The 48,316-nt window shown below is 62.1% G+C and carries 41 protein-coding genes and 1 pseudogene; 17 read left to right on the top strand and 25 right to left on the bottom strand.

The window, feature by feature from the left end:
• From YUU_RS0137885 to cyoA, 6 genes are all read right to left on the bottom strand, one after another.
• The coding region (locus tag YUU_RS0137885; RefSeq protein ID WP_027527031.1) for an acetoacetate decarboxylase at positions 1-401 on the bottom strand (401 nt) is incomplete at its 3' end.
• 41 nt (positions 402-442) lie between these two features.
• The gene (locus tag YUU_RS0137890) at positions 443-1,624 is read right to left on the bottom strand and encodes a patatin-like phospholipase family protein (protein ID WP_035664486.1); all 1,182 of its coding nucleotides are present in this window, start codon (positions 1,622-1,624) and stop codon (positions 443-445) included.
• A gap of 105 nt (positions 1,625-1,729) precedes the next feature.
• Positions 1,730-2,131: a cytochrome o ubiquinol oxidase subunit IV gene (gene cyoD / locus YUU_RS0137895; protein WP_035664488.1), complete on the bottom strand. Its 402-nt coding sequence runs from the start codon at positions 2,129-2,131 to the stop codon at positions 1,730-1,732.
• Positions 2,128-2,778, bottom strand: a complete 651-nt coding sequence (locus tag YUU_RS0137900; protein ID WP_051390100.1) for a cytochrome (ubi)quinol oxidase subunit III — start codon at positions 2,776-2,778, stop codon at positions 2,128-2,130. Before YUU_RS0137900 ends, cyoD begins: the two co-directional genes overlap by 4 nt.
• A complete protein-coding gene (gene cyoB, locus YUU_RS0137905) occupies positions 2,775-4,778 on the bottom strand; it encodes a cytochrome o ubiquinol oxidase subunit I (protein ID WP_027526999.1) in 2,004 nt (667 codons plus the stop codon). The genes YUU_RS0137900 and cyoB overlap by 4 nt, the downstream gene beginning before the upstream one ends.
• Before the next feature lies 1 nt (position 4,779).
• Positions 4,780-5,778: a ubiquinol oxidase subunit II gene (gene cyoA / locus YUU_RS0137910; protein WP_371260552.1), complete on the bottom strand. Its 999-nt coding sequence runs from the start codon at positions 5,776-5,778 to the stop codon at positions 4,780-4,782.
• 512 nt (positions 5,779-6,290) lie between these two features.
• Between cyoA and YUU_RS53030 the strand changes: the two genes are divergently transcribed.
• The 5 genes from YUU_RS53030 to YUU_RS0137935 all read left to right on the top strand — a co-directional run bounded on the left by YUU_RS53030 (position 6,291) and on the right by YUU_RS0137935 (position 12,286).
• Complete coding sequence (locus tag YUU_RS53030) at positions 6,291-7,568, top strand: complex I NDUFA9 subunit family protein (RefSeq protein ID WP_245288226.1); 1,278 nt, start codon at positions 6,291-6,293, stop codon at positions 7,566-7,568.
• Between the two features lie 162 nt (positions 7,569-7,730).
• Entirely contained in the window at positions 7,731-8,204 is a 474-nt protein-coding gene (locus YUU_RS0137920; RefSeq protein WP_198031901.1) for an ion channel, read from the top strand.
• 535 nt (positions 8,205-8,739) lie between these two features.
• Entirely contained in the window at positions 8,740-10,923 is a 2,184-nt protein-coding gene (locus YUU_RS0137925) for an FUSC family protein (RefSeq protein WP_156944737.1), read from the top strand.
• A 14-nt stretch (positions 10,924-10,937) separates the two neighbouring features.
• Complete coding sequence (locus tag YUU_RS62915) at positions 10,938-11,150, top strand: DUF1656 domain-containing protein (protein WP_027527003.1); 213 nt, start codon at positions 10,938-10,940, stop codon at positions 11,148-11,150.
• Between the two features lie 5 nt (positions 11,151-11,155).
• Positions 11,156-12,286, top strand: a complete 1,131-nt coding sequence (locus tag YUU_RS0137935; RefSeq protein WP_051390101.1) for an HlyD family secretion protein — start codon at positions 11,156-11,158, stop codon at positions 12,284-12,286.
• 471 nt (positions 12,287-12,757) lie between these two features.
• Here the strand turns inward: YUU_RS0137935 and eutC are convergent, their stop codons facing one another.
• From eutC to YUU_RS53035, 6 genes are all read right to left on the bottom strand, one after another.
• Positions 12,758-13,555, bottom strand: a complete 798-nt coding sequence (gene eutC, locus YUU_RS0137945) for an ethanolamine ammonia-lyase subunit EutC (protein WP_245288227.1) — start codon at positions 13,553-13,555, stop codon at positions 12,758-12,760.
• The gene (locus YUU_RS0137950; protein WP_027527006.1) at positions 13,555-14,952 is read right to left on the bottom strand and encodes an ethanolamine ammonia-lyase subunit EutB; all 1,398 of its coding nucleotides are present in this window, start codon (positions 14,950-14,952) and stop codon (positions 13,555-13,557) included. The genes eutC and YUU_RS0137950 overlap by 1 nt, the downstream gene beginning before the upstream one ends.
• 11 nt (positions 14,953-14,963) lie before the next feature.
• Positions 14,964-15,791 (bottom strand): ABC transporter permease, encoded by an 828-nt coding sequence (locus tag YUU_RS0137955; protein ID WP_084801732.1) that lies wholly within the window; start codon positions 15,789-15,791, stop codon positions 14,964-14,966.
• 6 nt (positions 15,792-15,797) lie between these two features.
• Positions 15,798-17,021 carry an ABC transporter permease gene (locus tag YUU_RS0137960; RefSeq protein WP_035664496.1) on the bottom strand — a complete coding sequence of 408 codons (1,224 nt, stop codon included), beginning with the start codon at positions 17,019-17,021 and terminating at the stop codon, positions 15,798-15,800.
• 67 nt (positions 17,022-17,088) lie between these two features.
• Positions 17,089-18,150, bottom strand: coding sequence for an ABC transporter substrate-binding protein (locus YUU_RS0137965; protein WP_051390102.1), 1,062 nt, complete (start codon positions 18,148-18,150; stop codon positions 17,089-17,091).
• The gene (locus YUU_RS53035) at positions 18,147-19,406 is read right to left on the bottom strand and encodes an ABC transporter ATP-binding protein (protein WP_084801733.1); all 1,260 of its coding nucleotides are present in this window, start codon (positions 19,404-19,406) and stop codon (positions 18,147-18,149) included. Before YUU_RS53035 ends, YUU_RS0137965 begins: the two co-directional genes overlap by 4 nt.
• A 241-nt stretch (positions 19,407-19,647) precedes the next feature.
• Between YUU_RS53035 and YUU_RS53040 the strand changes: the two genes are divergently transcribed.
• Positions 19,648-21,033 (top strand): PLP-dependent aminotransferase family protein, encoded by a 1,386-nt coding sequence (locus YUU_RS53040; protein WP_035664491.1) that lies wholly within the window; start codon positions 19,648-19,650, stop codon positions 21,031-21,033.
• A 6-nt stretch (positions 21,034-21,039) separates the two neighbouring features.
• The gene (locus YUU_RS0137980; protein WP_027527010.1) at positions 21,040-22,287 is read left to right on the top strand and encodes an FAD-binding oxidoreductase; all 1,248 of its coding nucleotides are present in this window, start codon (positions 21,040-21,042) and stop codon (positions 22,285-22,287) included.
• Between the two features lie 441 nt (positions 22,288-22,728).
• Here the strand turns inward: YUU_RS0137980 and YUU_RS0137985 are convergent, their stop codons facing one another.
• The 4 genes from YUU_RS0137985 to YUU_RS61660 form a co-directional block, all read right to left on the bottom strand.
• A complete protein-coding gene (locus YUU_RS0137985) occupies positions 22,729-23,961 on the bottom strand; it encodes a cyclopropane-fatty-acyl-phospholipid synthase family protein (RefSeq protein ID WP_027527011.1) in 1,233 nt (410 codons plus the stop codon).
• A gap of 205 nt (positions 23,962-24,166) precedes the next feature.
• Positions 24,167-25,192 carry a UDP-3-O-(3-hydroxymyristoyl)glucosamine N-acyltransferase gene (gene lpxD, locus YUU_RS0137990; RefSeq protein WP_027527012.1) on the bottom strand — a complete coding sequence of 342 codons (1,026 nt, stop codon included), beginning with the start codon at positions 25,190-25,192 and terminating at the stop codon, positions 24,167-24,169.
• Between the two features lie 249 nt (positions 25,193-25,441).
• Entirely contained in the window at positions 25,442-25,708 is a 267-nt protein-coding gene (locus YUU_RS61650) for a hypothetical protein (protein ID WP_156944738.1), read from the bottom strand.
• Positions 25,709-26,239: 531 nt separating this feature from the next.
• Positions 26,240-26,530: a hypothetical protein gene (locus YUU_RS61660; RefSeq protein ID WP_245288229.1), complete on the bottom strand. Its 291-nt coding sequence runs from the start codon at positions 26,528-26,530 to the stop codon at positions 26,240-26,242.
• Between the two features lie 931 nt (positions 26,531-27,461).
• On the opposite strand from YUU_RS61660, the gene YUU_RS60540 reads away from it, so the two are divergent.
• The 3 genes from YUU_RS60540 to YUU_RS0138020 all read left to right on the top strand — a co-directional run bounded on the left by YUU_RS60540 (position 27,462) and on the right by YUU_RS0138020 (position 31,098).
• Positions 27,462-27,950 (top strand): TRAP transporter small permease subunit, encoded by a 489-nt coding sequence (locus YUU_RS60540; RefSeq protein ID WP_035664501.1) that lies wholly within the window; start codon positions 27,462-27,464, stop codon positions 27,948-27,950.
• Positions 27,950-29,398 (top strand): TRAP transporter large permease subunit, encoded by a 1,449-nt coding sequence (locus YUU_RS0138015; RefSeq protein WP_027527013.1) that lies wholly within the window; start codon positions 27,950-27,952, stop codon positions 29,396-29,398. Before YUU_RS60540 ends, YUU_RS0138015 begins: the two co-directional genes overlap by 1 nt.
• Before the next feature lie 149 nt (positions 29,399-29,547).
• Positions 29,548-31,098, top strand: coding sequence for an amidase family protein (locus YUU_RS0138020; protein ID WP_051390108.1), 1,551 nt, complete (start codon positions 29,548-29,550; stop codon positions 31,096-31,098).
• Positions 31,099-31,249: 151 nt separating this feature from the next.
• Here the strand turns inward: YUU_RS0138020 and YUU_RS0138025 are convergent, their stop codons facing one another.
• Both YUU_RS0138025 and YUU_RS0138030 read right to left on the bottom strand, forming a co-directional pair.
• Positions 31,250-32,554, bottom strand: a complete 1,305-nt coding sequence (locus tag YUU_RS0138025) for a TadE/TadG family type IV pilus assembly protein (RefSeq protein ID WP_027527015.1) — start codon at positions 32,552-32,554, stop codon at positions 31,250-31,252.
• 345 nt (positions 32,555-32,899) lie between these two features.
• Positions 32,900-33,151, bottom strand: coding sequence for a hypothetical protein (locus tag YUU_RS0138030; RefSeq protein WP_027527016.1), 252 nt, complete (start codon positions 33,149-33,151; stop codon positions 32,900-32,902).
• 390 nt (positions 33,152-33,541) lie between these two features.
• Here YUU_RS0138030 and YUU_RS0138035 point away from each other — a divergent pair, with 390 nt between their 5' ends.
• A complete protein-coding gene (locus YUU_RS0138035; protein ID WP_027527017.1) occupies positions 33,542-35,122 on the top strand; it encodes a diguanylate cyclase in 1,581 nt (526 codons plus the stop codon).
• Between the two features lie 21 nt (positions 35,123-35,143).
• Here the strand turns inward: YUU_RS0138035 and YUU_RS0138040 are convergent, their stop codons facing one another.
• Positions 35,144-35,704 (bottom strand): carboxymuconolactone decarboxylase family protein, encoded by a 561-nt coding sequence (locus YUU_RS0138040; RefSeq protein WP_027527018.1) that lies wholly within the window; start codon positions 35,702-35,704, stop codon positions 35,144-35,146.
• A 285-nt stretch (positions 35,705-35,989) separates the two neighbouring features.
• On the opposite strand from YUU_RS0138040, the gene YUU_RS0138045 reads away from it, so the two are divergent.
• Positions 35,990-36,190, top strand: a complete 201-nt coding sequence (locus YUU_RS0138045; RefSeq protein ID WP_156944741.1) for a hypothetical protein — start codon at positions 35,990-35,992, stop codon at positions 36,188-36,190.
• Positions 36,191-36,214: 24 nt separating this feature from the next.
• Here the strand turns inward: YUU_RS0138045 and YUU_RS0138050 are convergent, their stop codons facing one another.
• Genes YUU_RS0138050 through YUU_RS0138060 form a run of 3 tightly spaced genes read right to left on the bottom strand, consistent with a single transcriptional unit; the run spans position 36,215 to position 38,432 of the window.
• Positions 36,215-36,787 (bottom strand): peroxidase-related enzyme, encoded by a 573-nt coding sequence (locus YUU_RS0138050; protein WP_027527020.1) that lies wholly within the window; start codon positions 36,785-36,787, stop codon positions 36,215-36,217.
• Positions 36,784-37,272 carry a CMD domain-containing protein gene (locus YUU_RS0138055; protein WP_027527021.1) on the bottom strand — a complete coding sequence of 163 codons (489 nt, stop codon included), beginning with the start codon at positions 37,270-37,272 and terminating at the stop codon, positions 36,784-36,786. Before YUU_RS0138055 ends, YUU_RS0138050 begins: the two co-directional genes overlap by 4 nt.
• Entirely contained in the window at positions 37,269-38,432 is a 1,164-nt protein-coding gene (locus YUU_RS0138060; protein ID WP_027527022.1) for a PLP-dependent cysteine synthase family protein, read from the bottom strand. Before YUU_RS0138060 ends, YUU_RS0138055 begins: the two co-directional genes overlap by 4 nt.
• Before the next feature lie 80 nt (positions 38,433-38,512).
• On the opposite strand from YUU_RS0138060, the gene YUU_RS0138065 reads away from it, so the two are divergent.
• Genes YUU_RS0138065 through YUU_RS0138075 form a run of 3 tightly spaced genes read left to right on the top strand, consistent with a single transcriptional unit; the run spans position 38,513 to position 42,285 of the window.
• A complete protein-coding gene (locus YUU_RS0138065) occupies positions 38,513-39,493 on the top strand; it encodes a LysR family transcriptional regulator (RefSeq protein ID WP_027527023.1) in 981 nt (326 codons plus the stop codon).
• Positions 39,490-40,950, top strand: coding sequence for an NAD(P)-binding domain-containing protein (locus tag YUU_RS0138070; RefSeq protein WP_027527024.1), 1,461 nt, complete (start codon positions 39,490-39,492; stop codon positions 40,948-40,950). The genes YUU_RS0138065 and YUU_RS0138070 overlap by 4 nt, the downstream gene beginning before the upstream one ends.
• A 27-nt stretch (positions 40,951-40,977) precedes the next feature.
• Positions 40,978-42,285, top strand: coding sequence for a citrate-proton symporter (locus YUU_RS0138075; protein WP_027527025.1), 1,308 nt, complete (start codon positions 40,978-40,980; stop codon positions 42,283-42,285).
• Positions 42,286-42,317: 32 nt separating this feature from the next.
• Here YUU_RS0138075 and YUU_RS61665 read toward each other — a convergent pair.
• Positions 42,318-42,434, bottom strand: a pseudogene (locus YUU_RS61665) (Lrp/AsnC ligand binding domain-containing protein); the annotation flags it as partial.
• 97 nt (positions 42,435-42,531) lie between these two features.
• On the opposite strand from YUU_RS61665, the gene YUU_RS0138085 reads away from it, so the two are divergent.
• Positions 42,532-44,088 (top strand): serine hydrolase, encoded by a 1,557-nt coding sequence (locus YUU_RS0138085; protein WP_245288228.1) that lies wholly within the window; start codon positions 42,532-42,534, stop codon positions 44,086-44,088.
• Between the two features lie 53 nt (positions 44,089-44,141).
• Here the strand turns inward: YUU_RS0138085 and YUU_RS0138090 are convergent, their stop codons facing one another.
• Positions 44,142-44,606: an Lrp/AsnC family transcriptional regulator gene (locus YUU_RS0138090; protein ID WP_027527028.1), complete on the bottom strand. Its 465-nt coding sequence runs from the start codon at positions 44,604-44,606 to the stop codon at positions 44,142-44,144.
• A gap of 164 nt (positions 44,607-44,770) precedes the next feature.
• Between YUU_RS0138090 and YUU_RS0138095 the strand changes: the two genes are divergently transcribed.
• Positions 44,771-45,787, top strand: a complete 1,017-nt coding sequence (locus tag YUU_RS0138095; protein WP_027527029.1) for a 1-aminocyclopropane-1-carboxylate deaminase — start codon at positions 44,771-44,773, stop codon at positions 45,785-45,787.
• 206 nt (positions 45,788-45,993) lie between these two features.
• Here the strand turns inward: YUU_RS0138095 and recQ are convergent, their stop codons facing one another.
• A complete protein-coding gene (gene recQ / locus YUU_RS0138100) occupies positions 45,994-47,859 on the bottom strand; it encodes a DNA helicase RecQ (protein ID WP_027527030.1) in 1,866 nt (621 codons plus the stop codon).
• Positions 47,860-48,316 lie beyond the last annotated feature (457 nt).

The following is a 48,316-nucleotide window of genomic DNA, read 5'->3' on the forward strand; positions in this document are numbered from 1 at the left end:
GTTTCGCTCTCATGCGTGATTTTCGGAGCAGCAAGCTTTTTTGGGAAACCCCAGATCTCGCGTCCGCCGGCGATCGGCGCATGATCGTCGAGATACATGGCGTGCACATAGCCGCCCTCCTGGACCACCCCGTCAGCGGCACGAAACCGCACCGGAATGACTTGACCGGTTTCAGTGTAGTCGCCAAAGCCGGTGGAGTCCGGCATGCGGATGAACTCATACGAGACCGTGTCACCAGTAACTTCCAGTGGTTCCGGCACGACTTCCCGCAAGGCATCCACATCGGTACGGTAGCTGATGACAACAAATTCGCGATTGTAGAATTTGTACGGCCCCCTGGGATAGGCGGGGTCGTTGAGTGGCATGGCGAAAGCCTTGGCACGAACATCGGCGAGCTTCATAAATCGGACTCCTGACTGTTGCCGAAATGTGTTGCATCAAATCATCCCGCCACTGCGCGATCTTGTTCGGCGAGATCGAAAACAAAGACGCCGTCCGCTCCGTCCGGGCGTTGCAGCACCTCCGGATGGCGAAGCGTGCGGACCGCATCGTTGTAACCGGCCTTCCAGTGTTCCTCCATCGTGCGGCGGGAAAACTCGTAATCCTTGGAGCAACCTTCATAATTCTTGGCGTGGTAGATGAGCTGTACAAGATTGTAGACCTTCTCATCCGCAAGCTCCGCCAGCCTCTCGGCCTCCGGCGACTGCAGCAGGTCCTTGGGTAGCTTCTTGAGCAGTTTTGCGGCTGTCCGGCGAGCCATCTGCAGTTTTTTGAATTGATCGGTCGCGGCCCGCGTGCGGCTGGAGAAGCGTATCTCCTTTTGACGCATTTCAACCTCGGTCAAGTTACGCGGTAGTTCGCCGCGCGCGCTCCACAGATCGAGCTGAAAAACGAGAGTGTCTTGCCGGGGGTTGTAATCAAGCACCCATTGCAACGGTGTGTTGGAGACTAGACCGCCGTCCCAGTAGAATTCTCCCTCGATTTCTGTAGCCGGAAAGCCGGACGGCAGGGACCCGCTCGCCATCACATGCTCGGGGCCAATCCGGTCGGTTGCGTTATCGAAGTAGACGAAGTTGGCGTTGCAGATATTCACAGTGCCGACACTGAAGCGAGTTGCTCCGGCATTTATCAGGTCGAAATCCACCAGGCGTTCGAGCGTGGCTTTGAGCGGAGCAATATCGTAGTAGCTCATAGCTGCAGGGCTCGTGGACGGATAGAGGTAGGGTGGCGGCTGACGGAGTTTGAAGAAACCGGGCGCGCCGAAGAGCAGTATGGAGAATGAGCGCAGCTGGTTGACGATTCGGTGTGCGAACTCGTCTTCGAGCTTCACCTCCGGAAAATAGGGCATTCCAACCGGAGAGGTGCTGACGGTTTCCCAGAATTCCCGCAATCTCTCGACACGCTTCTCCGGCGGATTGCCGGCAATAAGCGCCGAGTTAATAGCTCCGATCGAAATGCCCGCGACCCAGTCCGGATGCAGATTGGCCTCCGCGAGGGCCTGATAAACTCCGCCCTGATAGGCGCCAAGGGCACCGCCGCCTTGCAGCACTAATGCGATCCGCTCAAACGGCGGGCGCTCAGTCGTGATATGGGTCTTGCGCAGCAAAGGCTGATGGTTGGGCATCACGGTCCTCCTGTGTGGTTACTGTGCGTCGACATGAGACGACCCGCTCGATTTTCCGCCTCTTTTGTCGACCCTGCAGTTGACCTATCCTCCGCCCTCGCCGACCTAATGCTGCATCTGAATGATCCGCTCAATCGGCATCATGTTGTGATTGAGATGAGTCATGATCCATAGTGATCCGACAATCAGCAAAACCACGATCAGCAGGCCGAACATGAGTGCTAACATGTTGTTCAAGCTTTCGGCGCCGGTGGTGATATGCAGAAAAAATACAAGGTGAATGCCCATCTGCGCGATCGCCAACACCACCAGTGCAATCGGAATGCTGGGCTGCCAGACCAGCGACGTACCGGATACGATGAACGCAACAACTGTGATCAGCGTGGCCAGCCCAAGGCCGACCAGATAGCCGCGAATGCCTTCGGCGATCTCGCGGCCGTCGGCCCGCTCGTCGCCGGGAGCAAGGTCGCTATCATGCAGATGCAGACCAGTTTCGGTGTCGCTCATTTGGCCAACTCCATCAGATAGACCACCGTAAAAATCCCGACCCAGATGATGTCCAGCGTGTGCCAGAACAGGCCGAAGCACAGAACGCGCCTCATGATGTCGGCCCGGTAGCCCTTGGCGAACACCTGCGCCATCATCGTCAGAAGCCAGAGGAGGCCCAACGTTACGTGCAGGCCGTGGCAGCCGACCAAGGCGAAGAAAGACGTCAGAAAGGCGCTGCGCGTCGGTCCAGCGCCTAGAGCGATCATGCCGGCGAACTCGCGAATTTCCAGGAAGAGGAACGCGGCACCCAGCAGTGCAGTCGCTGTCATGGCGCCGTAATACATGAAATCGCTCCGGGCGCGGGCGCCGATGCTTGCGACGCCGCAGGCGAAGCTGGACAACAGCAGGCACGCCGTCTCCAACGCAACCCGGTTGAGATCAAACAGGTCCTTCCCGCTCGGGCCGCCGGCCGTCTCCCCGGACAGAACCGCGTAAGCGGCAAAGAACGCGGAGAACATGACGATGTCGCTGAGCAGGAAGATCCAGAAACCGAAGCCCGAGATGACGCGCTTGGAGGCGAGGCTGCGCTCCGCGTGCTCGATACGCAGGCCCAGATACGACCGGCGGCCGACATCAATTCTTGCGTCTTCTAGCGCGATGCTCATTCGGCGGCCCCCAGGTGAGCGAGCGCCGCGCGGCGGGCGCGGCGATTTTCCCGGTCGATACGAGCGACTTCCTCGGCCGAAACGCGATATTCGGTCCTGTCGCGCCACGCGAAGGCGACGAAAGTCACGAAGGCACCGAGGAAGGACAGAGCCGCTAGCCACCAGATATGCCAGATGAGCGCGAAGCCCAGGAAGGACGCGAAGAAGGCGCTTACGAATCCGGTCGCGCTATTGCGTGGTAGCTCGATGTCCGTGTAGGCCGGCTCGTCCGCGAGCACGTGCTGCCTGAGCGCGCGCTGCTTGGTCTGCCAATAAGCGTCGTCCTCTTCAATTCGGGGTAGCGCCGCAAAGTTGAAGGCGGGCGGCGGCGAGGATGTCGACCACTCCAGCGAGCGTCCATTCCAGGGATCGCCGGTTGTGTCGCGCAGCTGCTCGCGATGTCGGACGCTGACCACGAGTTGCGCAATCTGCAGCCCGATTCCTGCGAGAATGACGACAACGCCGGCGGCCGCCACGAGGAGCCAGGGATGCCACGCGGGAACATCGTAATGTTGCATACGCCGCGTCATGCCCATGAAGCCCAGCACGTAGAGCGGCATGAATGCCAGATAGAATCCGACGAACCAGCACCAGAACGCGGCAATCCCCAGGTCCTCTCTGAGGCGGAAGCCAAAGGCCTTCGGGAACCAAAAAGTGTATCCGGCGAATGCACCAAACAGAACGCCGCCAATGACGACGTTATGGAAGTGGGCCACGAGAAACAGGCTGTTGTGCAACACGAAGTCAGCCGGAGGGACAGCTAGCAGCACGCCCGTCATTCCGCCGATAACGAAGGTAACGATGAAGCCGATCGCCCACATCATCGGTGGGGGATAGGTGATGCGGCCGCCATACATGGTGAATAGCCAGTTGAACACTTTGACGCCCGTCGGCACTGCGATGATCATCGTTGCGACGCCGAAGAACGCGTTCACGTCTGCGCCGGCCCCCATGGTGAAAAAGTGATGCAGCCAGACCATGAAGGCGAGGATGCAGATGGCCATCGTCGCGGCCACCATCGAGCGGTACCCGAACAACGGCTTGCCTGAGAAGGTTGAGACCACCTCGGAGAACACGCCGAACGCCGGCAGGATCAAGATGTAAACCTCAGGATGGCCCCAGGCCCAGATGAGGTTCATGAACATCATGGGGTTGCCGCCGGCTTCGTTGGTGAAGAAGTGAAAGCCGAAGTAGCGATCCAAGAGCAGCATGGCCAAGGTCGCGGTAAGGATGGGGAATGCGGCAACGATCAACAGGCTGGAGCCCAGTGCCGTCCAGCAGAAGATGGGCATGCGCATATAGGTCATGCCGGGAGCGCGAATCTTCAGAATCGTAGTAACGAAATTGACGCCCGTCAGCAGTGTGCCGACGCCGGAAATCTGCAGCGACCATAGGTAGTAGTCCACCCCTACGCCCGGCGAGTAGGCGAACTCCGAAAGCGGTGGATACGGCAGCCAGCCGGTGTGGGCGAACTCACCGATCACCAGCGAGAGATTGATGAGCAGCGCGCCGGTCGCCGTCAGCCAGAAGCTAACCGAATTGAGCGTCGGGAAAGCGACGTCCCGGACGCCGAGTTGCAAGGGGACGACGATGTTGATTAATCCGATCATGAAGGGCATCGCCACGAACAGGATCATCAGCGTGCCGTGCGCCGAGAAGATCTGATCGTAATGCTCAGGCGGCAGGTATCCCGGCGCCTGGAAGGCGAGCGCCTGCTGCGATCGCATCATGATGGCATCGGTGAAGCCGCGCAGCAGCATGACCATGGCCAGAAAGACGTACATCACGCCGATATGCTTGTGATCGACGCTGGTGATCCATTCTCGCCAGAGATACGGCGCCCAACCCTTCAGCACGACATAGACCGCGATGCCGCCCACGATGCCGAACGCGAGGCAGCCGGCCAACAGCGGGATCGGCTGATCGAGCGGAATGGCCGCCCAGCTGAGCTTGCCCAACATGCTATTTCTTCCCCCGCTTGGATGCGCCCGGACTGGTTTCAACGACCGGTCCAGGACCTGGAGGCAGCGACTGCTTGACGACCTTATCGAACAAATCCGGCTCGACCGCCGAGTAGGCGAACGGAGCGACATTCATGCTCTGCTTCGCGAGATCCTGGTAGGTCTGCGAGGTGAGCGTCGTGGCGGCCCCTTTGCGGGTCTCCTCGACCCAGGCAGAGAACCCATCCTTCGGCAGCGCTTCGACCTTGAACCCCATAGTCGCGAAGCCGTCGCCACTGAAATGGCTCGACATGCCAAGAAAGGTTCCGGGCTGATCGGCATTGAGGTAGAGCTGCGTCGCCATGCGGTTCATCGTGTAGATCATGCTGCCGAGCTTCGGGATGAAGAAGGCATTCATTACGCTCGACGACGTCAGCGTGAAGTGGACCGGAGCGCCGGCGGGAATGACGAGGTGGTTCACGGTCGCTATATTGTGGTCGGGGTAGATGAACAGCCATTTCCAGTCGAGCGAGACGACTTGAACCTTGAGCGGCGCCTCGTTTGACGGCAGCGGCTGGGCTGGATCGAGTTGGTGCGAGCCGATCCAGGCCACGCCTCCCAAAAGCATGATCGTCATCAGCGGGATGGACCAGGTAACCATTTCTATCTGGCCGGAATAGATAAGATCCGGCCGACGGCGCGCGCTCGAATTTGACGACCGGAACCACCATGCGAAAGCGAGCGTTGCGACGATTGTCGGGACCACGATCGCCAGCATAATGGCGAGCGAGTCGATCAGTATCGTCGTGTCGCCCTTGCCGATGACGCCGTTCGCAGGGAGGATACCCGGCTCGCAGCCCGTCAAGACGAGTAGCGAAAGCAAACCGTAGCAACGCACCGCGAAAGCAGTCAGGCGCGCGGCTATGAAGCGCCGCCAGCCTTTGAACAAATCGACTACGGAGAAACGGCGCGTGCTGGACGCCGAAGATTGCAAGCGAGACTTCGTCGTATGATTGCTCACTTACCCTAACCCCTGGAGACATCGTTTACGATTCGGGAGGTAATCGCGGTCATCACCAGCGGTATGACCTCAACGTGCACCGGAGCCTCGCCGGGGATGCGCCATTCCCAAACATGATGTCGCGAGGATTGATGAAGCTCGCAAAACATGCAGAAGGCTGCTCACTCATTCGCACCCTGCGGTGAGCCGAGGTCGCAGCTTTCCACAGTTCGTCATCCCGGCCTATGCGAATCCGGCAGAAGCAGGCCCCCTCAGCCATCCTGCTCGCAAGCATTGTTCAGCCGGTCCTCAGTAGCACGGTGGGTAGGGGTAATAGCCCCCGGACCCGCTAAACCGCTGCTCGCTGGTCACCAAGGACAAGACCTCACGTGCAACGGCGGTGGAACGCCATTCGCTGTATGATAATGTTCGTGGGCCCGCTTTCGGTGAGAAGCCATTGGAGACATTGCGGCGGCTAACGGAGCAAGTTGGTTACAGGGAAGACACGGTCCGACTACCAGCAAGGTTGCGCTATGCTGAAACACTTGCTCAATGAAGCCATCGGTCACTTTTCCGGCCTTAGCGATGCGCAACTGGAACAAATTGAGCAGGCATTGCCGGCGACCAAGGCGCTGATCGATCTTCTGATTAGGGCACAACCGTTCTTCGAACAGGCGCAAACACTCTATACCGAAGCGGAGCCGCTAATCGATCAAGCCAGGAAAGAGTGGCAAACGGTCGGACCTGCAGCGCAGATATTGATTGATGCGATATCCCATCATCTGAACCAAGGCCGTTCGCCGGCGGAGGCCGCCGAGGCAGTGCGCGCGACGCTCGGCGGGTCAATACAGAACGTCGCACAGGATCGCGGGATGGACCAGGGAATGAACCGCGTGACCGTGTTTGGGGGGACTGGCTTTGTTGGTCGCCGCATCGTGCGCCATTTGAGCGACTCCGGTTCTGCTGTGCGCATAGCCTCACGTCATCCTGCGCGGGCCGAGGGCGACAACGCGGAACAGATCGTCGCTGATGTACATGACGAGCACGCCGTGGAGGCCGCCGTTGCGGGGGCCGACGGTGTCGTCAACGCGGTCAGCCTATACATCGAGCATGGAGGCGACACATTTCATTCGGTGCACGTCGAAGCGGCTGCCAGAATCGCTAGAGTGGCGCGGCGGGCCGGGGTCAAACGGCTTGTGCACCTGTCAGGAATAGGCGCTGATCCTGCCTCGCCTTCGCCCTATATCCGCAATCGCGGCGAGGGCGAGGCGGCCGTGCAAGCCGCATTCCCTAACGTCGTCGTTATCCGCCCCGCGGTAATGTTTGCGCCGGACGACGCCTTTCTCACGACAATTCTCGGACTGCTTCGGACCTTGCCTGCTTATCCCCTATTCGGCGATGGCAGGACGAGGCTTCAGCCGGTGCATGTGGACGACGTCGCCGCGGCGATCGCACAAATTCTGCGGCAAACACAAAGACCGTCTCCTATCTACGAACTGGCCGGTCCGCGCGTTTACTCATACGAGGAATTGCTGCGGACCATTGCGCGTATCGCAGGATTGCGGCCGGTGCTGGTGCGAATACCCTTTGGCTTCTGGGATGCCGTCGCCCGCTTCGCTGAGATCCTGCCGCATCCGCCGCTCACCCGCAATCAGGTTGAGCTTATGCAGATCGACACGACGGCGTCGGGCCGCCAGCCGGGATTTGACCTGCTCGGGATTTCGCCACGATCGCTCGAAGAAGAGCTCAAAGCGATGCTCACGCCTAAAGTCGAGGAAACTCAAAACGCAAGGGAGCCTCGTACCAGGTAGAGGCTGAGGAGGCTTCGTTACGGTGTCACGATCGACAACATCAGCGATGAAGCCAGCTACGGCGTGTACTCATAAACGCGGCATTGGACGAATGTCCGCTCTCGGAGCGAAGTCGGACGCGCCAAGATGGCGGGAATAACGTGATTTTGAGGAGAGCGCTCGATGGAGATGTTGGACAACCCAAGCTGGCGTTGGGGTCTGTCGCTCATCGTGTTGACTATGACCATTCACGCGACAGTTGTTCTGATTGTGGCTTTCGTGGGAATGAGGATACGAGTCCAACTGGAAACGCGTAACCTTGATGAGTGGAACCTGATCGCGATTCTGATATGTGCAACCGGACTGGTTGGATTGCTATTGGCCGTGCTGCACCTGACAGAGTGCGGGATTTGGGCAGCGGTTTATTTGTGGGTTGGCGCTCTCGATTCGCCCACAGACGCCCTGTTCTATTCCGTAGAGTCGATGGCCACGCTAGGCGCATCAGGGCTGACGCTGCAGCGACCTTGGCAGATGATGGGCGGTCTGGAAGCAGTTAACGGGATGATACTGTTCGGTGTGAGCACGGCGTACCTTTTCGCGATGATGCAGGTGTACTGGTCAATGCTCGCCAAATACGTGACCTCCAGCAATGGATGACGCGCGACGGCATCCATCATAACATGTCGGGACATCACCACAGTTTGTCACTTCGGTCGCCTTCCGGAGCGAAGCAAACATTGAGTAAGTCGCGCTTACATAAAGCGGATTTATGTCGAACGCAGGGACTTCCAAGCAGCTTCGCGGCACTTCCGGACTCGTGCACCGTGGCGGCCAGGTCTCCGCGCGGATGAGCGTTTACTCATGCCGGACGTCCGGCCTTCCTGTCTGCCGGCGGCGAGCGGCCCGAGCGGTCGGTCTTGTGCCTGATAAGCCACCATGGGCTGGCCAAACCGTGTTCCCGCCGAATTCGCATAGCACTGTTTCCGCCGTTCACCTAAACACCGACTATCAAGGGGTTTGACGTCCGCAAGGAAGGTCTCTGCGTCATGTCGAGGCTCGGTCGGGCGGCCGGCGAGGGATCAAGGCGGAATAGACAAGCTTCTTGCTGCGCCAGCGACGGATCGGCGCGTTCATTGAGGACGCGACGGGAAGATAATGAGCGTCGATAGTGACTCTGCCGAACGGCGTTACGATGATGCCAATCAGTGATCCGGACAAGGGAGTATTGTCGGATCGGGTCAAGGCGGCGATCAAGACTGCGCTCGCCATGGTGCTTGCCTATGGTGTCGCCCTTTCCATGAACTGGGGCAATGCTGATTGGGCCGCATTTTCCGTCGCGTTTTGCACCCTGTCGGCCGTCGGAGAATCACTCAATAAAGGCCTGTTGCGGTTATGCGGGACCTTTTTGGCGATTGTCGCGACCATCACCCTCATTGCTCTGTTTCCGCAGGACCGCTGGCTGTTCCTGATTGGCATGAGCATCGTCACCGGCTTCTGCACCTATATGATGGCTGGCACTTCCCGATGGTATTTCTGGAACGTTGCCGGGCTCTCGGTGCCGCTCCTTGCACTCGCCGGCGGCTCCAACCCGCTCAATGATTTTCAGACAGTTGTAACTCGTTTCGAGGAAACAGCGCTGGGTGTCATGAGCTACAGCCTGGTCTGGCTCCTGATCTGGCCGATCAGTAGCCGTGGAGCCCTTGAGAATGCAGTGCGTCGGCTCGTGGCCGCTCAGCGTCAACTCGCGGCGTACTATCTCACACCGACAATCGGTGAGATGCGCGACGCGAACCCAGAAGCTCTCAAGCAACAGGCGACACAAGTGTTGGCTCATCTTAGTAGTCTGCTCGACGGCGCGGAGGTCGACAGCTACGAAGTATGGGAAGCCCGCCTCGCGTGGCGAGGCTTAATCCGCCAGCTTTTGCAATTGAGCAGCACGTTTGAACGCCTGCGGCAGAGCTCTACGAAGGAATTTAACCGCGAGCTGCCGATGCCGGGGCTTCCAAAATTCGCTGCCGAGCTCGACCGCCGGTTCTCTGAAATCGGACGCATGCTGGAAGGGTACCCGCCGGAGCGCGGGCCGACTTCTGTGCCCTTGAACGTCGAAGAAAGGTTGGGCTCGCTTTCGCCGTTCCACCGAGCAGCGCTCCTTCTTTATGGCAGTCACCTCCAGGAGATCGACAAGCTCACGCGCGATCTGTTTGAGACAGTCGCCGACATCCGGAACTTCACTCGCGCCAAGGTTAATCCGGCCTACGAGTCGATGTCGCTACTTTCATCAGCGCTCGATCCTGAGCGCCTCGCGAGCGTCGCACGATGGTTCACGGGCCTGTGGCTAGCATGGTTTATCGCTCTCTACGTGCCGGATATCCCGGACACGGTTGAATTCATTGTTCTCGTCAACTCGCTTTCAATGGCGCTTTGCATGACGCCGCAGGCGCCGATCGTGCGCGTGTTTTTGCCCGTTGCATTTGGCATCGCTCTCGGAGGCGCAATCTACGTCCTGGTGATGCCCCACCTCACGACCTTCGCCAGCTTGGGGGTTGTGATTTTCGCTACTGTCTTCCTGATCTGCTACCTGTTCCATCGACCTATACAGGCCGCGGGCAAGGCTGCGGCCCTTGGATTGCTCGTCTTGGTGATGGGCGTTAACAACGAGCAGAACTACAACTTTCTCAATGTCGCGAACCTCGCCGTGGTCCTGCCGCTGGTTTTTGCAGTGTTGGCGGTCGCGACGCATTTTCCCGTTTCTTTCCGTGCTGAGCACGTGTTCCTTCGCCTGTTGAGCCGCTTCTTTGGCGCTTGTGCATGCCTTGTCTCGACGCTGTCCTGGAATCCAGCCGAGCCGCCAACGCTGTGGCAGCGTCTCAGGCGTGAGTTGCATCTCGGCGACCTGAAAAGAGTCCCGGGCCAGCTCGCCATCTGGGCAAGTGCGCTGCCCGCAGCCGCCTTGGGTCGATCTTCGACCAACCAGGTGCTCGCGCTCGTCGACAGCCTGCAAGCCCTTTCTTACCGCATGCAAGACCTTATTGAGATCCGCGCGACACCGCAATCACAAGTGCTTGCACGCGAATTGCTCTCCGAGGTGCGTAAGTGGCGACTCGGGTTGCAGGATATCTTCGGCAATCTCTCACAGCGTCCCGAGGCGGCTGATTTTGCCGATTTTCGCGCGCGGCTTGATGCGATGTTGGAGCAACTCGAAGGACAGATCGAGGAAGCAGTTGCAGTTGCGGACAAGGCAGGCACTTCGACAACAGAGAATGAGAATTCAGTTCGCCTACTCGGCGCATTCCGTGGCGTATCTGAGGCGCTGGTGAATTTCGCGAGGCAGGCGGGCGGGATTGATTGGGCTTGCCTGCGTGAGGCCCGGTTCTGACGGAGTGGGTGTCGATGCACCTAATCCCCCACGAGCTACACATCGGGGAAGTTTTCTTCCCGCCGATACTGCTTGATGCCGCCCTGGGTCTCGTTGCTGCCTCGATCACGGCACGACTTTTGAATCGTTTCCGAGTGTCACGGTACTTGTATCATCCGTCGCTGGTGTTGATCGCGCTGGTTGTGATTTACACCGGCTTGCTCTCGATCTTTCTGTTTCCGGGGTGAGAGCCATGAAACCGATTGTCAAAGTCATCACGACAGGCGTGATCGTGCTGACTGCTCTTGGCATGATTACATACAAATACCTCGACTACGTGAGATATCCCTGGACACGGGACGGCTTGGTGCGGGCACAGGTTGTCCAGGTTGTCCCACGTGTATCCGGTGCGCTCGTTCAGGTGCCGATCCAGAATAATCAGCTGGTGAAAAAGGGTGATCTGCTGTTCGAAATCGACCCACGTACGTTCCAGGCAACCGTGAACCTCGCGCGTGCCCAGCTCGACAACATGCGTGACATTATCAAGTCCCTTACCGAACAGGTTGACGTGATGAGGGACGCTGTCTCGCAGAGCGAATCAGCTCGTAACGAGGCGAGGTTCGAGGTGGAGGGTTATGCCGCAAATACGGAGAACGCGCGGGTCGAATTAGAACGCACCAAGACTCTGCTAGACCAAGGGGTGACCGATCAGAGGGATTACGATAACAAGAATACCACGTATCTGGAGGCTCTGGCCAAATTGAACGGAGCCAAAGCGCAGGTAAACCAGGCGACGGCTGAGCTGGAGCGCTCGAAAGACGCTTTGGCTCGGTCGATAGCCGATCTTGGTACGCCCGGAGTGGACAACCCCCGGTTGCGCCGGGCCTCGGCGGACTTGGAAATTGCTCAATTGAACCTTGACTTCACGAAGGTATATGCCCCTACGGATGGATATGTCACCAATTTACAATTGCACGTCGGGGATTCTGTGGTTGCCAATCAAGCGACAATGGCTGTGATTGATGCCAACAGCTTCTATGTCCAGGCGTTCTTCCGAGAAACATTCGTGGGGAATTTCGAGAAAGGAGATCGGGCCGTTGTCACGCTGATGAGTTATCCCTCCACTCCCCTGGAAGCCAGCGTCGAGAGCATCGGCTGGGGCATCGCCCAGCAAAACGGCAGCACAGGCTACGAGTTATTGCCCTCCGTCCAGCCGACCTTCGAGTGGATCAGACTTGCGCAGCGCATACCGGTAATTGTGCGCATCGAGAAGCTTCCAGACAACATCAAATTGCGCGCCGGCACCACTGCCTCGGTGGTCGTCATCACTGGAACGAGCACGAATGCTGACCGAGTGCCAGCCGTTCCCCGCCCATTGCAATGAAACGAATAGTTTCCGATCGTCCGGCGCTAACAAGAGGACAGCATTTCGGAATGTACAGCCGCTACGTTGTCCTCGTCTGCCGGCTTCGCACAGCGGCTTACGATCCCACATTGGTCATCGTGGGTGAGCAGGAGAAGTTGGGCAGCGCTCCATATCGCATCGCGACGCCGTTTTCCCGGAGGCGTGGTGCGGGCATCATGAATCATTGAAACATCGATTCGGGAATCCGTTACGATCGCCAACTAACAATCTACCAAAGTAGTGTAGCTAGGACCGTAGGTTTCTACCCGATGGAACGATAAACAGCTTGTGCATCAATAGGGATTGACTGACACTCTCTCCGCCATTTGTGCGATTTTCCACGCCAGCCTACGATCTTGTACGATTCTGTGCGCCTGACCAAGACGATCTAGGGTTCTGAATTTGCGCGCCATCTTTGAAGTCGTGCAGCTAGGGCTCACGGCACGGCGCCTATTCTCGAGGCCCGACCACAGGGATTGCTTCACCTCCCCGCAAATCGTTCAGCTGGACGCCCGTCACGGCATGCTTGAATGCCTTCTCGATCACGCCGACGATCTGTGTCGCGGCCTCTTCCGGCGGCAGTCCTGCGGGGCGAATATTGGATATGCAATTTCGGCTCGCATCCATCATGCCGATCCGTGGCCGCCACGTCACGTAGGCGCCGAGCGAGTCCGCCGCCGACAGACCCGGACGTTCGCCGATCAGGACGACGACCAGCCTCGCGCCAAGCGTTTCACCAATCTCGTCACCGATTGCGACGCGTCCCTGCTCGACCAGAACGAGGGGGCCGATCGTGAGGCCCCGGGCCAACAACAGCTGCCGCAGATCATCGAGCAATGGCTGAAGGTTGATTTCGATGGCCGAAGCGGAGAGGCCATCGGCGGCGATGATCGCGACATCGTCGCCACGCCGATGGCCCTCGATGGCAAGACGCCCCTCGGGCGAAAGGCGGCGTCCCAGATCCGGGCGGCGCAGATATTCGGCCCGATCGGCAGCGGCGCTCCGGACGGCAACGACGCTCCAGTCCCGCTCGCGAAGCAATTGCCCGATCGAATCGAAATCAAGCGTGGCGTGAACGGCGTCGCGCGCGCGGGCATGATCGAGCATGAAGCGGAGACTCGTCTCAGTCAGTTGCCCGGACCCGCTTCGCCCAAGCGCGATGCGCGCCGGCGTGAAGCGTCGCAGGCTCGCGAGCTTGTCGAGCACCGCGAGGTGATCGCTTTCATGCGGAGGGTCGTCTCGCATCATCAGGTCCTCATCGTCTCGATCAGCGCAATGGCCGGGCCGATCGCTCCGGACGCCGCCTGATCGAGCAGGCGACCGTCCGGGTCGGTGAGGCCCATCCGCTGCAGCCAATCCTCGAACTCCGGAGCACATCGCCGACCGAGAGTCTGGCGGGCGTAGAGGATGTCGTGAAATGCCAGGCTCTGATAGTTCAGCATGACGTCGTCGGCGCCGGGGACCGCGATGACGAAGGTGACGCCTGCGGCGCTGAGCAGCGTCAGCAGCGTATCCATGTCGTCCTGATCGGCTTCGGTGTGGTTGGTGTAGCAGACGTCGCATCCCATCGGCACGCCGAGCAGCTTTCCGCAGAAATGATCCTCAAGCCCGGCGCGCGTAATTTCCTTGCCGTTGTAGAGATATTCGGGACCGATGAAGCCGACGACAGTGTTGACGAGCAGCGGCGTGAACCGCCGCGCGATCGCATAGGCGCGTGCCTCCATCGTCTGCTGGTCGATGCCAAAATGCGCGTCGGCGGACAATGCACTGCCTTGTCCGGTTTCAAAATACATGACGTTGCGGCCGACCGTCCCGCGCGCCAGCGAGAGCGCGGCATCCTGGGCCTCGGCCAGGACCGACAGGCTGATCCCGAACCCGCGATTGGCTTTTTCCGAACCGGCGATGGATTGGAAGACGAGATCGACCGGGGCGCCGAGATTGATGGCGTGGATCGCGGTCGTGACATGACCCAGGCAGCAGGTCTGCGTCGGAACATCGAGGCGCTGGCGGACATCGTCGAGCAGCCTGACGACGCGCATATAGTCCTGCAAGGTATCGGTCGCGGGATTGACGCCGATCACGGCATCGCCGGCGCCGAACAGGAGGCCGTCAAGCAGGCTCGCGGCGATTCCACGGGAATCGTCAGTCGGATGATTCGGTTGCAGTCGCGTGGACAGACGGCCGGCCAATCCGATCGTGTTGCGGAACGCGGTCACGACGTTGCATTTGGCGGCAACCGCGATGAGGTCCTGCGCACGCATGATCTTGGACACCGCCGCGGCCATTTCCGGGGTAAGGCCGGAGGCGAGCGCCGTCAGATGGCTTGTCGTGGTCTCGGCGTCGAGCAGCCACTCGCGGAACCCGCCGACGGTCAGATGGGACACGGGTTCGAATGCCGCCGGATCATGGCCGTCGAGGATCAGACGGGAGACCTCGTCTTCCTCATACGGCACAAGATCGACGTTGAGAAAGGTCTTGAGTGGAAGATCAGCCAGCGCCATCTGGGCGGCAACACGCTCGATCGCGCTCTTGGCCGCGACGCCGGCCAGAGCATCACCGGAGCGGGCAGGCGACGCCTTGGCAAGCAGCGTCTTGAGGTCGTGAAAGCTCCAGCGCGTGCCGTCGATCGTCGTATGGTAGGACATGCAACAAGGCCTCACTCGGCCGGGGCGCCGGCTTGCCGCGATCGACGGGCGAGCAGATTGGCGACGATCAGCAACAGGATCGACAGGCCCATCATCAAGGTCGCGGCCGCCGTGATCGCCGGGCTCAGTTGCTCGCGCAGGCCCGTGAACATTTCGAGCGGCAGGGTGCGCTGCTGCGCGTTGGCGAGAAACTGTACGACGACCACCTCGTCGAAGGACGTCACAAAAGCAAAGGCTGCGCCGGACAATACGCCGGGCAGGATCAGCGGCAGCATGACCCTGAGGAATCCGGTCAGCGGCTTGGCTCCGAGAATGGACGTCGCCCGCATCAGGTTGCGATCGAACCCCGAGAGGCTCGCCCCGACGGTCACCACGACAAAGGGGCTCGCCAGCACGGTGTGGGCGAGGATGATGCCCGCATAGGTGTTGGCGAGCCCGAGGCGCGCATAGAACAGATAAGTCCCGACGGCGGTCACGACGACCGGGACGATCAGGGGCGAAATCAAGAGCGGCACGATGTATCGCCGCGCAGGGAATTTCGGGTCGGACAAGCCGATCGCGGTGAGCGTTCCGAGGAAGGTCGCAAGGACGGTGGCGCCCGCGCCGATCAAGAGGCTGTTGCCGATGGCGGCACGCCAGCGCGGCGTCCCAAGCACCACTTCGTACCAGCGTGTCGAAACGCCTGCGAGCGGGAAGGTGAAGAATGACCCGCTGTTGAAGGACAGCGGCACCGGCACGAAGATCGGCACGACGAGGAAGATCAGCACCAGCATGCACCAGAACCACAGCGCAGCGACGCGGATCCGTTCAGTGGTGGTCGGGTAGGGCGACAGCAGCATGGCGCTTCATCCCATCTTGAAGAGGTCGAGACCGAGATAGCGCGTCATCGTCACGTACAGGCCGAGCGTGGACGCAAGCAGCACGAAGCTGAGCGCGGCCGCCATTTCCCAGTTCAATTCGACGTTGACGTAGTTGGCAATGAAATTGCTGATCAACTGGTCGCTGGCGCCGCCGATCAGGACCGGCGTGATGTAATAGCCAAGGCACAGGATGAAGGTGAGCAGGCAGCCGGCCAGCACACCCGGCATGACCTGGGGCAGATAGACCCTGCGGAACACGGTTAAGGGTCGGGCGCCAAGCGACTGGGCTGCCCTGAGCTGCGACGTGTTTACCGCGCGCATCACGCTGTAGATCGGCAGCAGCGTGAAGGGCAGCTGGATGTGCGTCATGGCGATGATGAGACCCGTCCGGCTGTACATCAGCTCGAGACGGTCAGACGTCACACCGAGCCAGAGCAGCAGGTCGTTGAGCAGACCGTATTTCTGAAGGATCACGGTCCATGCTGCCGTGCGTACCAGGATCGACGTCCAGAACGGCAGCAGCACCAGCACGAGCACGATGCCGGCGATCAACGGCCGCACGTTGGTCATCACATAGGCGAGCGGGAAGGCAAGCGCCAGTGTCGCTAGCGTCACCAGCGTTGCGATCAGGAAGGTCCGGCCGAACACCCGGGTGAACACGGCCTGACCGGCGGGCACCGCGCCGATCGTTCCCTGATCGGTCCAGCGCAGGTCGAACGCGCTGAGCAGAAAGAATGAGGTTAAGCGGTTGGTCCCCGATCGGATTGCCGCCCAGCCCTGGTCTTCGCCGAGAAGCGGCGCCGCCTTGATCATCGCCTCTTTGGTGACCGCCGCATCCTGACCGGCAAGGCGCGCCACGCGCAACACCTGGCTGCGCGCGCCGGGCAGGCGGGTGTTAAGGGTCTTGGCGAATTCATAGATCGCGCCCGCCGCCTGGGCCGCCTTCATATCCTCCGCAAAGGCGTGGAAGACCGGTTCGGCCGGCACGCCTGCGGCGCTGTCCGTGCCCAAGGCCGCGATGGTGTGTGGCAGCGTATTGGCGATGGTCGGCTCATAGACGGCGCGCGACAGCAACAGCACGATCGGCGCCCCAAAGCTGAAGGCGAGCAGGAGCAGCAGCGGCGCGGCCAGTGCCAGTGGCCGCAGGCTGTCGCTGCGATCCATCGCGCCGGTCCGTGTTTTGATGCCTGATATTGCGATCGACGACATGAACATCACCTCGCGTGGTCGCTGACGATCGGGCAGGGCCGCCCGATCGCGATGTCGGCGCGCTACCTCACTGGGCGAGCCAGGCGTTGAAGCGCTTCACCAGATCCTCGCCATGATCGCCCCAGAATTCGACATCGCCGATCAGATAGGCCTTCATGTGGTCCGGCGCCGTCGGCAGTTTCGACAGCACATCCTTGGGCACGAACGGCGTCGCATCCGCCATCACAGGACCATAGGGGATGTGACGGCCGAGCTGCGCGCTGACCTCGGGTTCGGCGGCGTAGGCGAGATATTTGTAGGCGAGATCGAGGTTCTTCGCGCCTTTCGGAATCGCAATCATGTCGTATTCGACGATCTGATCGTTCCAGACGATCGCAAACGGCCGCTTGTCTTTGTCGATCGCATTCTGAATGCGTCCGTTCCAGGCGGTCGTCATCACCACCTCCTTGGACGCCAGCAATTGCGGCGGCTGTGCGCCGGCATCCCACCAGACGATATCCTTCTTGATCGAATCGAGTTTCTTGAAGGCGCGGTCGACCCCGGCAGGCGTATCCAGGACTTTGTAGACGTCGGCGATCGGCACGCCGTCGGCCATCAGCGCCCATTCGAGATTCTGCGCCGGGGCCTTCCGCATGGCGCGCTTGCCGGGGAATTTCTTGGTGTCGAAGATATCGAGCACCGATGTCGGCGCCTCCTTCAACACGGTGGTATCGTAGGCGAGGACGTCGCCATAGACATCGATGCCGACGCCGCAATCCAAAGCCGTGCCGGGAAGGAACCGCTTACGATCGGCGATCTTCGAATAGTCGAGGCGGATCAGCACGCCGGCGTCGCAGCCTTGCAGGACGGTCGAGGTCTCCACGGTCACGAGGTCGATCGGGACATCGCCGGTCTCCACCATCGCTTTGATCTTGCCGAGCTCGCCGGTGTATTCCTGCTCGTTGAACTGGATGCCCGCCTTCTTGGCGAACGGCTCGAACCAGGCCTTGCGCAGCGCCGACTGCCATTCGCCGCCGGTCGCCATGACGGTGAGCTCTGCGGCACCGGCGGGCTGTATTTGCGACATGATCCCGACGCTCGTCAGGGCAGGCAAGAAGGCAAGCAACGTCGTCCTGTAGATCCGCTTCATGAAACGCTCCCTGTGTTCGCGGTAATGCCGTCCGGGGCGACGCCTGCCGGGAAAGCCCGGCAATCGGCCGTGCGCCACCCAAGGTCGATCGCTTCGCCCGTCGCCATTGTTGCGTCGGGGCTGATCTTGACGGTCAGGACCTGCCCGCTCGGCAAACGCGCGAGGAGGCGTTGGTGGTCGCCGTGATAGATCCGGCCGTCGACCGTCGCCAGAAAACGGTTGTCCGAATGGTCGCCGCCACCGGCGATCCGCTCGGGCCGGACCGCCAACTGGACCGGTGCGCCGGGACGAATGTCTCCGATCGCCATGGCGGTCGTCCTCAATCCCGTGGGCAGCGTGACCAGGCATTGATCGCCATCGACACGTTCGACGATGCCATCCAGCGCATTGTTTTCACCGATGAAGCTGGCGACGAATGCGGTCGCGGGCTCGTTGTAAAGCCCGTCCGGCGTTCCGATCTGAACGATGGCGCCGTTCTCGAAGATGGCGACGCGATCCGACATCGTCAGCGCTTCGCTCTGGTCGTGCGTCACATAGACGATGGTGACGCCGAGCATTTCATGGATCTGCTTCAACTCGATCTGCATATGCTCGCGCAGCTTCTTGTCGAGCGCGCCGAGGGGCTCGTCCATCAGAACGAGGGATGGCTGGTAGACGAGCGCACGGGCGAGTGCGACGCGCTGCTGCTGGCCGCCGGAGAGTTGCGTCGGTTTGCGATCCTTGAAGCGCTCCAGCCTCACCATTTCGAGCGCACGGGTGACGCGCGGCCCGATGTCGGCCTTGGATACCTTCCGCACCGAAAGCGGGAAGGCGACGTTGTCCGCTACGCTCATGTGCGGAAACAGCGCGTAGTTCTGGAACACCATGCCGATGTTTCGATCGTAGGGCGGCAGGCGATCGACCGATTTACCGTCGAGCGTAATGACGCCTTGGCTGGGACGTTCGAAGCCCGCCAGCATGTTCAAAGTCGTGGTCTTGCCGGAGCCTGACGGTCCGAGGAAGGTCAGAAACTCGCCGCGGCCGATGCTCAGATTCAGCCGGCGGACGGCGTGAAAGTTGCCGTAAGTTTTCTCGACGTCGATGAATTCGACAAATTTGGCGTCGGCCGGTTTCCCCTTCTCGCGACCGGCGGCCGGCTTGCTTGTTGCCGCGGCGCCCGTCTTCCCGCCAGCGGCTGTACCCTGCTGGCCCGTTGCGGAGTGCGCGCTCTCGGCCAAGGCTTCACGAAGCGACGAACTTTGTCCGGTTGAAACCATCGCTCGACCTCCAGGGCACTTTGCCGTAGTTATGCGGTCACACAATAGGAGATTGAGTGACCATACAATGTGGAGATAGTAGCGTCAAGCTGGTGGTATGATGCAATTTATGGCAGACATCATGCCACATAATAGACTATTTAAGCCTGTTGGTATGCATACAAGATTGATTGTCTGGTGCTTTTCTCCATGTTAAGAAGGCTTTGCTGGACGACAGGAACGTTCGGGGCGCCAAGCCGCAATGCTCGAAAATCTGGAACTGCCGAACAACGACCGACCAATTTATCAGCGTTTGGCGGATGCCATCGGTGAGCGAATTGCACGCGGCGAACTGGCTGAAGGCGACCGGTTGCCACCGCACCGGGAAATTGCGCGCCTGCTCGGCATCAATGTCACGACCGTCACGCGTGCCTTCTCGGCATTGCAACAGCGCGGACTTGTGGAGGCGCGCCCCGGTCGCGGAACCCTGGTCGCCGGGAAGGACTCTGAAGAGGGCGGCTTCAAATCGGCCCCCAGCGACGAGGCCGGACTGATCGATCTGTCCGTAAACAGGCCGGCGACATCGGCCTATCGCGAGGCGCTCGCGCAGCTGTTGCCGCACATCGCAAAGGATCGCCGGTTTGGCGCCTTGCAGGACTATCATCCTCCCGAAGGTCCGGAATGGGCCCGCGCGGCGGTGGCGGATTGGCTCGACGGCGTCGCGGGCGATGGTGACGCCGGTCGCGTCGTCCTGACCGACGGCGCCCAGCATGGCCTTGCCTGCGTGTTGCGGGCCCTGACGCAGCCCGACGATATCGTGCTCGCCGATTCGATCACCTATCAAGGCATCAGCGCCCTTTGCCGGTCACAAGGCGTCGACCTGCGCGGCGTGTCGATTGACCGGGAAGGCATGCGGCCGGACGCTTTCGAGGTCGCTTGCACGACCTTGCGCCCTCGTGCGGTTTTTCTCGTACCCAGCCTGCACAATCCGACAACGGTTACGTTGGGTGAAGAGCGCCGCCGCGCACTTGCCGCGATCGCGCGCCGCCACAACGTGCTGATCATCGAGGACGATGTCTATCGTCCGCTGCTCGATCGCGCCGTTCCGTCTTTCGCCGCCCTGGAGCCCGAACTCACCGTCCACATCAGCGGCCTGTCGAAATGCATTGCGCCCGGCCTGCGCTACGGATTCGTGGTGGCGCCGCGCGCGGTGCTCGGCAATGTCGCGGCGGCGCTCCGGATCGATTGCTGGAGCATCAGCCCGCTCACGGCACTGATCGCCACCATTTTGCTGGAAGAGGGGACCGCGAAGCGTATCATCGAGGTCCAGCGTGAGGAGTTGCGCCGGCGCCAGGCGATCTTGCGCGATGCGCTTGCGGCATTCGATGTCCAGACGCAGGAGACGTCGCCCCACGCCTGGTTGCATTTGCCCGAGCCCTGGCGTGGCGCTGCTTTCGCCCGCGCCTGCCGTCAGCGTGGCGTAGGCGTGCTTCCTGCGGATGCGTTCGCCGTGGGACGCGAAACTCTCGCGCATGCTGTGCGCATCAATGTGGGCGCCGCTCCGTCATCCGGCGAATTGCGGCAGGCGCTTTCGATCATGACCGACCTGCTGAATGCAGGTCATTTTGAAATCTCAGGCGCGGTCTGAGGCGTTGTGGCGGAATTGATCAAAACGGACGTCGTGATCGTCGGGGCCGGAATCATCGGGCTTGCGATCGCATTTCGGCTGGCCGCGGATGGCCGTGAGGTTGTCGTCATCGACCCGAACGAGCCGGGTTCGGGCGCCTCCTACGGCAATGCCGGGACATTTGCTCCCTACGCCTGTGCACCGGTCGGCAACCCCGATGTCTTGCGGAATCTGCCAAACCTACTTGTCAATCCGGACAGCCCTCTCGCCGTGAGGCTGGCCGGCCTGCCCGCGCTCATTCCCTGGCTGTTTCGTTTCCTTTGGCAATCCACGCCCGCGCGCGCGCGCCGCAACGCATATGCGCTGGCAGATTTGCTGAAAGACGCGATGCCGACCTGGCGTGAGCTCGCAGAGCAGGCTCGACTCTCAGACCTTCTAAGATATGAGGGGTGCCTTTATCTCTATCGGGGAAAAATGCCGCGAGACGGCGACGAGTGGGGTGCCCGGCTGCGCAACGAGCTCGGTGTTCGACAAGAGCGGTTGACGTCAGAAGAGGTCGCAAGGCTGGAGCCTGCGCTTCCTCCGACGGCCGGGGGCATCTTTTTCCCCGATGCGGCTCACACCATCGATCCTGCCGCGCTGACCAGCCGACTGGCGGCCGCGGCCACGGCAAGAGGCGCTTCGTTCCAGCGCGCTTATGTCGATCGGCTGGAGCCGCAGGATGGCGGACGAATCCGTTTGATGTGCCGCGATCGCACGATCGAAGCGCATACGGTCGTCCTCGCAGCCGGTGCCTGGTCGCGCTCTCTGGCCGAACAAGGCGGCGAGGACATTCCTCTCGACACGGAGCGCGGCTACCACATCGAATTCGCGATGGACACCTGTCCGATCAAGAGGCCGGTTAGCCCGGTTGATCTGGGCTTCTATGTCACACCCATGGCCGGCCGCTTGCGGGTTGCGGGAACGGTCGAGCTTGGCGGCCTCTCCGCGCCGCTCAATCCAAAGCAGATTGCCCTTCTGGAACGAGGCGTCCGTAAGCTCTTCCCGGATCTCGGCCCCGTTCAATCCCATTGGCTCGGCTTTCGACCCTCTCTTCCCGACTCGCTGCCCGTCATTGGACCCAGCCGACGCTATCCGAACCTGATCCACGCTTTTGGCCATGGACATCTCGGCATGACCTTGGCCGGCGCCACGAGCCGCATCGTTGCAAGTCTCATCGAAAGGCGGAATGAGGCTTTGAACCTTGACGCCTTTCGGCCTGATCGGTTTGCTTGAGCGTTCTTCGCTGTCGAGCTGGAGAGCAAGGGGCTGCAAAACCAAAGCGTGAACCCGTCAAATCGCCACTTCCAACGAATGTCGGTATCGGTGGTTGCCTCCAGTAGCGAAATCCCATTTTTCGGCGTAGCTGAAATTGTAGATTTTGGCCCAGAAAAGTCGAAAATGCCTTATCTTTCAGCGGGGATTGACTGACACTCTCTCCGCCATTGCTGTGCCGAGCGCAGGGCTGAAACCCGGTCCGCGTCCAGCGCAGCGCCAAATCGCTCGAATAATCTACGCGCCCACACTATCGCTTCTGAGAAGGAAGATCGAGCGGTGGCAAAAATACGTTAAAGTAGTGCCGCCCAACGCTGCTGTGCCGAGCGACGCGACTGCGGACACGCCAGACACCCGAACAATCCTCGGACCTCTGCAGCCGAAACGTCGGGTCGCCGGCGCTCAACCAGTCGTTCTAGCCCAGGCCGCCCGCTCGGTGTCGGCTATAAAATCGCGCGTGATCGGCACCGCATCGCGTTTGATCGACAGCAGCAATTGAAACACCATGTGAGAGCCATGCAGGAATTCGAGTTCGACAGCGGCTAGGTAGAATTCCCACATTCGGCAGAACCGTTCGTCGTAGATTGCAGCAGCTTGGACTCTATTTTTGGCGAAGCGCTCGCGCCAGTGTTTGACGGTGTAGCGATAATGCAGCCGAAGCACTTCCATGTCGTCGCACCACAGACCGCAGCGCTCCGTGGCAGCGAAGGTCTCGGATAGTGCTGGCACGTAGGCGCCGGGAAAAATGTACTTGCGGATGAAAGGACCGGTGGTGCCGGGCTGCGACATCCGGCCGATGCAATGGACAAAGGCATAGCCATCAGGGGCCAGGAGTTCGCGGATTTTGAGGAAATACTCGTCAAAATGTCCGATGCCGACATGCTCCATCATGCCGACAGACACCACCCGGTCAAATTGGCCGTTTAGTTGACGATAGTCCAATTCGCGAAACACGACTCGGTCGGACACGCCGGCAGCCTCGGCATAAACACGTGCTGCCTTGATCTGCTCGGGTGAAACATTGACCGCCGTGACATGGGCGCCGGTCTCTCGCGCCAGATGGATGGCGAAGCCGCCCCAGCCGGAGCCGATCTCAGCGACAGTCATTCCGGGCTTCAATCGGAGTTTGCTGGTGGCGTGAATCAACTTGTTGCGCTGCGCCTGTTCGAGCGTCTCATGCTCGGGGTCTCGAAAATAAGCGCAGGAATATTGCATCTGATCGTCGAGGAACAGGCGATAAAGTTCGGTCGAGATGTCGTAGTGGTGGCGGGCGTGGATGGCCGCAAGCCCGATCGGATTGGCCTGATGCCAGCGGCGTAGACCACGCCACACCCGTCGCATCAGCTTCTGTGAGCCGTACGAATAAAGCCCGGCGCGGTTGACCGAGAAGAGAAGCAGAAAATCTTGGATTTCGTTACCGTCCTCCAGCGTCAGTTTGCCGTCCATATAGGCTTCGGCGGCGTATAGTTCCGGGTTGATGAACAGCTTGTAGTAAAGCTTGCGATCGTGAAGGCGGATGGCGACCTCGGGTCCGGGCAGGCATTCGCCGAAGACATGGACCGTCCCCTCGGCGTCACGGACCCGCAGAGTGCCCTCTCGTATGAAGCGTCGAAGCAGATTGGACAACAAACGCACGTGGTAGCCTCCGTGGTCCCCGCAAGTCTATTCTGTAATGTCCGCGAAACAGATGCACGGCGATCCGTTTAAACGGCTCTTGGGTGGTGCGTCTAAGTCTGGTCCGTTCGTCGCGGACACACCGGTACTGCGGCGTTACTAACTATGGAAGTCGCAAGGGATATTCGCCTGCATGTTTAAAGCCATGCGTGCAGTACAAGCATTCCTATCCCTTTATTCTTGCGATCTTTTTGAGGGTGGCAAGTTGTCGGAAGAAGTCCCGCTTTGGCTGCGCAGGGCTTCCAAGCACTTTCGCGCCTGGGGCCACATCCGACATTACGCCTGCTTGCGCTCCAATCTCTGCACCTTGACCGATCCGAACATGGCCAGTCATACCGGCTTGTCCCCCGACGCGGACAAAATCCTCAAGCACGGTGGAACCCGAAATGCCGACCTGAGCGACAATGACACAACATCGGCCGAGGACCACGTTGTGGCCGATCTGCACTAAGTTATCGAGACGAGATCCAGCGCCGATCACCGTGTCGCGCGATGATCCTCGATCAATCGTCGTATTGGCACCGACCTCAACATCGTCTTCCAGAATTACCCGGCCCAGCTGGGGGACCGAAAGAAATCCGTCTCTGGTGCAGGCGAATCCAAACCCTTCCTGCCCGATGCGGGCGCCGGAATAGACGTAGACGCGCGCCCCCAACATCGCGTGACTCAAGCTCACATGTGCGCCTATGCGACAATCTCGCCCGACGATCACGCCGCTTCCGATAACCGCGCAAGGACCGATCAGAGAGCGAGGTCCTATTTCTGCTCCGGCCTCAATCACAGACAATGGCCCGACCTCCGCTGACGGATCGACGAGAGCCTCCTCCGCCACGATTGCCGAACGGTGGATACCAGGAGAAACCGGCGGTACGGGATAGAACAGCGCAGCGACACGCGCCCAAGCAGCGTAAGGCTCGGCCGTTACGATCGCCACCGTTCCAGTAGGCACTCGCGCGGCCATTTCAGGATGCACGATCACAGCACCGGCCAGTGTCTGATTGAGCGCCGATGCATAACGTCGGTTATCCAGAAAGCTCACTTCATTGGGGCCAGCTGTTTGCAGGGGGGCCACGCCTTCGAACAGCAGATCGCGCTCGTCAGCAATTCCACGTGCCACTCCCGCAACGGCCGCCAGAGAATACGGCCCACTTCGGCGAAAGAACCTCGCGTTGCCCGTGGTTGCTTCGACCATATCCCGTTTCCCGCCAAGGCTATCTCTACGAGATGCAACCTGCGCAATCGCCGATCTACACCTCTCGCCGAAGTCGGCGATGGTAAGACCTATTCAAGCTACAATCACACCACTCGTCGCGGTGTCGCTGGACGACACGCGGGCACGCTTCCGTGCCCGCGACGTTCTCGAACGAATTCGTTGTTGCCAAAAGCGGCAACCACACGTTCAGCGATACGCGTCACCCACGGTATCGGTCCAGAAGGTGCGTCAGCGACACACATATGAACCATTCACCAATACGCGAACACATGCCGTACCGGCGGCTGCCGCACCGACCGCAGCGCCACCTACAACTGCTCGCCGCGTCTGTCTGCGCGCAACGCCAGCGACGCTCATCGGTGTTGCCGGTCGTCCCACTCTGGCTTCTGCGCTTTGAATGAGTGACAGGCCGTCTCTCGCGAACCAATTGATCTCACCAAATCCGCACGCCAGGGCGATCGCGACGAATGAAATCTGCATTGCAGTTCGCATCATGATAGGCCTCCTCTTGATCAGTGCCGATATCAGTGCCGATCTGTTGCCGATACTTCCCGATGGCGAACACATCATTTGATCCATATCAATGGATTAAGGTCATCTCCGACGCAGCCATTTTTCGGGTTTCTGGCACAAACTGCATAGAACAGCCGCAGGATTGCCAACAGTTCCCAAACGTTCGCTGTGTTCAAAGCAACTAGAGAGCGGCGCAGTTCTAGACCTCTCGCTCGAACCGCACTGTGATTGACTTGGATCAAAAATTAGGTCGAGACAGGCGCCCACAGTTCGGCGCTTCTCGGAGTTGGAGTGACGAGCTGGTGATGCGATGACGCCGACGTGGTATGTCACCTTTGAAATTCCCAGACGGGGCATCTTGCCTAAGCAGCGAAGCCCCCGCGAGACAAGGACCTTTACGACAGAAGCCGAAGCAAAAGCCTTCGCCCGATTAAAACTTGCAGAGGGCCAGTCATTATTCGCGGGTACGATCAATCCCCATTTGCCTAAGCAACTGATCCCATCATCTCGCATCTATGCGTGGCTCGCTGATGAGCAGACCGGTTCGGAACCGCCCCTCAATCGAGATAACGAGTAAAACTCAATCGTGCACGGGGACCCAGGTCTCTCAGATGATGAATGGCGACATGATCTCACCGGTCGCAGCAGCCTGCGGCCCAAAAAGGCACAGCCCGCGGCGGCACCCACCACGCCGTGACCGGCATAGCGGCCTGCGACGCCGCCAGCGATAGCGCCTTTAATGCAGCCCTTGGCATCGGCGCCGGCTGCGATAAGCCCAGGTATGATCCGGCTCAAGATGCCCATCTGCGTACCTCTGTGGCAGCCGCCCGGATCACATCGCATCCGCCAGTTCGCCGGACCCTTGATCCAAGTCAATGTCAGCACGTCGCGGGTCAACCATTTGCCCCTCTTGCGGGCAGGAAAGATCCACAGAGATTGGACATGACTAAAGAAATCCAATCGGGACTGATTTCGCGCCGAACGGTGTTTTCGCTGATGGCCGGAGCACTGGGCGCGATGCCGATCTTGGCGGTTTCCGATGCGGAAGCCCAGACCGCCGGAATGGAGCGCCGAGAAGAGCGGCGCGAGGGTCGCCAGAACCGACGTGAGGATCGTCGTGCTGGACGGCAGGAGCGACGTGACGAGCGGCGTGGCGTAACCACCGGCGCTAGCGGGGCTACCGGGGCCGCCGCCCCAAAGTAAACGTTGCAAACTCGCTCAGTGACTGCCGTGGTGAAAGCTTTGTGACGCGGCGCGTCAGGACTATTGTGGACGGCTGCTCCACGGGGCGATCTCGTCGCGCCAGGCAGCGCGTCAATGATGGACTACGCCGTACAGCCAGACCATCAGCGCCACCAAAATCGCAAACCATAGAAGAGAAAAACCGAACGCACGCTTGTTGAAGTTCATCTTTCGCTCCCGCGCGGCCCGGAACGTTCCTATGACCACCGCGCGCGCGGTTGATCCAGATCAAGATTACCTCGATCAAGAGGAATGCTTTCACCGTTGGATCGAACGGTACTGCCTTCGGCCTGTGCGGCCTCGGCGCGCGCTCCCCAACCCCTTGCCAGTGCGCCGCGGCCGTCTTACCGGCAGCGAAACGACCCCAGCGCGGTGGGCCGCGATTGCGCCAGGGGGAAGAAACAAACACTCTCTCCGCCACCCCTTTGCGACCCCTTGGCTCTTGTCGCGCCTCAGGCGGCAGGCCACTCTGGTCGAGATATTGGGTGGCGCCATGATGATCCTCCTCCGCAGCCTTGATCGCATGATCGGCTCCATCGTCGCCGCAGCCAAATGGCTGGCGCTGCCGCTGATCGTCCTGCTCTTCCTGCAATGGCCGCTGCGCGACGTCGTTCAGCGCTATTCGCGCGAGGCCAATGATCTCGGGCAGATCGCCTTTGCGCTGTTCGTCGCGGTGAGCGTCACTGCGGCGACGCGTGCGCGGACGCATCTTTCGGCCGACCTGCTTGCGCGGCACTATTCCCCGCGAGCGCGGGCGATCTTGGCGCGGCTCGGCGCAGCTATCGGCCTGCTGCCCTGGGCCTTGTTCGTGCTGATCGCGGGCAACAGGATCATCTCCTCCAGCATTTGGCAACTCGAGGCGTTCCAGGACTCCGGCAATCCCGGCTACTTCCTGGTCAAGATCGCGCTCTGGCTGATGGCGGCGCTCGTGCTCGGCCAGGCGCTCGTCGACATCTTCCGCCCGCGCGAGGCGGGCGACTGATGGCGTGGCTGGGGCTCGCGCTCTTGGTGCTGGTCGGCGTCGCGATCGTCTGCACCGGCCTGCCCGCGGCCGTCGTCCTGATCGCAATGGCCGGCTGTGGCGCCGTGCTCGGCGTAGTGTCCGGCGCATTCGATCTGGCGACGCTGGGCGCGCTGCCGGTCCGGCTCGTCAACCTTCTTGAGAATGACCTGCTCCAGGCGCTGCCGCTCTATGTGACCATGGGTCTGTTACTCGACCGCCTTCCGGTCGCCGATGCGCTCTATCGTGCCGGCAACGCGGTGTTGCCGCGCAGTCCGGCGGCGCCGCTGGTCTCGGGCATGCTGCTCGGCGCGCTGCTCGGTCCGATGAACGGCTCGGTGGGCGCCAGCGTGCTAGCGCTCTCTCGCGTGGTCTCGCCGCGTCTGGCCGCTGAGGGGATCGCGGCGCCGGCACGTCATGCCGTGATCGCTGTCGCGGCGACGCTTGGCGTGCTGGTGCCGCCGTCGCTGGTGCTAATCCTGCTCAGCGATGCCATGCTGTCGGCCCACACCATGGCGGTGACAGCCACCGGCCGCAGCGACCGCGTGGTCAACACACAGGACATTTTTCACGCGGCGCTGGTGCCGGGCGGCGTCTTCCTCGCACTATGTCTGGCGCTGTCCTGGATCGCCGGCCGCTCCGCGCCAAGACCGCCGAAACCGGAGCGCCTGACCGCAGGCGAAGCCTGGCTCGCTGTCATCGCGCTCGCATTCCTGCTCTCGCTGCTCGGCGGCGTCGCCGTGGGCTACTTCTATGCGGTCGAAGCCGCCGCGATGGGCGCCTTTGCGCTGCTCGTCGCAGGCTTCCTCACCCGCCGGTTGTCGGGGAACGTCTTGAACAGGGTGCTCAGTGACGCCATCGCGCTGACCGGAGCCTTGTTCGCGCTGCTGCTTGCCGCGACCACGTTCACGATGATCCTGCGGCTGCTCGGCACCGCCGATCTCGTCGGCAGGATGGTCGCGTCCATTCCAGGCGGCGAGATCGCGGCCGTGCTCACCGTACTCGCGGTGATCGCGATCTCGGCCTTCGTGCTCGACGCCTTCGAGATCATCTTCGTGATCGTGCCGATCGTGATTCCGCCGCTCCTGATCCGCGTCGCGGATGCGCGCTGGGTGTCGGTCTTGGTCCTGCTCACCCTGCAATCGAGCTTCCTGCTGCCGCCATTCGGCTATGCGCTGATGATGGTGCGCGGTGTGCTGCGGGAGCAGGTTGCCTTCCGCCCCTTCCTGCGCGCACTGGCGCCGTTCCTTGCAGCGCAATGGCTGCTGCTGCTTGTGGTCCTGTTCGTGCCGCAGCTGACCCGCCTCGGCCTTTCGCCGGAAGCCGCTACGCGCGCGCCTGCCGTGCCGCTCTCCGACGAGGAGTACAACAAGCGCCTGAGGGAAATGCTGCCGGACCTCGACCAGCTCGTGCCGGCCGATCGCCACTGACAATACGCCGCATCGCTCGCTCACGTTTGCATGCAGAAACGCACCTGTACATGCGCGCATGCCGCACGTAACCTCCGCCGCGCAAAGTCAGGAGAAAAGTAGTGGCCAAGGCTGCAACGAAGAAGAAGAAAAAGAATGCGTCCAGAACGATGGTAACGAAGAAGGCGGCCGGCAATCGCCGCGCGCGCGAGGGCGCCGTCGCCAAGGCAACCAAAAAGTCGGCCAAGAAAGCAGCCAGGAAGATGGCGAAGGCGACGACCAAAGCTGCCCCAGCCCGGCGGCCCAAGGGGGCGATCTGGCAATGGTCGGCAGCCGACACCGCGGCTGCGATTCGCGGTGGCGCCATTTCAGCGGTCGAGACCGTCGAGGCGCATCTGGAGCGGATGCGTGCGGTGAATGCGAAGCTCAACGCGGTCGTCGTCGATCTCTCGGATGAGGCGCTTGCGGCGGCGCATGCCGCGGGCAAGCAGCGGGCGAAGGGCGGCGAGCTCGGCCTGCTGCATGGCGTGCCGATCACCATCAAGGAGAACGTCGACTATCAGGGCCGGCCAAATCCCAACGGCGTGCCGGCGAACATGAGCATCATCGCGCCGTCGGATTCGCCGGTCGTGCGCAACCTGAAGAAGGCCGGCGCGATCGTCATCGGGCTGACCAACACGCCGGAATTCTCCTTCCGCGGTTTCACCGACAATCCCCTGCACGGGCTGACGCTCAATCCCTGGAATCAGAACATCACCTGCGGCGGCTCGTCCGGCGGCGCGGGCGCGGCGGTCGCTGCCGGCATCGGTACCATCGCGCATGGCAACGACATCGGCGGCTCGCTGCGCTGGCCGGCGCATTGCAACGGGGTCGTCACCATCAAGCCGACGCAAGGCCGCATCCCCGCGTTCAACCAGAGCGCCACCTCCGAGCGTCCGATGCTTGCGCATCTGATGTCGGCGCAGGGGCCGCTCGCGCGCCATGTCGGCGACATCAAATTGGCGCTCGAGGTGATGAGCCAGCGCGATCCGCGCGATCCCTGGTGGGTGCCGGCGCCGCTGTCGGGTCCGACGCCGAAGGGCCCGATCAAGGTCGCGCTGGCAAAGATCCCGGCGGACATGGACGTCGATCCGTCGGTGCGCGATGCGCTGCGGCAGGCGGCCGATCATCTCGAACGTGCCGGTTATCGTGTCAGCGAGATCGAGGTGCCCGACATCAGCGGTGTCTGGCAGACCTGGTGCGACATCATCACCAACGAAACCGTGGTGATGCAGGAAGCCGGCATGCTGAAGGTGACCTCCGAGGACTTCCACAAGGCGTGGAACGGTATGAAGACCAAGGCCAACGTGCTCGATCTCAAGTCCTGGATGCAGGCCACCGCCGCGCGCAACGGCCATATCCGCGCCTGGCAATTGTTCTTCGAGGACTATCCGGTGGTGCTGGCGCCGACCACGGTGAAGCCGACGCCGGGGCCGCGCGAGGATACGCTCAGCCCCGAGCGCGTGCGCGAGATCTTCTGGAACGACATCCGCTTCATCTCCGCGATCAACGTGCTCGGGCTGCCCGGTGCCGTGGTCCCCGTGACGTTGCATGACGGCAAGCCGATCGGCGTGCAGCTGATCGCCGGCCGCTATCGCGAGGATCTTGCGCTCGATGCCGCAGCGGCGATCGAGAAGCGCGCCGGCGTGCTGGCGCACCGGCTCTGGGAGATGATGGATTGAGCTCGCTAAAGCGCGATGAGATTGAGATGAATCGTCATCGCGCCTTAGCTAGGTTATGGTTTTGAGCGTGATTCTTTCGAAAAACCGCTTCACATTTTTCCGGATCATGCTCGCGGCTTCGCGCGAAAGGCGCGGGGCCTTCCGGCGGCGGCTATTGCGTCAGGTGTGCAGAGGAGACGGCCTTCTGAAACAGCGCGGTCAGCGCGTCGCTGATACTGCTGTCGCTCGACACCTCGTAGTAATAACCTGAGGTTGCGCAGGCTTTCATCTGGGTCGCGATCGAGCTGCGCCAGGGCGCGATGTAGGTGGTGTACCAGCTGTTGCTGGTGATCGCGAGATACGTGGTGTAAAGGATCGCGATGTTGATGCCACGATTCTTGATCGTATCGCAGATCGTGGTCGTGAGCGGCTCCTGGCATCGCCCCGACGAAGCGATGACGGTCTCGGAGCAACTCGACGGGTAGTAGTAGTCGGCCACCCCGTCCGAGATGAAGAATAGCCATTTTTGCGGCGAGGATGCAGTACCGGTCCCGGGAGTCGGAATCGTGCTGTTCATCGATGACAGAATGCCGTCGAAGTCGGTGCACATATCGTTGTTGTAGTTGGTGTAGGGAATCGTCATCAGGTCGACCGAAGAGACGGCCGTCCTGACCGACGAGAGGCTCGACGTGAGCGATGAGATCGTCGTCAGGCCGATGGAGCCGCAATCGCTTCCCATGGTGTAGACGGCCATGCGGTACTGGTTGCTGACGAGCTCGCTTGACGTGGCCGTATCCGTCAATGACTGCGTCGCGGTCCGCACCAGGTCGATCCGCATCGTGATGCCGAGCTTCTTCGCGATCGAATAGTAGCTGTTGGTTTGCTTCGTCTTCTTGGAGCTCGACGTATAGGTGTCATGGCAGGCGAAGGCGCAACTGTCGGAGGTCGCGGCCTGCAAGGCGGTCATGTCAGCAGTGGTCGCGCCCAGCCCCTGCGATGGCGAGTTGTCGAGCAGCACGTAGAAGTCGATATAGCTAGGGAGCGAGGCCGCCGCCGACGAGCTCGCCGACACCGTCATGGTCTTGTAACCCAGCAGACCCATGAAATAATTCGAAACGGACAATGTTGCCGTACCGGTAGCCGTCCGGGTGGTCACGGTGTCCGTCACGGTGATGGTCACCGAGCTCGTTGTCATGCCGTAAGCGGACATCTGCGCGGCGTACGTATTCAGTGCATTGCTCTGTGCTGTGGCTGCGGTGTTTGTGATCTCGCTCTTGGCGGTGGCGACCAGCACCGCGGTGTCGAGTGCCGCCATCAGCTTGGCTCGGGCCCGCACCGCGAGGGAGTAATCGACCGCGGCGCCGACGGCGGCGAGAACGGGCAGCGATGCAATGGCGAAGATCACAACGATATTGCCGCTGCGATCGCAGCGGAAACGCGAGAGCAGGCGACCAAAACGCGTGGTGGCAAACGTCAACTTGGCGAACCCCTGAGCGAAGAATTGAACGCTTCAACGTAGCGCCCAGATGCTTGCGGGTCGGTTGCTCAATGCGTGAGAAGACGTTTCCGGTGTGTTGCTGAGGATGTCGCGCACTCGCGGCAAACAGTATCGAATCATCGACATGGAGAGGCGGGCGTCGATCATCCCGTGGTACTGCTGAGATCGAGTCGGTAGTACTCCGAAGTGCCGCTCTCTCAATTGAGCGCGCAGATAGAACGTGTCATGCGGCGCCATCGCCGAAGCTTCCCTTCAGCGTCCTCTGAGGACGGGCGCGCTACGCGCGCAACCTTCTTCCGCAAGGGGAGAAGGAAGAAGACGTTCTCACCCTCTTGCGCCGAGCACTACTCGCGCGGCCGCCACATACTCGCGCCAATGCGTTTCCGCGTAGTGCTCGGCCTGCCGTGCGCCTAGGATGTCGGGCGCGTGCGCGGCTGCGATCAGCCTAGCGAAGCGTTCTTCGGCGACCGTCGTGTCCGCGGCATCGGCGGTCGAAGCGAAGGCGCTGCTTGCGGCCTGCGGCGCGGCGACGAGTCCCGCCATTCCGGCCAGCAAAACACGGCGTGATGTCTTCATTGCTTTCATCCTCTCTCGTCTGGTTGCTCGAGCCTGGCAGGCGAGTGTGTCGTTGCGATCACGGCAGGGTAACCGCGCGCGCCCGGGCAGTCCACACATTGCGGATGCGGCTTGACGCTGCGGCGCCCATTTACGTCGTGCGCAACTGATTTTCGGGCGGAGTGGATCTTTCGGTTGAGTGGATGTCCGATGTCCCGGAATTGTCCGGATGGTGGTGCGCGGCCGCCACTCGTGCGCACTGATGAGCAACGGGCTTTTTCGCGCGCCCGGCGCGCCTTGAGCTGCGCGCGTCAACCGATCGTTAGCCTTTCTCGTGAAATCGCCAGCTGCGTTATCCTGCCGCAAGGAGCGCTGCGGCAGACTGAAACCGGTTTCGTCTGGGAGGTTGTGATGCCCCGCTTGACGCCGGAACGAACGTTCCTGGCCGGGAAGATTATCTTCAACTTTGGGCAATCGTCGCTCGATTGCGTGGTGCGCCGCATGTCGGAGGAGGGGGCGATGCTCCAGCTCGACACCGGCCTTGGCGTGCCTGACCAGTTCCAGTTGAAGCTGGCGGACGACGAGTTGCTGGCCTGTCGCGTGGTCTGGCGTTCCGACCGCGAGATCGGTGTCGCTCTCGGCAGGGCCAGTGGCGAGGCGAGGAACGAGGGGCCGCCGGCGCGGCGCGGCGACGCCTTGATGCGCAGCCAGATGCTGGCGCTGCGCGCCGCGCTCGATCACGTGCCGACCGGCATCGTGCTGCTCGACGCGCAGCTCAGGGCGCGCCTGATCAACCGGTCATTCCGCCAGATGTGGCGGCTGCCCGAGGAGGTCGCCGACAGCAATCCCTCAATCCTCACGCTGCTCTATCACGGAAGGGATACCGGGGCCTACGAAGTGCCGGCCGCGGAGCTCGATGCGCTCGTTGCAATGCGTGTTCGCCAGATTGAGGCAGGAGATCCCACGCCGGTCGATCTGCGCCGAACCAACGGCGATGTCATGCGCGTGCAGTGTACCCCTCTGCCCGATGGCGGGCGGATGCTGACCTACACCCCCGTCACCGATATCGTGCGCTCCTCCGACGAACTGAAGCTTCTGCGTGACGCGCTGGAGAACGTCCAGGATGGCGTGCTTCTCCTCGACTCCGACCTGAACGCGAGCTTCATGAACCGGCGGATGCGGCGGTTCTGGGAGGTGAGCGAAGAGGAAGCGGCGGCCCGGCCGGCCTACGCGTCGCTGGTGCGGCGCGTGCATCGTGCCAGCGCGCCGGATCTTCCCCCAGGCGAGCTGGCAAGGTTTCCGGCCAAGCGCGTCGAAGAGGTCAAGGCCGGCGATCACGTGCGCGACCTTCAGACGCCCGATGGTCGGCGCATCCGCGCTCATTGCACGACGATGTCGAATGGCGGCCGCATGCTGACCTATGTCGACATCACCGACCTCACGCAAAAGGCCAAGATGCTGGAGACGCTGGCCACGACCGATCCGCTCACCGGCCTCTTCAACCGCCGCCATTTCCTGGAAAGCCTCGATGCCGAATGGAGCCGCTTCCAGCGCTATTATCGCTCGGTCTCGGTGTTGATGCTCGACATCGATCACTTCAAGTCGGTCAACGACCGCTATGGCCATGGGGTCGGCGACGCCGCGATCAAGACGGTCGCTGCCGCGTGCCTCGATGGCAAGCGCAAGTCTGATATCGTCGGCCGCCTTGGCGGCGAGGAGTTCGCGGTCCTCTTGCCCGAGACCAGCCTGTCCCGTGCGAGAACGGTCGCCGAGCGCATCCGCAAGCGCGTGATGAGCTCGCACATCGTCGCCCACAAGATCCGGTTCGGCGTCACTGTGAGCATCGGCATCGCCGAGGCCAGCGTCAGCATGTCCGGCACCGATGCGTTGATGAGCGCGGCCGATCACGCGCTCTACCAGGCCAAGGCTGAAGGCCGCAATCGCTGCATCGCCTGGTCGCCACCGCCGCCCGCAAGCAAGGCGGCGGAGTGATCGGGCAAGCGAGGCCGGCGTCTAATCCGGCACCGGCACGTCGAACGTGTTCAGCGTGACCGAGACCATGCAATAGACGCCGACGAGATAAGACAATTCGGCCGCGCCGTGCTCGCCGAACTCCTTCACCGCCGCGCGCCAGGTCAGCTCGGGCAGCACGCCACCGCTCACGAGAGAGGACGCCATGTCGTAGGCGACGGCCTCCTGCTTGGTCAGGTCGACCGGCCGCTGGCCGGCTACGATGGTCGCGAGCTTCTCGTCGGACAGGCCGCGCTGCTCGGCGACCAGTACATGGGCATAGAGCTCGTAGCCGGAGCGGAAATGCGAGCCGGTCACGAGGATCGCGACCTCGCGCACCGGCGCCGGCAGCAATGGGTTCGACGCGATCGCCTTGACCAGCTCCCACACCGGCCCGCCGAAGCGCGGCTCGCGGAGCCACGGATTCCAGGGGCCGAGCAGCGCGCCGTCCTCGCGCATGTTCACAAAGCCCTTGAAATGATCCTTGATGCCCGCTCGCATGTCGTCATAGAGCGGCTTCTGCTCGGCGGTCAGCTCTTTCGGATCGAGAATGGGAAGGCGCACGGCAGGTCTCCTCGTTCTGGGAACGGCGAACGTCGCCCGCATGCTCGCGCGAGGCAAGTGAAGTTGCCGTGACATGCGCATCGCGGTCTTTTGAGGTCGCAGGCGCCGTAAATTCCGCGGCAGTGCTGCCGGCCAATCTCGCCGCGGCTGACGGGCTTGCGAAGACGCTTCGTGACGCTGCGATGGCGCCATAACCCTGGTTGGCGGAATTAGGCTCGAGTTTGCGAACCGGTCTCTCCCGATCGCCGACAAAGGCGGGTAGGTTTGATCAAGAGAGCGCCCGGGATGCGAAAGTTCGTCGTGTTTGTTCTTGCCAGCGCGATGTTCGCCGCCGGCTTGTATATCGCGGGCGTTGAGCTTTTTTTGAGTGAAGCCGTCTATTTCCGGCTGCTCTTCGTCGGCGGTTTCCTGGCCTTGCTGGGCGGCTATCTGCTCTGGACCGATTTTCTGGCGCCGGCGCTCAGCATTCGGACATGGGAGGACTGAGCTCCCAACCGGTGACATCAGGCGTCACGCCCGCGGCTCGCCGAGCGTGTGCATCAGCCGGTTGGCCCAGCCGAAGATCGCGGCCGAGAGCACGATGTCAAGCTGCTCGAGCTCGCTGAGACCGGCGTTAGCCAGTTTGAGGGCGTCGTCCGCCGTGGCTTCGATCGGCGTGGTCGAGAGTTTCGTGGCGAAATCGAACAAGGCCTGCTGCCGCGTCTCCAGCGTGGCGTCGCGCTCGTCGGCAAAGATGTCTTCGACGACATCGTTCTGCCCCGTAAGGCCGATGAAGCGCGAGGCGTGGACGGCCGTACAGTAGATGCAGCGGTTGACGATGGAGGCGCTGAGCGCGCCGAGCTCGCGCTCGGCAGAGGACAGGCCGTCCTTGCCGTACATGATCATGTTGAACAGCGGCGAGCGGACCTCGAGCGATTCCGGATCGTGCGCCAGCGTCAGCACGTAAGGCGACACGCCCTTGTTCGACGGCGTGACCTTCATCGCCGCGAGCTGCTCCGGCGTTGCGGAGGCGAGCTCAACCGGGGTGACGTAGGGCGACCAGGTCGGTATCGCAGCGGTGAAGGTGTGAACGACCTTGCTCATCGGGCCTCGACTGCTTTGAGAAGCTTTAGGCCCGCAACGACCCGCAACTGATAGTTCACGAAGGCGGCGAGCTCCGAGAGCCGCACGATGTCGGCCTCGCTGACGCCGGCGGCCTTCAGCGTCTCGATGTCCTGTCGCGTCGCCTCGCGCGGGGAGAGCGTCAACAGGTCGGCGTGACGCGCCATGGCGTCGTCCAGCGCATTGCCGCAAGCGCCGCCGGGCTCGGCGAGGGCGACGACATCCAGATCATGCGAATGCGCGAGATAGGATTCGTAATGTGCGGTCAGCGCGGCATCGCCGACATGCCGGCACATCCGTGCCGCGAGCGCAGCGCGCAGGCCGTGGCTCAGCCCGCCCGGCTCCCGCGGCACCAGCACCGCGTCATGGGCGGCTTCGCTCAGCCGAAGAATCTCGGCACGCGCTTTCAGCGCCTGACCAAGCCGTGACCCCTCGGGCACGCCGGCCATCGTTTCGATCAGCGTCACGCGGCACCTCGCGAACTCTGTGGGTTCGCGGCATCCGCGACCGCAAAGCTGAGCGGCTTGCCTGTTTCCAGGAAGGCCGACAACTCGGCTTCATAGGGCGCGGGGTCGAGCCCGCGCGCGGCGAGCCATTGCGGCTCATAGTAGGTCTGACGGTAGCGCTCGCCGGAATCGCAGATCAGCGTCACCAGCGATCCCGTCTCGCCCGCGTTGCGCATCTCGTCGGCGAGCCGGCACAGCGCCAGGAAATTGGTGCCGGTGGATCCGCCGACCGCCCGGCGCAGCCGGCGTGTCAGCAAATTCATCGCGGCGATCGTCGCGGCGTCCGGAATCTTCATCATGCGGTCGACCACACCGGGCACGAAGGAGGGCTCGCAGCGCGGACGGCCGACGCCTTCGATCAGCGAGGGCCGCTCGCAGATCTGCGTGCGGTCCTGGGTGCTGAAGCAGTCGAAGAAGGCGGAATGCTCGACGTCGGCGACGCACAGTCGTGTCGGATATTGCCGATAGCGCAAATAGCGGCCGATCGTCGCCGAAGTGCCGCCGGTGCCGGCGCCCATCACGATCCAGTCCGGCACCGGGCGCGGCTCGCCCTTGAGCTGGGTGAAGATCGACTCGGCGATGTTGTTGTTGCCGCGCCAGTCGGTGGCACGCTCGGCAAAGGTGAACTGATCCATGTAGTGGCCGTTCAGCCGCGCGGCGAGCGCAGCGGCTTCCGCATAGAGCGCGCGGCCGTCGTCGATCAGATGGCAGTTGCCGCCGTAATGCTCGATCGCGGCGATTTTTTCCGCCGAGGTCGTGCGCGGCATCACCGCATAGAAGGGCACGCCGATCATCTGCGCGAAATAGGCCTCCGAGACTGCCGTCGATCCCGACGAGGCCTCGATCATAGGCGTACCTTCGCGGATGTGGCCGTTGCAGAGCGCGTAGAGGAATAGCGATCGGGCCAGCCGGTGTTTCAGGCTGCCGGTCGGATGGGTCGACTCATCCTTGAGATAGATGTCGATGCCTGCCAGCGCCGGCACGATCAGGCGGATCAGATGCGTATCAGCCGTGCGGCACTGGTCCGCTTCGATCGCTGCCACGGCCTCGTCGACCCAGCCGCGCCTGTAGGCCGGTCCGGCCGGGTCTTGATGGCGGAAAGGGACTGGCTCCTTTGGCATGACAAAAATCTCTCATAATTCTTCTTGCGCATCAAGAAATATCATTCATGCTGTATTCGAATAATCCAAGCGGCGCGCCCATGAACAATGAAATTATCGACATCCGGCTCTTGGAGGCCTTCGCGGCGGTGATGTCGGCCGGCAGCATCACTGGCGCGGCGCGGCTGCTCGGCCGTTCGCAGCCTGTGGTGACACGGCAGATCCAGGACCTCGAGGCCGATGTCGGCTACCTCCTGTTCACCCGCAATGGTCCGCGCATCAGCCCGACGGCGAAGGGCGTGCTGTTTCATGCCGAGGTCGAACGGCTGTTGATGGGCCTGAAGCACATCCGCCAGCGCGCCAACGCGATCGGCGCCGGTGCGCTTCCGGTGCTGAGCCTCGCCGCGATCCCGGCGCTCGCAGCGGGCTTCATCCCGGCCGCGCTTGCCGCGCTGGAGCGCGATCTGCTGCCGGGCCAAGTGCATGTGCAGGCGCTTTCGGCCGAGAACGTCGTGCAGTCGGTGCTGTCGCAATCGGTGGATTTCGGGCTCGCCAGCCTGCCGGTCCAGCATCCCGGCCTCGACGTGCAATGGGTCTGCGAGGTGCCGTGCGTCGCTTGCCTCGCGATGGATCATCCGCTCGCGAAGAAGAAAGTGATCCGGCTGAAAGATCTCGGCGGCGGCCGTCTTCTGACGATGGCCAATCCCTACCGGCTGCGCCGTCGGGTAGACGAAGCGCTGGAGCGCGAGGCCGTGATGCCCGCAGAGATCATCGACACCAATTCCTCGATGACCGCGATCGCGATGGCCAAGCAGTCGCTCGGCATCGCCATCGTCGAGCCGGTGCTGACGTCGAGCCTTCCGGTAGCAGGCGTCGTCACCCGGCGTCTCGATGTCTCCATTCCTTTCCTGTTTGCTGCCCTCTCGCCAACCGGGCGCGAGCTGACGCCGACGGTTGCGGCACTCAACGACGCGTTACGCGCGGCGGTGGCGCTGATGCCCGGCGCAAAGCTGCACAGCGGCGCCGCCGCAAGCCTCGAGCCCAATGAGGCAGCCGACGAATTCGAGAAAGCCAACTCATGACGACGATGACGCCAAACGCAGCCGGCCTCGCGGCGCTCGAGGAGCGACTCAAGCAGGATTTGTCTTGGCTGGAACTGCCGGCCAGATCCTGGGTGCCGCGTCGTGTCGTGGATGGCGAAGCCGTCGTCGACGTCGTGATCGTCGGCGCCGGCATGGCGGGCCTCGTTGCCTCCGCCGTGTTGAAGCGGCTCGGCGTCGACAACCATTTGGTGTTCGATCGTGCGCGCGCCGGCGAAGAGGGGCCATGGGTTACCTTCGCGCGGATGCGCACGCTGCGTTCGCCGAAGGAGTTGACCGGCCCCGCGATGGGCATGCCGGCGCTGACCTTTCGCGCGTTCTATGAAGCGCAATACGGCCGCGACGCCTGGAAGGCGCTCGACCGCGCACCGCGCACGATGTGGATGGATTATCTCGTCTGGTATCGCAAGGTGCTCAACCTGCCGGTCCGCAACGAGGTGACGGTCGCGCGCATCCACGCGCGTGCCGACGAGCTGTTCGAGCTCGATGTCAGCGAGCGCGGCGCGCCGCGAAAGATCCTGGCGCGCCATGTCGTGCTGGCGACCGGGCGCGACGGCCTTGGCGGCGCCTACGTGCCGCCGCTGGCCGATGGCATCGACCGGCGCTTCTGGGCGCATTCGTCCGATGCGATCGACTTCGAAAAGCTGCGCGGCAAGCGCGTCGCCGTGATCGGCGCGGGCGCATCGGCGATGGACAATGCGGCGGTGGCGCTGGAGAGCGGCGCCGCGCGGCTCGATCTCTTCATTCGGCGCGCGGACATTCCGCGCATCAACAAATTCACGGGCATCGGCAGTCAGGGCGTCGTGCACGGCTTTGCCGGCCTCACAGACCAGTGGAAATGGCGCTTCCTCGACCACACGCTGAAAGCGCAGACGCCGCCGCCGCGGCAGAGCGTGCTGCGCGTCTCCGCCTATCCGCACGCGCATTTCCATCTCGCAAGCCCGATCGATGATCTCGTCGTCGAAGGCGATCATCTCGTCGTGACGACGCCGAAGGGTCGTTATGAGACCGACTTCATCATCTTCGGCACCGGCTTCAAGGTCGATCTCGCGTTGCGGCCCGAGCTGAAGGAGTTCGCGCCCTATATCCGCTTCTGGCGCGATCGCTTCCCGACGCCTGTCGGCATGGATAATGCCGAGCTCGAAGGCTCGCCCGATCTCGGCGACATCTTCCAGTTCCAGGAGAGGGTAACCGGCGCCTGTCCCATGCTGTCGCGGCTCTACGGCTTCAACTATCCGGCCACGCTGAGCCATGGAAAGCTCTCCGGCGATATCCCCGCGATCAGCGAAGGCGCCGACCGGCTCGCCCGCGGCATCGTCCGCCGCCTCTTCGTCGAGGATCGCGAGATCCATTTTGCCAATCTCAAGGCGTTCGCCACGCCCGAGATCCTCGGCGACGAATGGATCGACGCCGACGCCATTCATCAACCCGCCGAGTAACCCACCAACCGGACAGGCAAGCGCGAGATGCAGACGAACAGAAAAGCCATCGTGGCGGCGATCGCAGGCAACGCGATGGAGTGGTACGACTTCACGGTGTTCGCGCTGATGACGCCGGTCATCAAGAACCTGTTCTTCCCCGTCGACCCGAAGGTCCCGGGCAGCGAGATCAACGCGCTGTTGCTCACCACCGCGCTGTTCGGCACCGGCTTCTTCATGCGGCCGGTCGGCGGTCTCGTGCTCGGCTATTTCGGCGACCGCAAGGGGCGGAAGGCGGCGATGACGCTTGGCATGGGTATCATGGCGCTCTCGGTCGCACTGCTCGCGTTGACGCCGACCTATGCGACGGCCGGTATCGCCGCGCCGTTGATCGTGCTGCTGGCACGGCTGCTTCAGGGCTTCTCCGTCGGCGGCGAGTTCGGCACCTCGACGGCCTACCTGATCGAGGCGGCGCCTGCCGGCCGCACCGGCTTCTACGGCTCCTGGCAGATCGCTGGCCAGCTCATGGCGAATGTTCTGGGCGCGGTGCTCGGTGCCGTCCTCACGCTCACGTTCACGCAGGAGCAGCTCGCGGCCGGCGCTTGGCGCATCCCGTTCTTCGTCGGCCTCGTGATCGTTCCGATCCTGCTCTACATGCGCGCCAAAGTCGTCGAGCCCGAAGCGTCCCAGCGCAACATGGCGGCCGTGCACAAGGAGCGCTTCATCGCCGCGCTGAAGCACCCCGGCCGCAACTTCCTGATCGGGATGGGCATGGTGGTCGCGAGCGCGGTCTCGTTCTACGTCACTTTCGGCTATACCGTGACCTACGCCAAGGAAGTGCTGAAGCTGCCGCTGATGCAGAGCTTTCTGGTGCAGATGATCGCGGCGATCGTGATGGTCGTCGTTGTCCCCATCGCCGGCGCCTTCTCCGACCGCTATCCGCGCAAGCCGCTGCTGCTCGCATCGCTCACCGGCTATTTCGTCTCGCTCTATCCGCTCTATGCCTGGGTGATTTCCGAACCGTCGATCGCAAAGCTCCTGGTCGCCCAGGTCGTGATCGGCTTCTTCAGCGCGTTCTTCCTCGGCGTCTACTGCACCACGCTGGTCGAGCTGTTCCCGATCCGCGTCCGCTCGACCGCGCTTGCGATCGTCAACAACGTCGCGGTACTGATCTTCGGCGGCTTCGCCCAGTTCTTCGTGACCTGGCTGATCACGCTGACGGGTTCCCCGCTCGCGCCGATCTTCTACGTCATGATCGGCGTCGGTCTCGGCCTGATCTCGGTGATCGCGATGCGGCCCGAGGACAGCGAGCGCGGCGTGGTCGCGGCGGAGCGCGTCGCCGAACAGGTCTCGTGACGGCGCGGGCCGCTCAAAACTCCAGCGGCGCCGACCTCCTTCATCACGAAGAAGGTGCGGGTCTGCTGCTCGCCATTGATGCGGTTGAAATCCTCCATGCCGCCGACCCGGATTTTCAGGAAATAATCGAAGTCGCCGGCGACGAGGTGGCGGAGGTCGTGCAAATCAGAAGATTGTGTCATTGAGCAGATGCCGCCTGTGGTATATGCCTCTGCGCAACGATCACAGGCAGGGTAGAGCATGCAGGTGGCTGATTTCGTCGTCAGGCGTTCATCACGAAGCAAGGCCCTGCTTGGCACGCTCGTCCTCCTCACGTCAGTCTACTCCGGCACCGCAAGTGCACAGGGCACTGAGCCGATCTGGCCGACCGCTCAATGGCAGACCTCTACGCCGGAAGAGCAGGGCATGGATTCGGCTGCGTTGGCCAAACTGGTCGCGTCCGGCATCCCGCGCAGCTTCAACAGCCTGCTGGTGACGCGCCACGGCCGCATCGTGCTCGATGCCTATTACGCACCTTATACGGCTGATATGCCGCACGTGATCAACTCCTCCACCAAGGCGGTGGTCGCGACGCTGCTGGCGATGGCCTACAAGGATGGCCTGCTGGATCGTCTCGATCGTCCGATGCTGGATTTCTTTTCCGATCGCGACGTCGCCAATCTCGACGAGCGCAAGAAGGCCATTACGGTCCAGCAGTTGCTCAACATGACATCCGGCCTCGAGTGGGACGAGGGGTATGTCGGCGGCCGGGAGCAGTCGCTTCGCGACATGGGCGCGAGCTCCAATTGGGTCCAATTCATCCTCGATCGCCCGATGGCGCATGCGCCGGGCGAAGTGTTCTACTACGACAGCGGCGGTTCGCATCTGCTATCCGCGATCGTGGCAAGGATCACCGGCAAGAGCACCGCTGACTATGCGCAGGAGAAGCTGTTCGGGCCACTCGGGATCGCTCAGCCGTTCTGGCGTCGCGATCCGCAAAAGCTCCCGATCGGCGGCTTCGGCCTTGCGATGCGACCGCGGGACATGGCGAAGATCGGCTATCTCTATCTGCGCAACGGCGAGTGGGCCGGCAAGCAATTGCTACCGGCGGATTTCCTCGTTGCCGTCAATCATGCCACCGTCAACATGAATGCGCGATTTGAACCCGGGCTGCGCTACGCCAACCAGTTCTGGGCCATTCCCGACAAGCCCGTCTTCATGACCGTCGGATATCACTGCCAGGTGATCATGGTGCTGCGGGAGCAGGACATCGTCGCCGTGATGACGGCGACCAATTTCTGTCCATTCCGCAAGCTGGCCGACGAGATCTCTGCCGCCGTCAAATCCGAGTCTGCTTTGCCGGCCGATGCAGCCGCGGCAGAAGAGCTAGCAAAGCTGGTCGCGGACGTGTCCATGGAGAAGCCGACATCGGTCGGCGCCACGCCCGCAACCGCCTCTGCGATCTCGGGCAAGACCTACAAATTGTCCGACAACGCCTCGGGCATCAAAACACTGACGCTGTTCCTGGCCGATGAGAACCCGCGTTACGTCGTGGAGACGAGCGCGGGCGATCCCGCGCGGCGCCGCCTCGACGGGCCGATCGGTCTCGATGGCCTGTACCGCAAAAGTCCGCCAGGCATTCTCGGTGTTCGCGCCGCCAAGGGCACGTGGCAGAACGAGCGAACCTTTGTCATCGACCTCCAATATGTCGGAGGCGGCGACGCCTGGACATGGACGCTCACCTTCGACGGCGACAAGATCGCGCTACGCGGCAAGGCGAGGGACGGACGCGAGGAGTCGGCGGAAGGGGCGGTGGGCGGCTAGCGATCTCGGTCCGGATTGACGCGAGCAACGTGGCCTGCCACGGCGCCGGCCGCTCAAAACTCCAGCGGTGCGTTGTCGACGACCTCCTTCATCACGAAGAAGGTGCGGGTCTGGCGCGCGCCGGGCAGCGCGATGAGCTGCTCGCCATGGATGCGGTTGAAGTCCTCCATGTCGCCGACCCGGATCTTGAGGAAATAATCGAAGTCGCCGGCGACGAGGTGGCAGTCGAGCACGCATTTCAGCTTCGCTACCGCCTGCTCGAAGAGCGCAAAGCTCTCCGGCGTCGAGCGGTCGAGCACGACGCCGACCATCACCAGCGTGCCCTTGGCGACTTTGCGCGGCGCCACCATGGCGCGGACGCCCGTGATAAAACCCTCTTCGAGCAGCCGCTGGGTGCGCCGGTGGCAGGTTGCCGGGCTGATCGCCACGGTTTCCGCCAGCTCCGCGTTGCTCAGCCGGCCGTTATTCTGCAGCAATCGCAATATCTTAAGGTCGGTGCGGTCTAACCTGCCGGACATGGAAGAAAATTCCGTCAAAGCGCAAAATTTCGGAAGAAATGTTAGTCAATTGCGCCAACATCGCAATATCTCCCGCAAAATCCTCGCAATATTCGAGAGCACATTTCATCTAGGGGGTGATAGTTCCTCCCTTCAGTTCAATGGCAAATCGGGATGATTTCGCAATGAAGCTGGAAAAATTCGAACGCTACCCGCTGACCTTCGGGCCGACCCCCATCGAGAAGCTGAACCGTCTGTCCAAGCACCTCGGCGGCAATGTCGAGATCTATGCCAAGCGTGAGGACTGTAATTCCGGTCTCGCCTATGGCGGCAACAAGCTGCGCAAGCTCGAATACATCGTTCCCGACGCGATCGCCTCGAACGCCGACACGCTGGTGTCGATCGGCGGCGTGCAGTCCAACCACACCCGCATGGTCGCCGCGGTTGCAGCCAAGATCGGCATGAAGTGCCGCCTGGTGCAGGAAGCCTGGGTGCCGCACGAGGACGCCGTGTACGACCGCGTCGGCAACATCCTGCTGTCGCGCGTGATGGGCGCTGATGTTCGTCTCGTCGAGGACGGTTTTGACATCGGCATCCGCAAGAGCTGGGAGCAGGCGCTCGAGGAAGTGAAGGCCGCGGGCGGCAAGCCTTACGCGATTCCGGCCGGCGCCTCCGTGCATAAATATGGCGGCCTCGGCTATGTCGGCTTCGCGGAAGAAGTCCGCAAGCAGGAGAAGGATCTCGGCTTCAAGTTCGACTATATCGTCGTCTGCACCGTCACCGGCTCGACCCATGCCGGCATGCTGGTCGGCTTCGCCGCGGACGGCCGTGCGCGAAAAGTGATCGGCATCGATGCATCCTTCACGCCGGCGCAGACCAAGGCACAAGTTCTTTCGATCGCGCAGAACACCGCAAAACTCGTCGAACTCGGCAAGGAGATCGTCGAAGACGACGTCGTGCTGGTCGAGGACTACGCCTATCCGACCTACGGCGTGCCGTCGGAAGAGACCAAGGAAGCCATCCGCCTCACCGCGCGTCTCGAAGGCATGATCACCGACCCCGTCTACGAGGGCAAGTCGATGCAGGGCCTGATCGACCTCACCAAGAAGGGCTATTTCGAGAAGGGCGCGAAGATTCTCTATGCGCATCTCGGCGGTGCACCCGCGCTCAACGGCTACGCCTACGCGTTCCGCAACGGCTGAGGCGCACACTGTAGCCCCATCAAGGCTATCGTCCCGGGGCGCGACCAAGTCGCGAGCCCGGGACCCATAACCACAGGATGTGGTTTGGCGAAGACTCGTGGTTACCAGCTTGCGCTAACGACATCTGCCTGTGGCTATGGATCCCGGATCTGCGCTCGCTACGCTCACTTGTCCGGGGATGACAGCTGAGTGATTGGCGCGCGATTTCATTTCGTTCGCACCAGCCGCAGCAGCTCTTCGCCGTAGTGCTCGAGCTTCTTGTCGCCGATCCCTGGCACATTGCGCAGTTCATCCAGCGTCGTCGGCCAGGCGCGCACGATGCCGTCGATCGTTGCATCATGCAGCACGACATAGGCGGGCACCCCGCGCTCACGGGCGACCTCGGAGCGCCAGGCGCGCAGGCGCGCGCGCAATTCGGGATCGACGTCGCCCTGTGGCGCATTCGATGCCGGCGCAAGATCGCCGCGACGAGATTTCGCGCGGCTGGCGCGAAGGTGGGTGCCAGGAGTTTCCTCGCGCAGCCAGACTTCCGTCTCGCCGCGCAAGACGCCGCGCGAGGACTCCGTCAGCTTCAGCGCGCCAAAAGCCTCGCTGTCGCTCTGCAAGTGCCCCATCGCCACCAATTGCCTGAGCACCGTGCGCCACTGCTTCTCGTTGAGCTCGCGGCCGATACCGAACACCGTCAGCTTGTCGTGGCCGAACTGCGTCACCTTCTCGGTCAGGCGCCCTACCAGCACGTCGATCAGGTGCATGGCGCCGAAGCGCTGTCCGGTGCGGTAGACGCAGGAGAGCAGCTTTTGCGCCAGCACCTTGCCGTCGCGCATCTGCGGCGGCGTCAGGCAGTTGTCGCAATTGCGGCAATTCTCCACCGTAACCGTCTCGCCGAAATAGGCGAGCAGCCGCCTGCGCCGGCAATGCGCGGTCTCGGCAAGCCCCACCAGCGCGTCGAGCTTGCCGATCGACGCCCGCTTGAACTCGTCGGAGGCGCCGGACTCGTCGATCATCCGGCGCTGCTGCACGATGTCGGAGAGGCCATAAGCCATCCAGGCTGCGGACGGATTGCCGTCGCGGCCGGCGCGCCCTGTCTCCTGGTAATAGGCCTCGATGCTCTTGGGCAGGTCGAGATGCGCGACGAAGCGTACGTCGGGCTTGTCGATGCCCATGCCGAAGGCGACGGTCGCGACGATGACGATGCCGTCTTCGTTCAGGAAGCGATCCTGGTTGCGCGAGCGCACACTGCCGTCGAGGCCGGCATGATAGGGCAGCGCCGGAATGCCGGCATCGCTCAAGGCAGCCGCGACCTCCTCGACCCGGTTGCGTGACAGGCAATAGACGATGCCGGCGTCGCCGGCATGGCGCTCCCGGAGGAACTCCTTCAATTGCGCCACGGAATTGCGCTTGTCGACGATCTCGTAGCGGATGTTCGGCCGGTCGAAGCTGGAGACGAATTGGGGCGCGCCTGAGAGTTGCAGCCGTTCGACAATCTCCTTCCGCGTCAGTTCGTCGGCGGTGGCGGTGAGCGCGATCCGCGGCACGTCGGGAAAGCGCTCGGCGATGACCGAGAGCGCGACATATTCAGGACGAAAATCGTGCCCCCATTGCGAGACGCAGTGCGCCTCGTCGATCGCAAACAGCGCGACCCTGGCCTGCGCCAGCATCGACAGGCAGCGCGGCGTGACCAGCCGCTCGGGCGCGACATAGAGCAGGTCGAGATCGCCCGCGATCAGGCGTCGCTCGACTTCGGAAGCCTCCTGCGGCGTCAGCGAAGAATTCAGCGCGGCGGCGTTGACGCCGGATTCAATCAGCCCTGCGACCTGGTCGCGCATCAGCGCGATCAGCGGCGACACCACGATGCCGCAGCCCTCGCGCAAGAGCGATGGCAGCTGGTAGCAGAGTGACTTGCCGCCGCCGGTCGGCATCAGCACCAGGCAATTGCCGCCCGACGTCACGTGCCTGACGATCTCGCCTTGCGCGCCACGGAAACCGGAGAGCCCGAATACCGAATGCAGCACCGACAACGGGTCGCGGCCATCGGCCGGCGCTGGCAGCGGGGCAGTGGAGGGGGCGGACATGGGCGTGTCGAACCGGGCCGTGAGAAGAGCTGAACGGCAGTCGCATGCCGGCACGGTTGTGGCAAGAGTGTTTGCGCGGAACGGACGGTGCTTACCCTCTCCCCTTGTGGGAGAGGGTGCCGAGCGAAGCTCGGCGGGTGAGGGGTTCTCTCCACAAGTGAAACTTTGGCGTTCGAATTCGCTGAAGCAACCCCTCATCCGGCGCGCTGCGCGCGCCACCTTCTCCCACAAGGGGCCTGTTGCGTAATCCGCGATTGTGATTCTCTAGGGCAGAAGCCTTGGAGGTAACGATGGCAGTGAAGCAGACTGGGCAGCCGAGTTTTATTGAGGCGTGGTTGCCGAAGGGAGCCGGTGCCAATGCGGCGCTGAATCGGTTGTCGGGCTTGGTCAAATGGTACCGGTTCGAGAAGCTGATGGCGCATTTGCGGGATGAAGGAAGCCCTGGCCGACCGGGCTA

The organism is Bradyrhizobium sp. Ec3.3 (genome assembly GCF_000472925.1).
Lineage (GTDB): Bacteria > Pseudomonadota > Alphaproteobacteria > Rhizobiales > Xanthobacteraceae > Bradyrhizobium.

What these genes read in the sequence shown, in the direction of transcription:
- cyoB (WP_027526999.1), bottom strand. Translation starts at nt 4,778, where the DNA reads ATGTTGGGCAAGCTCAGCTGGGCGGCCATTCCGCTCGATCAGCCGATC.
- YUU_RS62915 (WP_027527003.1), top strand. Translation starts at nt 10,938, where the DNA reads ATGCACCTAATCCCCCACGAGCTACACATCGGGGAAGTTTTCTTCCCG.
- YUU_RS0138065 (WP_027527023.1), top strand. Translation starts at nt 38,513, where the DNA reads ATGAACAATGAAATTATCGACATCCGGCTCTTGGAGGCCTTCGCGGCG.
- YUU_RS0138075 (WP_027527025.1), top strand. Translation starts at nt 40,978, where the DNA reads ATGCAGACGAACAGAAAAGCCATCGTGGCGGCGATCGCAGGCAACGCG.
- YUU_RS0138020 (WP_051390108.1), top strand. Translation starts at nt 29,548, where the DNA reads ATGGTAACGAAGAAGGCGGCCGGCAATCGCCGCGCGCGCGAGGGCGCC.
- YUU_RS0137920 (WP_198031901.1), top strand. Translation starts at nt 7,731, where the DNA reads ATGGAGATGTTGGACAACCCAAGCTGGCGTTGGGGTCTGTCGCTCATC.
- YUU_RS0138050 (WP_027527020.1), bottom strand. Translation starts at nt 36,787, where the DNA reads ATGAGCAAGGTCGTTCACACCTTCACCGCTGCGATACCGACCTGGTCG.
- YUU_RS0138060 (WP_027527022.1), bottom strand. Translation starts at nt 38,432, where the DNA reads ATGCCAAAGGAGCCAGTCCCTTTCCGCCATCAAGACCCGGCCGGACCG.
- YUU_RS53040 (WP_035664491.1), top strand. Translation starts at nt 19,648, where the DNA reads ATGCTCGAAAATCTGGAACTGCCGAACAACGACCGACCAATTTATCAG.
- YUU_RS0137935 (WP_051390101.1), top strand. Translation starts at nt 11,156, where the DNA reads ATGAAACCGATTGTCAAAGTCATCACGACAGGCGTGATCGTGCTGACT.
- YUU_RS0138015 (WP_027527013.1), top strand. Translation starts at nt 27,950, where the DNA reads ATGGCGTGGCTGGGGCTCGCGCTCTTGGTGCTGGTCGGCGTCGCGATC.
- YUU_RS0137955 (WP_084801732.1), bottom strand. Translation starts at nt 15,791, where the DNA reads ATGCTGCTGTCGCCCTACCCGACCACCACTGAACGGATCCGCGTCGCT.
- YUU_RS0138045 (WP_156944741.1), top strand. Translation starts at nt 35,990, where the DNA reads ATGCGAAAGTTCGTCGTGTTTGTTCTTGCCAGCGCGATGTTCGCCGCC.
- YUU_RS0137960 (WP_035664496.1), bottom strand. Translation starts at nt 17,021, where the DNA reads ATGTCGTCGATCGCAATATCAGGCATCAAAACACGGACCGGCGCGATG.
- YUU_RS0138035 (WP_027527017.1), top strand. Translation starts at nt 33,542, where the DNA reads ATGCCCCGCTTGACGCCGGAACGAACGTTCCTGGCCGGGAAGATTATC.
- YUU_RS0138090 (WP_027527028.1), bottom strand. Translation starts at nt 44,606, where the DNA reads ATGTCCGGCAGGTTAGACCGCACCGACCTTAAGATATTGCGATTGCTG.
- YUU_RS61650 (WP_156944738.1), bottom strand. Translation starts at nt 25,708, where the DNA reads ATGATGCGAACTGCAATGCAGATTTCATTCGTCGCGATCGCCCTGGCG.
- YUU_RS0138095 (WP_027527029.1), top strand. Translation starts at nt 44,771, where the DNA reads ATGAAGCTGGAAAAATTCGAACGCTACCCGCTGACCTTCGGGCCGACC.
- YUU_RS0137890 (WP_035664486.1), bottom strand. Translation starts at nt 1,624, where the DNA reads ATGCCCAACCATCAGCCTTTGCTGCGCAAGACCCATATCACGACTGAG.
- YUU_RS0138030 (WP_027527016.1), bottom strand. Translation starts at nt 33,151, where the DNA reads ATGAAGACATCACGCCGTGTTTTGCTGGCCGGAATGGCGGGACTCGTC.
- YUU_RS61660 (WP_245288229.1), bottom strand. Translation starts at nt 26,530, where the DNA reads ATGGGCATCTTGAGCCGGATCATACCTGGGCTTATCGCAGCCGGCGCC.
- YUU_RS0137950 (WP_027527006.1), bottom strand. Translation starts at nt 14,952, where the DNA reads ATGTCCTACCATACGACGATCGACGGCACGCGCTGGAGCTTTCACGAC.
- YUU_RS0138070 (WP_027527024.1), top strand. Translation starts at nt 39,490, where the DNA reads ATGACGACGATGACGCCAAACGCAGCCGGCCTCGCGGCGCTCGAGGAG.
- YUU_RS0137900 (WP_051390100.1), bottom strand. Translation starts at nt 2,778, where the DNA reads ATGAGCATCGCGCTAGAAGACGCAAGAATTGATGTCGGCCGCCGGTCG.
- cyoD (WP_035664488.1), bottom strand. Translation starts at nt 2,131, where the DNA reads ATGAGCGACACCGAAACTGGTCTGCATCTGCATGATAGCGACCTTGCT.
- YUU_RS53035 (WP_084801733.1), bottom strand. Translation starts at nt 19,406, where the DNA reads ATGGTTTCAACCGGACAAAGTTCGTCGCTTCGTGAAGCCTTGGCCGAG.
- YUU_RS0137965 (WP_051390102.1), bottom strand. Translation starts at nt 18,150, where the DNA reads ATGAAGCGGATCTACAGGACGACGTTGCTTGCCTTCTTGCCTGCCCTG.
- recQ (WP_027527030.1), bottom strand. Translation starts at nt 47,859, where the DNA reads ATGTCCGCCCCCTCCACTGCCCCGCTGCCAGCGCCGGCCGATGGCCGC.
- eutC (WP_245288227.1), bottom strand. Translation starts at nt 13,555, where the DNA reads ATGATGCGAGACGACCCTCCGCATGAAAGCGATCACCTCGCGGTGCTC.
- YUU_RS60540 (WP_035664501.1), top strand. Translation starts at nt 27,462, where the DNA reads ATGATGATCCTCCTCCGCAGCCTTGATCGCATGATCGGCTCCATCGTC.
- YUU_RS53030 (WP_245288226.1), top strand. Translation starts at nt 6,291, where the DNA reads ATGCTGAAACACTTGCTCAATGAAGCCATCGGTCACTTTTCCGGCCTT.
- YUU_RS0137925 (WP_156944737.1), top strand. Translation starts at nt 8,740, where the DNA reads ATGATGCCAATCAGTGATCCGGACAAGGGAGTATTGTCGGATCGGGTC.
- lpxD (WP_027527012.1), bottom strand. Translation starts at nt 25,192, where the DNA reads ATGGTCGAAGCAACCACGGGCAACGCGAGGTTCTTTCGCCGAAGTGGG.